Consider the following 55,232-nt stretch of genomic DNA (forward strand, 5'->3'; position numbering starts at 1 on the left):
TGAACAGCGTGACCTGAGAGGTGTCGCGGTCCACGAGGAGGTACAAGGGGATGCCTCCGCGGGCGTAGCAGCGACGCTTGGCCTCGCGATCGGCCCTGGGTTTGGAAGACGTGACCTCGACGACCATGGCAACGCCCTCGCAGGGCATCCAGGAGTCGGCGCCTCGGTAGAGCCGCAGTTCTCTGGGGGCGAACGTGCCGTCCGGGATCACGTGGTCCTTCGGGCAGCCACCCCCGCTCTGCAGCTTCAGCCCCTTGTTCCCAGAAAACTGCATGTCGGTCCGTGACCGTCTGATCACCTGGGTCACGATCAAGCTGATGCAGTCCTCGTGATCCCCGTCCGGCGGCGGTGTCACGACGATCTCCCCCTCGATCAGCTCCGCCCGGAAGCCCTCCGGGGTGTCCAGGGCGAGAAAGCCCTCCAGCAGGACCTCTTCCTGCGTGAGCGGCTCATGGGCCATGGCAGTCATGTCACGCCCCTCCTTCTGTCGCCCGTCAGACTGGGACATCGGAAGATCACCTGTCCGAGAGATCGGAAACCGTTCCTTCGATCGTGGCACACCAACAAAGCCGCCGTCAGGCGGCGAGCCGTTCGCTTGACCCTGCCGCGACGTCAACGTCTGTACTGATCCCATGCGGATCGGAGAACTCGCCGCCGCCGTCGGCGTCACCACGCGGACCGTGCGGCACTACCACCATCAGGGGCTGCTGCCCGAGCCCGAGCGGCGGCCGAACGGGTACCGGGAGTACACCCTGCGGCATGCCGTCATGCTGGCGCGGATCCGGCGGCTGACGGAGTTGGGGCTGGGGCTCGCGGAGGTGCGGGACGTGCTCGCCGAGGATGCCGGGAAGGATCTCGTCGAGGTGCTCACCGAGCTCGACGAGGATCTCGCCCGGCAGGAGGCGGCGATCGGGGAGCGGCGCGCGCGGCTGCGGGCGTTGCTGGAGACGGAGGGCGGGCTGCCGGACGAGGGGCCCGTGTCGCCGCGGCTGGCCGCCCTGTTCCGGGACATGGCGCAGCTCTCCGACTCCCCCATGGCCGCCAAGGACCGCGAGATGCTCGCGTTGATCGAGACCACGGCGGATCCCGAGGGACGGGAACGGCTGATGGGTGCGCTGGGGAGTGCGCTCACCCGGCCGGGCGGCAAGGAGCGGGCCCTGGCCGCCTATGCCCTGCTCGACCAGCTCGCGGACGCCGGCTCCGACGATCCGCGCGTGGACGAGGCGGCCCGCGCCCTCGCCGACTGCCTGCCCCGCGACCTGTTCCCTGAGCCGCTGGACATCGACCCCGGCGACAGCTTCCTGCGCGCCTTCTTCGCCGACTTCGCCCCGGCGCAGGCGGAGGCCATCCGCCGTACGCTGCGGATCCTCGCGGAGGAGCAGGAATGAGCGCTCTCCTCGTCCTCGTCCGGCACGAGCTGCGGCTGCTCGCCGGCCTCGGGCTGTGGGTGACCCGGCGCCGGCACGGGATCGGCGACGGGTCCGCCTTCGGGTACGCGCGCGGGCAGGGGCCGGTGATGTTCGGGTTCGCCTTCGTGTGCGTGATCGAGTCGATCACCATGTCCGTGCTGCTGCGGGACCACCCGGCCGTGCACCGGGTGGTGTTGGTGCTGGACGTGTACACCGTCGTGCTCGTCGTCGCGATGCACGCCGCCTCCGTCGTACGCCCGCATGTGCTGGACGGCGGCTCGCTGCGCGTCCGGCGTGCCGCGCACGTCGATCTGCGCATACCGCTGGAGAGGATCGCCCGCGTACGCCGGGAGCCGCGCACCATCCATCGGCGGGCCGAGGGCGAGCTCGATGTCGTCATCGGCGCGCAGACCTCCGTGACGCTCGAACTCACCGAGCCGGTCGCCCACGTCACCTTCCTCGGCCGTCGGCGGGAGGTCCGCCTCGTGCGTCTCCACGCCGACGACGCCGACGGGCTCGTCAGGGCGGTCCAGGCCCTCAGGCAGGCTCGAACCGCACCTTCCGCACCCGCGGATCCGCCTGGGTGAGACGGACCCGGAGCCGTTCCCCGAGGGGCAGGCCGTCCGTTCCCTCGATCCGGCCGGTGACCGCCGGTGTCTCCAACTGCACAGTGCCGGAGGTCGATTGACGTTCCGTCACGTCCACGACCCAGCTGTCGAACACCTCCCCCACCCGGTCCTTCAGCAGCGCCGCCTCCACGATGTCCACGCACTCCCGCTCGACCGTGCCCGCGCGCCGCGTGCCCTCGGCCATCCGGGCGGGCAGTGTGTCGAGGGCGGCGCGGACCCAGTCGGGCACCGGCCGACCGGCGACGGCGGCCAGGCAGATCTCCGAGGCGTAGCGGTCGGCGAGGCGGCGCAGCGGGGCGGTGCAGTGGGTGTAGGGGGCGGCCACCGCGGAGTGGGTGGTGAGGGCGGGGAGGTCGCCGTCCCGGAAGACCGTGTAGCCGGCGCCGCGCAGCAGGGTCGTGCATTCCAGCAGGAAGGCGGCGTGGTGCGGGCGGTGCGGGTCGAGGGAGCGGACGACTTCGGCGTACGAGACGTGGTGCGGCCAGTCGATGTGCAGGGCGTGTGCGGTACGGCGCAGGCGGCCGACGGCGCCGTCGGGGGCGGCGGGGAGGGTGCGCAGGATGCCGGTGCCGTGCGCCAGCATCAGGTCGGCGGCGGCCATTCCGGTCAGCAGGGAGATCTGGGCGTTCCAGCGGTCGACGGGGTGCGGCGCGCGGTAGGCGAGTTCGTAGGTGAGCTCGTAGCCGTGATCGCGCTCGACGATCTCCTGCTCGGGGACGCCGAGCGAGATCCCGCCCCGCTCCTCCTCCAGCCGCTCCCGCAGCTCCGCGACCTCCTTCAGCAGCGCCAGCGGCTCCTCGGCCCTCCCCTGGTCGATCTCCCGCTGCGCGCCCGCGTAGTCGAGCTTGGCCCGGCTGCGCACCAGGGCACGGCGCACGTCGACGGCGAGCGTACGGCCCTCCGCGTCGAGGTCGACGCTCCACAGGACGGCGGGCCTGTCCTGCCCCGGGAGCAGACTCGCCGCACGCTCGCTCAGCGGCTCGGGGTGCAGCGGGATCCGCTCGTCGGGGAAGTACAGGGTCGTCACCCGCCGGTGGGCCTCCTCGTCCAGCGCGCCCGACGGTACGACGAAGGCGGCGACGTCCGCGATGGCGTACCGGACGCGGTAGCCGGTGCCCTGCCGGGACAGGTGCAGCGCCTGGTCGAGGTCGGTGGAGTCAAGAGGCGGTCGCGAAGCGACTCCTTGGAAGGGTGGTGGCGGGCGACGGGTGGGCGGGTCGAGGGTGAAGAAGGGGATGCCGGTGGCGTCGTGGGAGGGGAGGACGGGAGCCTTCGCGGTCCGCTCGGCCTCCGCCAGCACCTCGGGCGGGAAGCTCGCGGGGACGCCGAGTTCGGTACGCAGCGCGGTGAGGGCGGCCCGGAGGGGGCCCTCGGGGGCGCCGGTCACGCGGATGTGGCGGCGGGGCATGTGTCGAGCGTAGGGCGAGGGTCGCGCAGGGGCACGCCGTACGCTGGGGCGGAGTTCGACTGAAGGAGTACGTGTGCTTGTCCTGCTGCCGCCGTCCGAAGGCAAGGCCTCGTCCGGTCGGGGCGCCCCGCTGAAGCCGGAGTCGCTGTCGCTGCCCGGGCTGGGCGAGGCCCGTGCGGCCGTCCTCGACGAGCTCGTCGAGCTGTGCGCGGCCGACGAGGACAAGGCACGGGAGGTACTCGGGCTGAGCGAGGGGCTGCGCGGCGAGGTCGCCAAGAACGCCGGGCTGCGGACGGCCGGGGCGCGACCGGCCGGGGAGATCTACACCGGGGTGCTGTACGACGCCCTCGACCTGGCGTCGTTGGACGCGGCGGCGAAGAAGCGCGCGGCACGCGCCCTGCTGGTGTTCTCGGGTCTGTGGGGTGCCGTCCGGGTCACCGACAAGATCCCCTCCTACCGCTGCTCGATGGGCGTGAAGCTCCCCGGCCTCGGGGCGCTCGGCGCGCACTGGCGGGCGCCGATGGCGGACGTGCTGCCCGAGGCGGCGGGGGACGGGCTGGTGCTGGACCTGCGGTCGTCGGCGTACGCGGCGGCGTGGAAGCCGAAGGGCGAGGTGGCCGGGCGGACGGCGACGGTACGGGTGCTGCACGCGCCGACCCGCAAGGTCGTCAGCCACTTCAACAAGGCGACGAAGGGGCGGATCGTACGGAGCCTGCTGACGGCGGGGGCCGCTCCCGAGGGACCGGCCGAGCTGGTGGTGGCGCTGCGGGACCTCGGGTACGAGGTGGAGGTGGCGGCGCCCGCGAAGGCCGGGAAGGCGTGGACGCTGGATGTGCTGGTGACGGAGATCCACTGACGACCCGAGCCGTTGCACTGCTTGCAACGGCCTTTGCACAGGATGCTCACCGTCGGCAGGATGAGGCCATGGCCTCCGTCCTGGATCTCGCGCCTGTCGTCCCCGTCGTGGTGATCGACTCCCCTTCCACCGCCGTACCGCTGGCCCGGGCGCTGGTCGCGGGCGGGCTGCCCGCGATCGAGGTCACGCTGCGGACGCCGGCCGCGCTGGAGGCGATCCGGGCCATCGCGGACACGGTGCCGGACGCGGTGGTCGAGGCCGGCACGGTGATCACGCCGGAGCAGGTGGCGGACGCGGTCGCGGCGGGGGCGCGCTTCCTGGTCAGCCCCGGCTGGACGGACGTACTGCTGGACGCCATGCGGGGATCGGGAGTGCCGTGTCTGCCGGGGGTGTCGACCACGTCCGAGGTGGTGGCGCTGCTGGAGCGCGGGGTGCGGGAGATGAAGTTCTTCCCGGCCGAGGCGGCGGGCGGTACGGCGTACCTGAGGTCGTTGTACGGCCCCCTTCCGCAGGCCCGGTTCTGTCCGACCGGCGGGATCGGGCCCGCGACGGCTCCCGGCTATCTCGCCCTGCCCAACGTCGGCTGTGTGGGCGGGAGTTGGATGCTCCCGGCGGACGCGGTGACGGCGCGGGACTGGGACCGGGTGGAGGCGCTGGCGCGGGAGGCGGCCCGACTCGAAGGCTCAGGCGCGCAGGTGTGACGTGTCGTTGAGGAGCCGTACGCTCGCGTTGCCGTCCGCGTAGTACGCCACCGCCGACAGGGAGGCGGCCGAGAGTTCCATGCGGAACAGGGACTCGGGCGGGGCGCCCAGGGCGAGGCGTACGAACGTCTTGATCGGGGTGACGTGCGTGACGAGGAGGACCGTGCGGCCGGTGTACGCGGCGATCAGCTTGTCGCGGGTGGCGGCGATGCGGGTGGCGGTCGCGGCGAAGCTCTCGCCGCCGCCGGTGGGGCGGGCCTCGGGGTCGGCGAGCCAGGCGGTCAGGTCGTCCGGGTAGCGCTCGCGGACCTCGCCGAAGGTGAGTCCCTCCCAGGCGCCGAAGTCGGTCTCGCGCAGACCGTCGTCGACGGTCACCTCCAGGCCGAGGCGGGCGGCGACGATGCCGGCGGTCTCCCGGGTACGGGCGAGCGGCGACGACACGATGGCCTGGACGGTGCCACGCCGGGCCAGGGCGGCACCGACCTTCTCGGCCTGTTCCCGCCCGATGCCGGAGAGGGAGGGATCGGTACCGCCGCTGCCGGAGAAGCGCTTCTGGGGGGTGAGGGGCGTCTCGCCGTGCCGCAGCAGCACGAAGGTGGCCGGCGCCCCCATGTCGGCGGGCGCCCAGCCGGCCGAGGGCGTGGCGACGGTGCGCGCGGCCCTGACATCGGCCTCGGCCGCAGCCTCGGCGGGCGCGTCGGCCGCGGCCCTCGCGGCCCTCGCGTCAGCCGCGTCCAACTCCGCCGTGGAAGCCGCCGCGGACCACCGCTCCCCCCGCTTCCCGGCGTCCATCGCCTCGTTGGCCAGCCGGTCCGCGTGCTTGTTCTGCTCCCTCGGGATCCACTCGTACGTCACCTGCGGGGCCGGGAAGACCCGCGCCGCCTCGGACGCCAGCGGCTTCATGTCGGGGTGCTTGATCTTCCAGCGGCCCGACATCTGCTCGATGACCAGCTTGGAGTCCATGCGGACGTGGATCGTGGCCGTGGGGTCCAGCGCGTGCGCGGCGCGCAGGCCCGCGAGCAGGCCCCGGTACTCGGCCACGTTGTTCGTGGCGACGCCGATGTACTCGGCCGTCTCGGCCAGCGTCTGACCGGTCGCCGCGTCGATCACCACGGCGCCGTAGCCCGCGGGCCCCGGGTTGCCCCGTGACCCGCCGTCGGCCTCGACGATGAACTCCCGCACGACCCAAGCCCCTTGTTTACCGATGTACCGAGTCCTACAGACCCGACTCAGCCGTACGCACCAGGATCCGGCGGCAGTTCTCGCACCGCACCACCGTGTCCGGCGCCGCCGCACGGATCTCGTTCAGCTCGGTGATGGCGAGCTCCTGGCGGCAGCCCTGGCAGGTGCGCTGGTACAGCCTGGCCGCGCCGACGCCGCCCTGCTGCGCGCGCAGCTTGTCGTAGAGCTTCAGCAGATCGGCCGGAATGGCGCCCGCGATGACCTCGCGCTCCTTGGTCACGGTCGCCACCTCGCCGTCGATCTCCTCGAACGCGGCGTCCCGGCGGGCGGTCGCGTCGTCGACCTTCCCCTGCACGGCACCGACCCGCTCGGTCAGCTCGGCGACCCGCTCCTGCGCGGACTCGCGGCGCTCCATGACCTCCAGGACGATGTCCTCCAGGTCGCTCTGCCGCTTGGCGAGGGAGACGATCTCGTGCTGGAGGTTCTCCAGGTCCTTCGGGGAGGTGACGGCGCCGGAGTCCAGGCGCTGCTGGTCGCGGGCGGCGCGCTGACGCACCTGGTCCACGTCCTGCTCGGCCTTGGTCTGCTCGCGGGCGCAGTCGCTCTCCTCGGTCTGCGCGGCCACGAGCAGGTCCCGCAGCTGCGTGTGGTCCTTGGTCAGCGCCTCGATCTCGGCGTGCTCGGGCAGCGACGTCCGTCGGTGCGCGAGCTGCTGGAGGCGGACGTCGAGGGCCTGGAGGTCGAGGAGTCGGATCTGGTCGGCGGGCGCGGCGTTCAGTTGGGGGCTCCCATGGTTCGAGTGGGCGGGTTGGACGCCGCGTGGGCGGTCCAGGGGTCGGTGACCGTCTTGGAGACGTGGACGCGCAGGTCCCATCCGTGCCGGTCGGAGATCTCGTCGAGCTGGGCGGCGGCCAGCTCGCACCAGGGCCATTCGGTGGCCCAGTGCGCCGCGTCGAGCAGCGCGAGAGGAGTGTGGGCCACGGCCTCGGAGGCGGGGTGGTGACGCAGGTCCGCGGTGAGGAAGGCGTCGACGCCGGCCGCCCGTACCTGGTCGAAGAGGCTGTCGCCGGAGCCGCCGCTCACGGCGATCGTGCGGACCGTCGCCTCCGGGTCGCCGGCGACGCGGATGCCCTGCGCGGTGGCGGGCAGGCGCTCGGCGGCGCGGGCGGCGAGTTCGCGGACGGTCAGGGGGTGGTCGAGCTCGCAGACGCGGCCCAGCCCCCTGCGGCCCTCCGGGTCGCTCGCGTCGGGCACCAGCGGTCGTACGACCCGCAGGTCCAGCGCGCCGGCCAACGCGTCGCTGACGCCGGGGTCGGCGGTGTCCGCGTTGGTGTGGGCCACGTGCAGGGCGATGTCGTTCTTGATCAGCGTGTGGACGACCCGGCCCTTGAAGGTGGAGGCCGCGACCGTCGTCGTACCGCGCAGGTAGAGCGGGTGGTGGGTGATCAGCAGGTCGGCGCCCAGCTTCACCGCCTCGTCCACGATCTCCTGGACCGGGTCGACGGCGAACAGGACCCGGGAGACCTCCTGGTCGGGGTCGCCCACGACGGTGCCGACCGCGTCCCAGGACTCGGCCCGCTCGGCGGGCCACAGGTTCTCCAGCGCGGCGATGACTTCTGACAGACGGGGCACGAGGGAAAGGCTACCTGGCCGTTCCGTACGGCTGTACCGGCGCCGGAGCCGCCGGATCGCGCCCTGGGCCCTCCTCCGGCGACCGCTGGTTCCGCCCAGCACATCCGCCCCCGTTTCCTCAGGCGAATCGTTCCTCGGCCACCCCTTTGTGTGAAGGGGTGGCCTGGCGATCCCACGCCTGTGCGTGCGAAAACTAGCTTCGTCACTGGAGGTGACCGGACCATGACGGCCTGTGCTGTCGAGCCCGCGGCGGGGCATGAGGACGACGACCCGCCTCGGGCAGGATGCACGATCACTGCGGACGGCTCCTACGCCGCCCGCCTCGCGCTGAACGGCGACTGCTGGTTCCCGGAGCGCTGGACCCTGGACGGCCCCGAGCCCTACGCCGTGCCCCTGCCGGCCAACCAGCCCGAGGAGCCCGGCACCGAGGTGCAGCCCATGGGCGACGGCCGGGTCCTGATCCGCCGCCGCACCGACGGACGGCACGTCTTCTCGCTGCTCTACCCGACCGGGCCCGGCACCGGTGAGCTGCCGCTGGGCGCGGTCCAGTGCCAGGACGAGGAGACCCGGCTGCGGATGCTGCCCCCGGCGCCGGGCGGCGACAAGGCGTACGCGCTCGCGGCGGGCCGGCGCTCCAGCACGGTGTGGCTGGTGGCGGGGGGCGCCTTCGGGCCGGAGCACGTCGCGGAGATCCCGGGGCGCTGCTCGGGCGGGGTGTGGCTGGACCGGGGCGGGCGGATGCTGGCCCTCGACCGGGAGACGGAGGGCCGCACGAAGGCCGTCGTGGTCGATCTGGAGCGGGGCGGCGCGGTGTCGCCGCTGCTGCAGATCGCGGCCGACAGCGACGACCGGCTGCTGCTCGCCGACCCGGACAGCGGGCTGCTGCTGATCGGGTCGGACGCGCCCTCGCCGGGGCGGGCGCGGCTGGGCTGGGGGGTGCTGGGCAGCACGCTGCCGGTGCGCTTCCCGGAGTGCCTGCGGATGCCCGAGTGCGCGGTGACGCCGTTCGCGATCCAGCCGGGGCAGGCTCTGGTGCCGGAGAACTGCGGGGTGGCGCTGCGCATCGACGGGCCGGTCGGCAGTTGGGTGGGGGTGTGGCGGCCGGCCGAGCGGCGGGTACGTCATCTCGCCGCGCCGGAAGGATGGTTGACGGGCGCCGGGTTGTGGACGCCGGACGGGGTGCTCCAACTGCCGTACGCCACGGCGGAGGTGCGGTGCGGGGTGGCCCGGGTCGGGGAGCCGGTGGGCGAGGCGAGCGGGGAGACGAGGGAGGCGGCGGAGGCGCCTGGACCGGCATGGACGCGAGCGAGACCGGAGCGGCGACCGGAACCGGAACCGGTTCAGGATCCGGATCCTGAACCGGAATCCGAATCCAACCCGGCTTCGAACCCTGGGCCAGGATCGGGACCGAGAACGGGACCGAGAACGGGACCGAGTCCGGAGCCGATCCCGGATTCGGGATCGGATTCGGGATCGTCCAGGCCCTCGGGCACCGTCCCTCCGCGCGCTGTCGCGCCGCGTCCTGTGCCGTTGCAGCAAGCTCCCTTGGGTGGTCTTGTAACGAAGTAGTGGCGGTTGGTGTGGCCGTCTGGATTCGGCCCGTGGTGGGCCGGTTAAACTCGCCCGGCTGTTTGAAAGATCATGTTTTGACGGGGTGAGCTTTACCGATGAGCAACGCCAGCACGACCCAGCCGTCGCACGACGTCCAGGAGGCCGCCGGTCACGGCAGGCACCGGGGTCCGGTCTCGGCCCACGACAGCGAGACGGCCCCTCGCGGCCGTCACCGCAAGCCCGTCGAGGAGACCGAGAAGGCAGCCTGACGCCGCGCGCGCACAACGGCGAACGGCCCCGTCCCACGAGGGACGGGGCCGTTCCCGTCTTCTGCACCCGTCTTCTGCACCCGTCTCCTGCACCCGTTTTCTACTCCCGTTTCAACCCCAGCACCTCCGCCGCCCCGAACGTCTCCCCCTGCGGCCGCTGCGCGTAGTGCGCGGTGAGCAGGGCGTCGAGTTCGTCGTAGGTGAAGGTCTCCTGCTTGCTGTCGAACTTCGCCCGCACCCGCGGCCGTTCGACGATCGCCACCATGCCGCCGTGCACGACGAGCAACTGGCCGTTGATCCGGGCGGCGGCCGGTGCCGCCAAGTAGCCGACGAGCGGGGCGACATGCTCGGGGGCGAGCGGATCGAGGCCGTTGGCCGGTCGTTCGAGGCCCGCGAAGACGTCCTCGGTCATCCGGGTGCGGGCGCGCGGGCAGATGGCGTTCGCCGTCACGCCGTACTTGGCGAGCGCGAGGGCGGTGGAAGTGGTGAGCCCGACGATTGCGCCTTTCGCGGCGGCGTAGTTGGGCTGTCCGGCGGACCCGGCGAGGAACGCCTCGGACGAGGTGTTCACGATCCGCCCGTAGACCGGCCCTCCCGCCGCCTTGGACCGCTCGCGCCAGTGCGCGGCGGCGAAGCGCGTGGTGTTGAAGTGGCCCTTGAGTTGGACACGGATCACCGCGTCCCACTCCTCCTCCGACATGGAGAAGACCATGCGGTCGCGCAGGATGCCGGCGTTGTTGACCAGGATGTCCAGCTTGCCGAACTCGCTGATCGCCAACTCGACCAGCCGACCGGCCTGCTGGAAGTCGGCGACATCCCCGGTGTGGGCGAGTGCCTTGCCGCCCGCCTCCCGGATTTCGGCGGCGACCTCCTCGGCCGGCCCGGTGGACGCCTCGCCCGAGCCGTCCCGGCCCGGCTGCCCGTAGTCGTTGACGACGACGGCCGCGCCGAGCCGGGCGAGTTCGAGCGCCTCGGCCCGGCCCAGGCCGCGGCCGGCACCGGTGACGATGGCGGACAGTCCTTCGAGTGGCAGCGACACGGACACTCCCGTCAGATCTCGATGCACGTACGCAGCGACGTGCCCGTCCGCATCTGGTCCAGGGCCTCGTTGATGTCGGCGAGCGGCACACGGTGGGTGATCAGGCCCGCCAGGTCGATACGGCCGGCACGCCACAGGGCGATGGTCCGCTCGTAGGAGCGCAGGACGTCGCCGCCGCCGTACATGGACGGCAGGATCCGCTTCTCGTCGAAGAACAGCTCGAACATGCTGAGCTGGAGGAAGTCGTCCATGGCGCCCGCGCCGACGATCACGAGCGTGCCGCCGCGCCGCGTGTTCTCGTACGCCGTGCGGGCGGTGGCGGACCTGCCGACGACCTCGAAGACGTAGTCGAAGCCCTCGCCGGCGGTGACCTGTTGCTTGGCGTCGGGCAGTTCGTCCGGGGAGACCGCCCTGGTGGCCCCGAACTTCAGCGCCGACTCGCGGCGCGCGGCGACCGGGTCGACGGCGACGATCTCGGCGGCGCCCTTGAGCCGGGCGCCCTGGATCGCCGAGATGCCGACGCCGCCGCAGCCGATGACGGCGACGGACGAACCGGCCGCCACGTCGGCGGTGTTGAGCGCCGCGCCGAGCCCGGTGGTCACCCCGCAGCCGATGAGGGCCGCGATGTCGAAGGGGACGTCGTCGGGGATCGGCACCGCGCAGCCGGCGTCGACCACGACCTCCTCGGCGAAGGTGCCGGTGCCGGCGAAGCCGAAGACGTCACCGGCGGGGCGCTTGAAGTTGGGGGTGCCGGCGTTCATGAAGCCGGCCAGGCACAGCTGGGTCTGGCCGCGCTTGCAGGCGGGGCAGGCGCCGCAGGCGGGGAGCCAGCAGACGACGACCCGGTCGCCGGGCTTCAGGTGCCGGACGCCCTCCCCCACCTCCAGGATCTCGCCCGCGCCCTCGTGGCCGGGTACGAAGGGCGCCGGCTGCGGCAGCACGCCCGCCATCGCGGACAGGTCCGAGTGGCACAGCCCGGTCGCCCGTACCCGGACCCGCACCCTGCCCGGCCCGAAGCCCACCGCCTCGACGCCGTCGAGGACGTCGAGCTTGTCCTGGCCGATCTCGTGCAGTACGGCTGCTCGCATGGTGCGGCTCCCCTCAGGAGTACGGACGTGACGGGCTCGGGAGTACGGACGTGACGGATCAGGAGTGTTCGACGATCGTGTCGGCGAGGACGGGCGCGTCGTCCCGCTCCACCGCGCTCACCGCCACCCGGACCCGGCCCTCCTGCCGCCACATGCGGATGCGCAGGGTCTCCCCCGGGAACACGACTCCGGCGAACCGGGTGGTGTACGACCGCACCCGGGTCACATCGCCGTCGAGCAGGGCGTCGACGACCGCCTTGAGCGTGATGCCGTAGGTGCACAGCCCGTGCAGGATGGGCCGCTCGAATCCGGCGATCTTGGCGAACTCCGGGTCGGCGTGCAGCGGGTTGAGGTCGCCGGAGAGGCGGTAGAGGAGGGCCTGGTCCTCGCGGACGGGCCGCTCGACGACCTTGTCCGGGTCGCCGGTGGGTGGTTCGAGGCGTGCGGAGGGGCCGCGGTCGCCGCCCCAGCCGCCTTCTCCGCGTACGTAGATCTGCGCGTCGTTGGTCCACAACGGGCCGTCCGCGTCGCTGACTTCGGTGCGCATGACGAGGACGGCCGCCTTGCCCTTGTCGTGGACGGCGGCGATCCGGCCGGTGGCGGTCGCGGTGCCCGCCACGGGTACCGGGCGGTGGACGGTGAGCGACTGCCCGCCGTGCAGGACGCGGGCGAGGTCGACGTCGACGCCGGGCATGGACAGGCTGCTGATCACGCCGGGCGAGCCGGCGCCGGCGACGGTGGCGAAGCTCGGCAGGACGTGCAGCCGGGACTCCAGGAGGTAGCGCAGCTCGTCGGGGTCGGTGGCGGGGCCGGGGATGTCCGGGCGGGCGCCCGCGCCGATGCCGAGGTGGTAGAGCTGCACGTCCTTCGGGGTCCAGGAGATCTCCCCGGTCCGGGGTTCGGCGGCTACGGCCTTGGCGGCGTCGATGGGCATGGGGCTCCTGAGGGTGACGGAGTAAAGACCTCGGTACGGCCGTCCGCACCGTCGGCCGCACCGAGGTCGTCACGGGCCGATCTAGAACGCGTTCCAGTCCGGCGCCCTTTGTATAGCCCAGCGCAGCGCACTTGTGAAGGCTTCTGACACTTCATCAGCCCAGGGTGGCGTGCGCGCTTCAGCGGCCCCGCCTCAGGTCGCCGGCGTTCTCCTCGGCAGCCACAGCAGCATCAGCACCGCCCCCGCCACGAGCACCACCGTCGACGTACGGAACACCAGCGCGTACCCCTCCGTCAGCGCCCGCGGCGACGTGCTCCCCGCCGAACGCGCCGCCGCGATCGTCGACATGACCGCCAGCCCCAGTGAACCTCCCATCGTGCGCGAGGTGTTGACCAGCCCCGAGACCAGGCCTGCCTCGCCCGCCCCCGCCCCGGAGGTGGCCAGGGCGGCGAGGGGGGTGGCCGCCAGGCCCGCGCCCAGCATCATCAGGACGCCCGGCACCATGATCGAGGTCAGGTACGCGCCCGTCACTCCCAGCGTGGACTGCCAGCCGAAGCCGACGGCCGCGACGACCGTGCCCAGCACCGCCACCTCGCGCACGCCCGCCGCCCGCATCAACCGGGGCGCGAGCTTGGAGCCGACGATCACGGCCAGGGAGCTGGGCACCAGGGCCAGGCCGGCCTCCAGCGGGGTGTAGCCGAGCACGTTCTGCGCGTACAGCGTCATGAAGAACCACATGCAGAACATCGCGGACCCGCACAGGAACATCGCCACGTTCGCCGACGCCACCGCCCGCTGCCGGAGCAGCCCGAGCGGCATCAGCGGAGCCGCCGTACGCGACTCCACGACGAGGAAGCCGCCGATCAGGGCGAGCCCGGCGAGCAGCGGTACGACGGTGGCCGTCGCCGTCCAGCCCTCGGCCTCCGTCTGCGAGATGCCGTACGCCAGGGTCGCCAGCCCGGCTGTCACCAGCACCGCGCCCGGCAGATCAAGCCGCCGCCCGTCCCCGACCCGGCTCTCCGCGAGCCACAGCAGGGAACCGGCCAGCACGACCGCGCCGACCGGCACGTTGATCAGCAGCACCCAGCGCCACGACAGCACCTCCACCAGCACCCCGCCGACGAGCCCGCCCGCCGCGCCGCCCCCGGCGCCGACGGCGGTCCACGTCGCGATGGCCCGCGCCCGCGCCGCCCCCTCCGGTACGGCGGCCGTCAGGATCGTCAGCGTCGAAGGCGCCAGCACCGCGGCTCCCAGCCCCTGCACAGCCCGGGCGACGAGCAGCTGCCACTCCTGCTGGGCCAGTCCACCGGCCAGCGAGGCCAGGGTGAACAGGGCGAGCCCGACGAGGAACATCCGCTTGCGGCCGTAGAGGTCTCCGGCCCGCCCGCCGAGCAGCATGAACCCCGCGAAGGCGATCGCGTACGCGTTCACCACCCACTGCAGGCCCGGCGCGCTCAGCCCGAGGTCGGCCCGCATCGACGGCAGCGCCACGTTCACGACGGACACGTCGAGCACGACCAGGAACTGCCCGGCGCACGCGAGCGCCACCACCAGCCAGGTGGGGGGCGCGGTACGGCGGGAGGTGCGAGTGGCGTCAGCGGCTCGGAGCATGCATGTCATGCTCTCAACCGCCGACGCTCCTGGCATCGGGATTTCGACCTAGGCCGGACCCCACCGACGAACCACGACGGCGGGACTACGACCCTTCCCCCTTCCCCTCCTCCCCTCCTTCCTTTCGCACCCCTCTTCCCCCCTCTTCCCCCCTTCATCAAGAAAAGGTCAAGAAATCGTTAGCCGGCCAAAGCATCGGAATAGTTGCCCAGGCACACCGGGTTGGTCGCCCACATGACACAAACGACGAACGACCAGCCCACCGGCAGAGCGACCTCGGGTGCCGTCGTCCCCGTTCTCGCCTTCGCGGGCATCGTTGTCGCGGTGATGCAGACCCTGCTCGTCCCGGTCATCAAGGACCTGCCGCAACTGCTGAACACGACGCCCAGCAACGCCACCTGGGTCCTGACCTCGACGCTGCTCTCCGGCGCCGTGGCCACGCCGATCATGGGCCGGCTGGGTGACCTGTACGGCAAGCGGCGCATGCTGATGGCCGGCCTGGCCGTGATGGTGCTCGGCGCGCTGGTCAGCGCCGTCACCAGCGACCTGCTCCCCATGATCGTCGGCCGGACCCTCCAGGGCTTCGCGATGGGCGCGATCCCGCTCGGCATCGGCCTCATGCGCGACATGCTGCCCCGCGAGAAGCTCGGCTCGGCGATGGCCCTGATGAGCTCCTCGATCGGCGTCGGCGGCGGACTCGCGCTACCCGCCGCCGCCCTCGTCGCCCAGCACACCGACTGGCACACCCTCTTCTACGGCGCCGCCGGCCTCGGCGTCCTCTCCATCGCCCTCACCCTGCTCGTCGTACCGGAGTCCGAGGTCCGCGCGGAAGGCTCCTTCGACCTGCTCGGCGCGCTCGGCCTCTCGACGGGCCTCGTCCTCTTCCTCCTCCCGATCACCAAGGGCGGCGACTGGGGCTGGACCTCCGGCACCACGCTCGGCCTGTTCGGCGCGTCGGCGGTCGTACTCCTCCTCTGGGGCGTACTCGAACTGCGCCTGAAAGCCCCCCTGGTGGACCTGCGCACCACGGCCCGCCCGGCCGTCCTGTTCACCAACCTCGCCTCGATCATGGTCGGCGTCAGCTTCTACGTCGTCTCCCTCGTCCTCCCCCAGTTGCTCCAGCTCCCGAAGTCCACCGGCTACGGCCTCGGCCAGTCGATGGTCGTCGCCGGCCTGCTCGTGGCCCCGCTGGGCCTGACGATGATGTTCACGGCGCCCGTCTACGCCCGCCTGTCCGCGAAGTACGGCCCGAAGACCACCCTGATCCTCGGCATGCTGATCATCGCGATCGGCTACGGGGCCGGCCTCGGCCTGATGAGCGCCCCCTGGCAGAGCCTCGTGATCTCGGTGGTTCTCGGCGCGGGCATCGGCCTCGCGTACTCCTCGCTCCCCGCCCTGATCGTCGGCGCGGTCCCGGCCTCGGAGACCGGCGCGGCGAACGGGCTGAACACGCTGATGCGTTCCATCGGTACGTCGGTCTCGAGCGCCGTCATCGGGATGGTGCTGGCCGACACCGCGCACACGGTCGGCGGCGTCGAGATCCCGACGCTGCACGGCTTCCGCGTCTCCTTCCTCATCGCCACGGGCGCGGTGACGATCGGCCTGCTGATGGCCCTGTGCCTGCCGAAGCACCGCCCGGCCGCCCATCCGCACCTGCGCGCCGGCAGCGAGGAGGATGCCGGCCTGGAGCGCGCCGACCGGGAGCCCTCCGAGCAGGCCCTGCGCGCCTTCCGCGGCCGCGTCCTCGACACCGACGGCACGCCGGTGGCCCGCGCCAAGGTGACTCTGATCGACCGCCGGGGCCGCCAGGCCGGCGCGACCCTCTCCGCGGCGGACGGCAGCTACGCCCTCGCCGTCCCCGCCCAGGGCGCGTACGTCCTGGCCGCCCGGGCCGACGGCCACGCCCCGCTCGCCTCGTCGGCGACCCACACGGGCGAGGAGGGCCCGGTCGACGTGGACCTGTCGCTGCCGGGGGAAACGGTCACCGCCTGAGCCCGGCTCCTGGCACGCACGCACCACGCCCCCCGTCACCCACAGGACGGGGGCCGTGGTGCACGATGGGCGCCCACACGCTCGTACGACCGAAAGGGACCCGCATGGCCCCGGCCCCCAACCCCGAGATCCTGGCCGCGTTCGAGGCGGCGAAGGGCTTCATGCCCACGGGTGAGGGCCTGGCCCTGTACGCGGCGGCCGTCGAGGCCGGGCGGCTCGGTCGTCCGCTCCTGGAGGTCGGCACCTACTGCGGCCGCTCCACGATCCTGCTCGCCGACGCCGCCCGCGAGGCCGGGGTGACGGCGCTCACGGTCGACCACCACCGCGGCAGCGAGGAGCAGCAGCCGGGCTGGGAGTACCACGACCCGCGGACCGTGGACCCCGAGATCGGCCTGATGGACACGCTGCCGACGTTCCGCCGCACGCTGCACAAGGCGGGCCTGGAGGAGCATGTGGTGGCCCTGGTGGGCCGTTCACCGCAGGTGGCGAAGATCTGGGGCACCCCCCTCGGGCTGGTCTTCATCGACGGCGGCCACACCGACGAGCACGCGAACGCCGACTACGAGGGCTGGGCCCCGCACATCGCCGAGGGCGGTCTGCTCATCATCCACGACGTGTTCCCGGACCCGAAGGACGAGTTCACCGGGCAGGCCCCGTACCGGGTGTACCTGCGGGCGCTGGAGTCCGGAGCGTTCACGGAGGTGTCGGCGACGGAGTCGCTGCGGGTGCTGAGGCGGACGGGGACGGGGTGCTGACCCACGGGAGGGCCCCGACCGGCGCCCTCGACCGTGGCTTACCGCGGGAGGCCGTGGTCGGCCCGTAAGGTGTCAGGCGTGTCGTACGTAGGTCCGGACTTCGATCCTCCCCAGCCCCGCCGCCGTCGCCGCCGCGCCCTCACCGTCGCGGCCGCCGCCCTCGTGCCGGGGGCCCTGCTCGGGTGGGTGATGTACGAGGCGGTGGGAGACCCCGGCGACGGAGGCGGCTCCGGCACCGCGGCCGTACGGTCGTCCGGGGCGTCGTCGAGCACCACGCCGACCGACTCCTCCACGACCGACGACAAGCCGCCGGGCCCCACCCCCACCCCCACCGCCGACTCGACGTCCGCGCCCGCCGCGTCCGGCCCCCTCAAGGGCAAGGTCGTCGTCATCGACCCGGGCCACAACCCCGACAACTTCCAGCACACGGCCGAAATCAACCAGAAGGTGAACATCGGCACGAACTGGAAGGAATGCGACACGACGGGGACGTCCACCAACGACGGGTACACGGAAGCCGAGTTCACCCTGGACGTCGCCCACCGGCTGCGCACACTGCTCCAGCGGCAGGGCGCCACGGTGAAGTTCACCCAGGACGGCGACCGTCCGTGGGGCCCCTGCGTGGACGAGCGGGCGCGGATCGGCAACGACGCGCACGCCGACGCCGTCGTCTCCATCCACGCGGACGGCGCGGGCGCCGGCCAACGGGGCTTCCACGTCATCCTCCCCGGCAAGGTGGACGAGGGCGCCGCACACACCGGCCCGATCGTCGCCCCCTCCCGCGACCTGGGCGAGCGCATCGCGGGCTCCTTCGTCCGCGTCACGGGCAGCGCCCCCTCCACCTACGTCGGCGACGGCACCGGCCTCGTCACGCGCAAGGATCTCGGCGGTCTCAATCTGTCAACGGTTCCCAAGGTGTTCATCGAGTGCGGCAACATGCGTGACAGCAAGGACGCGGCACAGCTCACCAGCGGCGCGTGGCGGCAGAAGGCGGCGCGGGGGATCTCTGAGGGAATCGTGAGTTTCCTGCACGGGTAGTGATCCGCGGGCTGATCCCGGCGGACACCCTCGTCGGTCGGACGATAAGGTCGTCCCTACGATGCGGGGCCACCCCTGCGCTTCACACCGGGGCCTGACGGCGACATGGTGACAGCGACGCCTCCAGCGATGCCGATGACGAGACGACTGACGAAGGACCTCCTGAAGTGAATATCCGCTCCCTCACTAGAGGCGACGGCGTGGTGATCGGAGCAGCGGTATTGCTGTTCATCGCGTCGTTCCTCGGCCTCTCCAGCTGCGACGCCTCGGGCAGCGTCTGCGATTCGATCGATATGCCGAACGCGTGGGACGTCATCGGACTCGGGCTCGGCGTGTACATGGGCGGTGTGATCGGTGGCGCGCTCATCGTGGTCGCTCGCCTGCTTCCCGCGGCTCGCAAGGTCGCGGGCCTGGAGCTCGGTCCGGCCGGCACCGTACTGGCCATCGCGACCGCCTGGATCATGCTCTGGAACCTGATCGACGCCGAAAGCGCCGGCGCCGGTCTCATCCTCGGCTTCATCGCCGCCCTGATCCTCGCCGCCGGCGCCATCGCCACCCCCCTCGTCCCCGCCCTCCAGGCCGCCCTCATCCCGGCCCCCCGCCCCGCAGCCCCGCAGCCCTACGGCGCCCAGTCGCCCGGTGGTTACGGCTACCCGGGTGCGCAGCAGCCGCAGCAGCCGTACGGTGGGCAGCCGCAGCCGGGGCAGCCCTTCGGTGGGCAGCAGCCGCAGGCGCCGCAGGCTCCGGCCGCGGACTTCTCGCCGTTCTGGTTCGCCGTGCCCGTGCCGCGTCCGCTGTTCCCGGAGGACGGCTCGCAGACGCCGATCGCCGAACTCGCGCCGGGCACCTGGTACCTGGCCGTCGAGCAGCGCGGCCCGGCTCTGGTCGCCCAGACGCAGGACGGCCGCCGTGGCGTGCTCCAGGACACCTCGGGTATCCAGCGCGGCTGAGATCCGCCACTCTCCTCAGCGGCCCCTCACCCTTCCCGGTGAGGGGCCGTTGTCGTACAGTCGCAAGCCTCACCCCTGATCTGACGCACCGTCAGGAGGCGGCATGCGGCTCGGGCTCGCACTCGGTTACTGGGGCCGCGGCCCCTGCGCGGACCACGTACCGCTCGCCCAGGAGGCCGAGCGGCTCGGCTACCACTCGGTGTGGACCGCGGAGTCCTGGGGGTCCGACGCCTTCACCCCGCTCACCTGGATCGCGGCGCGGACGTCGAGGATCAGGCTGGGCACGGCCGTCGCCCAGATGGCCGCCCGCTCCCCCACCACCACCGCGATGCACGCCCTCACCCTGGACCACCTCTCCGGCGGGCGCATGCTGCTCGGGCTCGGGCTGTCGGGGCCGCAGGTGGTGGAGGGGTGGTACGGGCGGCCGTTCCCCGCCTCGCCGCTGACCGCCACGCGCGAGTACGTCGACGTCGTACGGCAGGTGCTGCGGCGCGAGGCGCCGGTGGTGCTCGACGGGCGTTTCCACTCCCACCCCTACGACGGGCCGGACGGCACCGGGCTCGGCAAGGCCCTGAAGCCGATCACCCATCCGCTGCGGCCCGATCTGCCGGTCCTCCTCGGCGCCGAAGGACCGAAGAACGTCGCCCAGACAATCCGGATCGCCGACGGCTGGCTGCCGTTGTACTGGTCGCCGAGCAGACCGGACGCGTACGGAGACGCGGTGGCCGGACTGCCGGAGGGTTTCGTCGTCGCGCCCATGGCCCAGGTGCGGGTGTGCGACGACGTGTCCGAAGGGCTGGTGCCGGTCAAGGTCATGCTCGGCTTCTACATCGGCGGCATGGGCCACGCGGCCCGCAACTTCCACGCCGATCTCATGGCGCGCATGGGGTACGAGGACGAAGCCCGCCGGATCCAGCGGCTGTTCCTGGACGGCCGCCGGGAGGAGGCCGTCCGCGCCGTCCCGGACGCCTTCGCCGACGAGATCTCACTGGTCGGGCCGCGCGAACGGATCGCCGAGCGGCTGGAGTTGTGGCGGAAGGGACCGGTGACGGACCTGCTGGCCCTCGCGCCCGACCCGCACACCCTGCGGGTGCTCGCGGAGCTGAACGCGTAGTTGAACGCGTAGCCGGCGTCCGGGTTTCAGTCAGGGTTCGAGGGCTACCCGGAGGGCATGTCCCCTCGATATCGCAACGGTGCGAACCAGGCCGGCACGGTCATTGCGATCGTCGCCGACATCATGGCCCTCATCCTGGGCCTGTGGATCCTGATGTACCTGCTGGACGCCAACCGCGCGAACGACTTCGTGCAGTTCGTCCACGACGCGGCGCGCTGGCTGGCGGGTTGGTCCCACGACCTGTTCACGTTCGACGAGGCATGGGCGAGGGTCGTGGCCGGGTACGGGCTGGCCGCGGTGGTCTACCTGTTCGTGGGCCACGCGATCGCCAACCGTGTGCACCGGCACTGAGACCCGGACGACTCGGACTCAGTCGCAGCAGTCCGGGTCCAGTCCCCTCGGCAGGTGCTCGCCGCCGAACACCGCGCAGGTCGCGTCATGGCCGCCGAGCGCGGCGACCGCCAGCAGCAACGACCCCGCCGTCCACGTGGTCAGCTCACGCGGCCAGACGGCGTCGTCGTCGAAGACGTAGCCCGTCCAGTACAGGCCGCTCTCCGGGTCGCGCAGGTGCTGGATCGACTGCAGGATGTCCAGCGCCCGGTCGGACTCGCCCATCGCCCAGAGCGCGAGGGCGAGTTCGGCCGACTCCCCGCCCGTCACCCACGGGTTGGGGACGACGCAGCGCACGCCGAGGCCGGGGACGACGAAGCGGCCCCAGCCCTCCTCCATACGGGACTTGGCCTCCGCGTCCGTCAACGCGCCGCCCAGCACCGGGTAGTACCAGTCCATCGAGTAGCGGTCCTTGTCCAGGAACCGCTCCGGGTGGCGGCGGATCGCGTGCCGCAACGCCCCGGCCGCCAGCTCCCAGTCCGGCTGCGGCTCCTCACGCTGCTCGGCGATCGCCAGCGCGCAGCGCAGCGCGTGGTGGATGGAGGAGGACCCGGTCAGCAGCGCGTCCGCCGTCGCCGTGCCGTCCTCGTCGCGCCGCCAGCCGATCTGGCCGCCGGGCTGCTGGAGTTGGAGCACGAACTCGATCGCCGCCCGGACGGACGGCCACATGCGGTCCAGGAAGGTGTCGTCGCCGGTGGAGAGATAGTGGTGCCAGACGCCTACGGCCGTGTAGGCGACGAAGTTGGTCTCGCGGCCGGTGTCGGTGACGTCGTCGAAGGCGCCGTCATGGTAGGCGGCGTACCAGGAGCCGTCCTCGTTCTGGTGCGTCGCCAGCCAGGTGTACGCCCGCTCGGCGGCCGCGTGCTCACCGGCCGTGTCCAGCGCCATCGCCGCCTCGACGTGGTCCCACGGGTCGAGGTGGTGCCCGCGGAACCACGGGATCGCCCCGTCCTCCCGCTGTACGGCGAGGATCCCCGCGACGGTCGCGGCGGCCTGCTCGGCGGTGAGGACCCCGGGCAGGACGAGGTGTTCTGTCCGGGGGGTCGTCACTTGGCGTCCACCAGGGGGAGATGGGGCTTGGTCGCGTACGCCACGAAGCTCTTGCCGATCAGCGGGTTCAGCGCCTGTTCGGCGACCCGGGTGGCCAGCGGCTTCTTCATGATGTCCCAGACGAGCAGCTTGTGGTACGCGCGCACCGGCAGCGCCTTGTCGTTGTCGACACCGAACGCGCACTTCAGCCACCAGTACGGCGAGTGCAGGGCGTGGGCGTGGTGGGTGCCGTACGGCTTGAGGCCGGCCTCGCGGATCTTCGCCAGCAGTTCGTCCGCCTTGTAGATGCGGATGTGGCCGCCCTCGACCTCGTGGTACTCGTCGGACAGCGCCCAGCAGACCTTCTCGGGGCCGTAGCGCGGGACGGTGATGGCGATACGGCCGCCCGGCCTGAGCACCCGCACCATCTCGGCGAGGACGCCCTTGTCGTCGGGGATGTGCTCCATGACCTCGGAAATGATGACGACGTCGAAGGACTCGTCCGGGAAGGGCAGCGCGAGCGCGTCGCCCTCCATCGCCGTGGCGGTCGCGCCCTCGGGGGCCTCCCCTGCCTCCTTCATCGCGGCGAACCACCTCGCGACCTCGCGGATCTCCTCACCGTTCTGGTCCAGCGCCACGACCTGGGCGCCGCGCCGATAACACTCGAACGCGTGCCGGCCGGCACCGCAGCCGAGGTCCAGGACACGGTCGCCCGGGGCGAGCGGGAACCGGGAGAAGTCGACGGTCAGCACGTGGGCCTGCTTTCGCGGTCGGAGCGGGTGGAGCGGGTGAAGTGGTGCGAGGAGCCGGGGCGGTTGGCGGGGCAGCTGGAGCGGCCGGCGTCGACGGTCGTGGGTACGGCGGTCATTGAGCGACCTCGCCGACCTTCGCGGCCTCGGTCACCCGCGCCGGGCCGGCTTCCGGTGAGACCCCGGAACGACCGGGCGTCCGGAGCGCGGAGCCACCACTGTCCCCCACCTCGGAACGACCACCACCGGTCACCGCGGACCGCCCGGCATCCCCCACCGCCGAGCGCCCCGTGCCCGACGCCACAGCGACGTCAGCACCGGTCACCGCCGAGCGGTCGGCATCCGTCACCCCAGAGCGGTCAGCACGCGTCGCCACCGAACGACCGCCACCGGTCACCGCAGAGCGGTCGGCATCCGTCGCCACCGAACGACCGCCACCGGCCACCGCCGAGCGGTCGGCATCCGTCACCCCAGAGCGGCCGGTACCCCTCACCGCCGAACGACCCGTGCCCGAAGCCACCGAGGAGTCAGCACCGGCCACCGCCGAGCGACCCGCACCCGTCACCGTGGAACGGTCGGCGTCCCTCACCGCCCAGCGCCCGGATCCCCCACCCGACGCGTCGCCCATGGCCTCCCGGTACCGGGCCACCGTGCCCTCGGCGGCGCGTGCCCAGGTGAAGTGCTGGAGGACGCGCTCCCGTCCGGCCGTTCCCAGGCGAAGGCGCAGTTCCTCGTCGCCCAGCAGTCGGCTCAGTGCGGCGGCCAGCGCGCCGGGGTCGCCCGGGGGCACCGCCAGGCAGGTCTCCCCGTCCCGGCCGGCGACCTCCGGGATCGCCCCGCCGGTCGTGGCGACCAGCGGTGTCCCCGTGGCCATGGCCTCGGCGGCCGGCAGGGAGAAGCCCTCGTACAGCGAGGGCACGCACGCCACCTGCGCCGAGCGCACCAGGTCGACGAGTTCGGCGTCCGAGATGCCCTTGACGAAGTCGACGGCGCCTTCGAGGCCGTACCGCTCGATCGCCTGGGCGACCGGCCCTTCCTCGGGCCGTTTGCCGACGACGACGAGGTGGGCGTCGGGGTGCTCGGTGCGGGCCTTGGCGAGTGCCTCGACGAGGAAGACCAGGCCCTTGAGCGGGACGTCGGCGCTGGAGGTCGTGACGATCCGGCCGGGGATCTGCCGTACCGAGGGATTCGGCGAGAAGAGGTCGGTGTCCGCGCCGATGTGGACGACGTGGACGCGGTCCTGGCGTACGCCGAGATGGTCGACGATCTCCGCGCGGGACGTGCCCGACACGGTCAGTACCGACGGCAGGCGGCGTGCGACGCGCTTCTGCATGCGGGTGAAGGCGTACCACCGGCGTACGGACATCCGCCGCTGCCAGTTCGGCGCCGCGTCCAGCTCCAACTGGCGGTCGACGGTGATGGGGTGGTGGATGGTGGTGACGAGGGGTGCGCCCACGTCGCCCAGCAGGCCGTAGCCCAGCGTCTGGTTGTCGTGCACGACGTCGAACTCGCCGCGCCGGGCGCGCAGATGGCGGCGGGCGCGCAGCGAGAAGGTCAGCGGCTCGGGGAAACCGCCGGTCCACATGGTCGCCACTTCCAGCGCGTCGATCCAGTCGCGGTACTCGTCGCGCCCCGGGGTGCGGAAGGGGTCGGGCTGCCGGTAGAGGTCGAGGCTGGGGAGCTCGGTGAGGGTGAGGCGGCCGGCGTAGTCCTCGCCGTCGTCGAGGACGGGGTAGGGCTGGGAGCCGATGACCTCGACGCGGTGGCCGAGGCGGGCCAGCTCGCGGGAGAGGTGCCGGACATAGACGCCCTGGCCGCCGCAGAACGGGTTCCCTTTATAGGTGAGAAGCGCGATGTCGAGCGGTCGCTCGCCGTCGGCGGCAAGGTCCTTCGGGGACCCGGCCTCCCTGGCCTCAGCGGTCACTCCAGGCCCCCTTCTCCCTGCTCTGTCCCGCGAGACTACGCCGGGACGCTAATCTAGAACAAGTTTCAGACTTGATCGTTCAAGAGGCTCTGAATCTACCGGCAGGTAGCGCCGCTGTGAGCGATGGATCAGGTGATTCACGCCACGGCCGATGCCCTGGCATGCTCTGTCCGGTCACTCACCCTCACCGACTGTCACGGAACGGGATCCATGCCTGCGGAAGCCAGTAGCGCACTCCCCGCCTCACCGCCCCTCACCGAGCGGCAGGAGGCCCGCCGCCGGCGCATCCTGCACGCCAGCGCGCAGCTCGCGAGCCGGGGTGGTTTCGACGCCGTGCAGATGCGGGAGGTCGCGGAGTCCTCGCAGGTGGCGCTCGGCACGCTGTACCGCTACTTCCCGTCCAAGGTGCATCTGCTGGTCGCCACGATGCAGGACCAGTTGGAGCACATGCACGGCACGCTGCGCAAGAAGCCGCCCCAGGGGGAGACGGCGGCGCAGCGGGTGGCGGAGACGCTGATGCGTGCCTTTCGCGCGCTGCAGCGCGAGCCGCATCTGGCCGACGCGATGGTGCGGGCCCTGACCTTCGCCGACCGGAGTGTGTCCCCCGAGGTCGACCAGGTGTCCCGGCAGACGACGGTGATCATCCTGGACGCGATGGGCCTGGAGGACCCGACACCGGAGCAGCTCTCCGCGGTCCGTGTCATCGAGCACACCTGGCACTCGGCCCTGATCACCTGGCTCTCGGGCCGCGCCTCGATCGCCCAGGTGAAGATCGACATCGAGACGGTCTGCCGCCTGATCGACCTGACGGCTCCCGAGGGCTCCGCGGGCATGTGAATGACCTACGAGACGGGTTCCCTGCGCCGGTATTACCCGGATCAGGTACTGGGGGTCGCCTTCCGGTCTTCCGACCTCTCGGTCTTCCGACTTTCCGGCCTCTCAGCCCGGACCGTCGATGTCGGCCCCAGCGGAAGCTGTCCGCTTCCCGCCAGAGTCGGCTACTCCGGTTCGGGCTCCCTCACTCGTCCCGTAGGCCTACCTCCAGGATAAGACGTTCATCCGGGAATAGAACCCCCCGAAGGGACTTTTTTCGCCCGTTTTCGGGCGCGTGACGGCTGGTACTCCGGCCGGCCCTCCGCCGGCCCTCCGGCCAGTCCTCCGGCTAGTCCTCGGGCGGGAACACCGGTTCCCCGCTTCCCAGCATCGTGATCACGATCGCCTCCACCGGGCAGCTCTCCGCCGCGGCCAGGATCCCCTCGTTCGCGTCGGTCTCCGGGTCGGCCGGATGGGACTGGCGGCCGGTGTCGAGGCGGAAGCCGTCGGGGGCGTGGTGGACGCACTGGGCCGAGCCGATGCACACCGACCGGTCGACCTCGACGTGCCAGCGGTCGCCCATCCCCTACGCCTCCCAGTCCGCCGGGAGGTGGATCATCTTGTGCTCCAGGTATGCGCCGTACCCCTCGGGGCCGAATTCGCGTCCCAGCCCGGAGTTCTTGTAGCCGCCGAACGGGCCCAGCATGTCCAGGCTGAAGGTGTTCACCGAGTACGTGCCGGTGCGGACGCGGCGGGCGATGTCGATGCCGTGTGCGGTGTCGGCGGTCCAGACGCTGCCGCTCAGGCCGTAGTCGGAGTCGTTCGCGATCTTCACGGCCTCGGACTCGTCGCCGTAGGGCAGCAGGCAGATCACCGGGCCGAAGATCTCCTCGCGTGCGATCCGCATGGAGTTGTCGACGTCCCCGAAGAGGGTCGGCTCGACGTACCAGCCCTTGTCCAGACCCGGCGGACGCCCGCCGCCGGTGAGGATCTTCGCGCCCTCCTCCTGGCCGACGCGGATGTAGTCGAGGTTCCTGCGCTGCTGCCGCTCCGCCACCAGCGGGCCCACCTGGGTCGCCGGGTCGAGCGGGTCGCCGACCACCAGCGCGCCGGCCGCCGCCGCGAACGCCTCCGCGAACTCGTCGTAGCGGGAGCGCGGGAGCAGGATCCGCGTCTGGGCCACGCATGCCTGGCCGTTGTTCATCCAGGCCGCCGGGACGACGCCGGCGACCGTCGCCTCGACGTCCGCGTCCGGGAGGACCACGGCCGCCGACTTGCCGCCCAGTTCCAGGGTCACGCGGGTGAGGTTGCGGGCGGCGACCTCCATGACGCGCTTGCCGGCCGCCACCGAGCCGGTGAAGGAGACCTTGTCGATCCCGGGGTGCCCGACCAGGTACTCGCTCACCTCGCGCTCCGCGGGGAGGATGGACAGGACCCCGTCCGGCAGCCCGGCGTCCTTCGCGATCTCCGCCAGGAGATACGCGTCGAGCGGCGACTCCGGCGCCGGCTTGAGCACCACCGTGCAGCCGGTGAGCAGCGCGGGCGCGAGCTTCGCGGCGGCGATGAACTGCGGGACGTTCCAGGGCACTACGGCGGCCACGACTCCGACCGGCTCCCGCCGCACGAGGATCTTGCCCAGCACGCCGTCGCGCCGCTCCTCGTACGTGAAGTTCCGCGCGACCGTGATCGCCGCGTCCCAGACCATCATCGCGCCGAGCGCCTGGGCGAGCACGCTCCAGGAGTACGGGGAGCCGTTCTCGGAGGAGATCACGCGGGCGAGCTCCTCGTGCCGCAGCGCGATGCCGTCCTTGACACGGGTGACGACCTCGATCCGCTCGTCGAGGCTCATCCGCGGCCAGGGTCCCTCGTCGAACGCCTTCCGCGCCACCGCCACCGCCCGGTCGACGTCGGCCGGCGAGGCGTGCGGCACCCGCCCGATGACCTCCTGGGTGTGCGGGGAGATCACCTCGATGACGTCCTTGCCCAGGGGGTCGGTCAACTCCCCGCCGATGAAAAGCTGTCCGTGTTCCACGAGCTCGGTCATGGCCGACTGCCTCCCCGGAGCGTAATTCTGACGATCCATCAGATACTCGGATACACGGAACTGATACCAGTTCCACCCGGAGGAGTCCACGGGCCGCACACAGCTCGCCTCTACGCTGATCAAGTCGGGGAGAGGGCAAGGGGATGGCAGCGAGCAAGCGGCACTGGGCGGCGTTCGCCACGACCATGACGGTGGCCGCCTGCGGCGCCGCATGGCTGGCGTCGTCCTGGGACGACGTGAAGCGCGGCAACGGGGTGATCGTGCACCGGGAGACGAAGAGTCCGGAGGAGATCAGGAAGTACTGGACCCCCGAGCGCATCCGGCGGGCCGAGCCCGCCGAGATGCCGGTCTGGAACCCCTGCGAGCACTTCCCTTCGCTGCTCTCGCCGGACTGCTGGTAGATGACTCGGGCTCCCATCGCAACCTGTTCTAGTTATAGTGACCCGGTCGGCCGGAACGTGTCGCGGCGATTGGGGATCCCATGGCGCAGGTGCACGACCACGGCGGCGGCGTCCGGTCCATCGAGGTCCCCATCCCGGACAACCCACTCGGCCACACCCTGGTGTACGTCGTCGACACCGACCGCGGTCCGGTGCTCATCGACACCGGCTGGGACGACCCGGCCTCCTGGGAGACCCTCACCGAGGGGCTGACGGCGTGCGGGACCGCGCCCGGCGAGATCCACGGCGTCGTCATCACCCATCACCACCCCGACCACCACGGCCTGTCCGGCAGGGTTCGCGAGGCATCCGGCGCCTGGATCGCGATGCACGCGGCGGACGCGGCGATCGTCCGGCGCACCCGCGCGACCCGCCCCGAGCGCTGGTTCTCCTACATGGCGGACAAGCTCACCGCGGCCGGCGCCCCCGAGGCCCATGTGTCCCCGCTCCGCGCCGCCCGCCGCCCGGGCACCCTGCCCGGCTTCGCCCCCGCCCCGCCCGACCGCGACATCGTCCCCGGCGAGCTCCTCGACCTCCCCGGCCGCCGCCTGCGCGCGATCTGGACCCCGGGCCACACCCCCGGCCACGTCTGCCTCCACCTGGAAGAGACCCACCCGGCCCAACTCCCGGGCCACGGCCGCCTGTTCTCCGGCGACCACCTGCTTCCCGGGATCACCCCGCACATCGGCCTGTACGAGGACCCCGACGACACCACCGTCACCGACCCCCTCGGCGACTACCTCGACTCCCTCGAACGCGTCGGCCGCCTCGCCCCCGCCGAGGTCCTCCCGGCCCACCAGCACACCTTCACCGACGCGCCCGCCCGCGTACGGGAGTTACTGGCCCACCACGAGACCCGCCTCACCGGCCTCCTCACCCTCCTCGCCGAGCCCCTCACGCCCTGGCGGCTCGCCGAGCGCATGGAGTGGAACCGACCCTGGGACGACATCCCCTACGGCTCACGGAACATCGCGATCGCGGAGGCGGAGGCCCACCTGCGGCGGCTGGTGAAGCTGGGGAGGGCGGAGGCGGTGGCGGGGAGTGAGCCGGTGGCGTACGTGGCGGTGTGAAGGACCACCACGGCCTCCCTCGGCCGCTTCCCTACGGGCCGGTAGAGTGGCCGCGTCGTCATCACGCCCGTACGGGGGGAAGCCGGTGCAAATCCGGCGCTGACCCGCAACCGTGAACCGGTGGTCGAAAAGCCGGTGAGCCGGATCGCCCCGTACGGACTCGTGACCGGCTCACGTGCCCCGGCAGCCGGCCGGAGCACGGCACCGTCGAGGCATACGGAGCCGAGCCGCCCGGGGTCTCCCCTGTGCTGCCCGGCCCCTCAGGGAAGGGCATCCGCCGATCATGTACGTCCGCCGCAGCGCCGCGGTCCTGGCCGCCGTCACCGTGATCGGCACGGTCACGCCCGCCTTCGCCGCCGACCCGTCCCCGTCCGCGTCGCCGTCCGTGGCGCTCCCCGCCGGTCTGTACGGCACGACCGACCCGACGTACGACGGCGTGTGGCGCCAGTCCCTCGCGCTGCTCGCCCAGGACACGGTGGGCGTGAAGCCGGCGGCGAAGGCCGTGGACTGGCTCACCGGGCAGCAGTGCGTCGACGGGGCGTTCGCCCCGTTCCGCGCCGACGTCTCGAAGGGCTGCGGTCCGAAGACCCCGGTCGACACCAACAGCACGGCCGCCGCCGTCCAGGCCCTCGCCGCGCTCGGCGGCCACGGCGTCGCGACCGGCAAGGCCGTGGCCTGGCTGAAGTCCGTGCAGAACAAGGACGGTGGCTGGGGGTACCTGCCGGGAGGCGCGAGCGACACGAACTCGACCTCCGTCGTGGTCGGCGCGCTCGCGGCCGTCGGTGAGAAGCCGGGCGACGTGCGCAAGGGCGGCAACTCCCCGTACGACGCCTTGCTGAAGCTGTCCTTGCCGTGCGGCGACGAGGACGCCGGGGCGTTCGCGTTCCAGCCCGACAAGAAGGGCGCGCCGGCGGCCAACGCCGACGCGACCGCCGCGGGTGTGGTCGGTGTCCTCGGCAAGGGGCTCGTGGCGACGGCGGGCAAGGCGCCCGCGGACGCCCAGAAGTGCCTGGGCGGCAAGAACCCGACGCCCGCCGACGCGGCCCTCAACGGCGCCGTCCACCTCGGCCGCGCCCTGAGCGGGACCGGGTATCTGAAGTCCGCGATGCCCGGTGCCGAGGACCAGCCCGACTACGGCAACACCGCCGACGCGGTGGTGGCGCTGGCCGCCGCGGGCCTGACCGAGCGGGGCCGACAGGCCCTGCTCTGGCTGGAGGGCAACTACGCCGCCTGGGCCGAGCAGAGCGGCCCCGCCGCGTACGCCCAGCTCATCTTCGCCGCCCACGCGACCGGCACCGACCCGCGGGACTTCGGCGGCGCGGACCTCGTCAAGCGGCTCAACGCCACGGGTCCGGCACCGCAGTCGGCGGTGAACGGGTCGGTGACGGCGTCGGCGAAGGCCGCGGAGCGGGAGGACGACGACAACGGCGGCGTCAGCCTGTGGTGGATCATCGGCGTCGGCCTGGTCGCGGGCATCGGCGTCGGATTCCTGATCAGCGGCCGCAACAAGGGGCCTCGGCAGTGATCCGCCGCGCTCTCGTCACGCTCCTGGCCGCGCTGGCCGTCCTCACGGGACTGGCCCCGACCGCCCAGGCGGCCGGCTACCGCTACTGGTCCTTCTGGGACCGCGACGGCGACACCTGGACCTACGCCACCCAGGGCCCCTCCACCGCCCGCCCGTCCGACGGCGACGTCCAGGGCTTCCGGTTCTCGGTCAGCGAGGACTCGAAGGACGCGGCACGGCCGCGCGGCGCCGCCGTGTTCGAGGTGATCTGCGCGAGGACACCGGCGCGGGACGGCGAGAAGCGGGTCGCCCTGGTCATCGACTTCGGCACCCCGGCGGACGCCCCGTCGGCCGAGACACCGCCGGCCCGCCGCGCCGTCTGCGCGCGCGTCGCCCCGGACGCGACGACGGCTCAGGCCCTGGCCGCGGTGGCCAGGCCCCTGCGCTACGACACCAACGCCCTCCTGTGCGCGATCGCGGGCTACCCGCAGAAGGGGTGCGGGGAGCAGGTGTCCGGGACGGCGACCGACAAGACCGCGGCCGAGAAGAGGGACGCCTCGGACGGCGGCGGCCCGTCGCTGGGCCTGGTGGCGGGAATCGCCATGGTGGCCGTACTCGGCGCGGCAGCGATCTGGCAGGCGCGGCGGCGGCGAGCCTGATGGCCGGGGCACAGCTGCACCCCGGCGCCTGGTGGCTCTGGGCCCTCGCCCTCGGCACCGCCGCCACCCGCACCACCAACCCCCTCCTCCTCGCCCTCCTCATAGCGACGTCCGCCTACGTCGTGGCGACCTGCCGCCCCGACGCCCCCTGGGCCCGCTCCTACGCCGGCTTCCTCAAGCTCGCCCTCGCCGTACTCGTCATCCGTCTCTTCTTCGCCGTGGCCCTCGGCTCCCCCGTCCCCGGCACGCACGTGATCGTCACCCTCCCCGAACTCCCCCTGCCCGACTGGGCGCAGGGCATCCGGCTCGGCGGGAAGGTCACCGCCGAGACCCTCGTCCACGCCCTCTACAACGGCCTGCGGCTGGCCACGCTCCTGATCTGCGTGGGCGCGGCGAACGCGCTCGCCCACCCCACCCGTCTGCTGAAGTCCCTCCCCGGCGCCCTCTACGAGATGGGCGTCGCGGTGGTCGTCGCCCTCACCTACGCCCCGCACCTGATCGCCGACGTCCAGCGCCTGCGCGCCGCCCGCCGTCTGCGCGGCCGGCCCGACCGCGGCATCCGCGGCCTCCTGCACGTCGGACTCCCGGTCCTGGAGGGCGCGTTGGAGCGTTCGGTCGCCCTCGCCGCCGCGATGGACGCCCGCGGCTACGGCCGCGGCGCCGACGTCCCGCCTCGCGTCCGCCGTACGACCGGCGCGCTGACCCTCGGCGGCCTGCTGGGCGTCTGCGCGGGAACGTACGGGCTGCTGAGCGCCGAGGGCGCGACGTACGGGCTGCCGGTGCTGCTGGCCGGGCTCGCCGCCGCGCTGGCCGGGCTCCGCCTCGGCGGCCGCCGTGCCCTGCGCACCCGGTACCGTCCGGACCGCTGGGACGCCCGTGCCTGGCTGGTCAGCGGTTCCGGCGCGGCGGTCGCCGCCCTGCTGGTCCTCGCCGCCGGCCGCGACCCGGCCGCCCTGAACCCCGGCGTGGTCCCCCTCGTCGCACCCACCCTGCCCCTGTGGCCCGCGGCGGCCGTCCTCCTCGGCCTGCTCCCCGCCTTCGTGAGTCCCGCACCCCGCAGTCCCGCCCTCAAGGAGCCGTCGTGATCCGCTTCGAGAACGTCTCCGTGACGTACGACGGTGCCACCGAACCCACCGTCCAAGGCGTGGACTTCGAGGTTCCGGAAGGTGAACTGGTCCTCCTCGTCGGCCCGTCCGGGGTCGGCAAGTCCACCGTGCTCAACGCGGTGAGCGGGCTCGTGCCGCACTTCACCGGCGGCACCCTGCGCGGCCGGGTCACGGTGGCGGGCCGGGACACCCGCACCCACAAGCCGCGCGAACTCGCCGACGTGGTGGGCACCGTGGGCCAGGACCCGCTCTCCCACTTCGTGACCGACACCGTCGAGGACGAACTCGCCTACGGCATGGAGTCGCTGGGCCTCGCCCCGGACGTCATGCGCCGCCGCGTCGAGGAGACCCTCGACCTGCTGGGCCTGGCCGACCTGCGCGACCGCTCCATCGCCACACTCTCCGACGGCCAGCGGCAGCGCGTGGCGATCGGCTCGGTCCTCACCCCGCACCCCAGGGCGCTGGTTCTCGACGAGCCGACCTCGGCCCTGGACCCCGCCGCCGCGGAAGAGGTCCTCGCCGTCCTCCAGCGCCTCGTCCACGACCTCGGCACGACGGTCCTGATGGCCGAACACCGCCTGGAACGGGTCGTCCAGTACGCCGACCGGCTCGTCCTTTTGCCGTCCCCGGGCGCGGCCCCGGTCCTCGGTGCTCCGGCGGAGGTGATGGCCGTGTCCCCGGTGTATCCGCCGGTCGTCGACCTCGGCCGCCTCGCGGGCTGGTCCCCGCTGCCCCTGACGGTGCGGGACGCACGGCGTCGGGCGGCGGGCTTGCGGGAACAACTCAGGGGGCGGGACCGCATCGCCCTGAAGGGGCGCGGGGCTGCATCCGATGTGCGGCTACCGCCGCGTGGGCACGACCAACCACAGCAAACCCGCAGCCGCTGGTTCCGGCGCAGGCGCACCCCCACCACCCCGACAACCCCCCACACAGCCGAGGTGAAAGCCCTCACGGTCACCCGTGACCGCATCCAAGCCCTGAGCGACATCAACCTCACCGTCACCCCCGGCGACATCACCGCCGTCATGGGCCGCAACGGCGCGGGAAAGTCCACCCTCCTCAACACCCTGGTCGGCCTCATCGAACCCTCCGCCGGCTCGGTCACCGTCGCCGGAACCCCCGGCCTCGTCCCGCAGGAACCCCGCGACCTGCTGTACGCCGACACGGTCGCCGCCGAGTGCGCGGCCGCCGACGCCGACGTGGGCGCGGCGCCCGGCACCTGCCGCGCCCTCGTCTTTGAGCTCCTCCCGGGCATACCCGACGACACCCACCCCCGTGACCTCTCCGAGGGCCAGCGGCTGACCCTCGCCCTGGCCGTCGTCCTGACCGCCCGCCCTCCGCTCCTGCTCCTCGACGAACCGACCCGCGGACTCGACTACGCGGCGAAGGCACGCCTGGTCGCCCTGCTGCGCGACCTCGCCGCCCGAGGACACGCGATCGTCCTGGCCACCCATGACGTGGAGCTGGCCGCCGAGCTGGCCGACCGGGTCGTCCTGCTCGCCGAGGGCGAGGTGATCGCCGACGGCCCGACGGCCGAGGTCGTCGTCTCCTCCCCCTCCTTCGCCCCGCAGGTCACCAAGATCCTGGCCCCGCAGCAGTGGCTCACGGTCGCGCAGGTACGGCAGGCCCTGTCATGACCGGCGCTCAGCGGCAGGCCCGCCCCATCCGCCTCGGCCCCCGCTCCCTCGCCGCCCTCGCGCTGGTCAGCGCGGTCGGCGTCGCCGCGCTCGGCTGGCCCTTCCTCGCACCCCCCGCCTCCCAGGTCAGCGCGCACGCCAAGGACGCGCCCTGGTTGTTCACCGGACTGCTGGTCCTGCTGGTCGCCGTCGTCGCGGCGACGATCTCCGAGTCCGGGCTCGGCCCGAAGGCGGTGGCGATGCTGGGCGTGCTGGCGGCGACCGGCGCCGCCCTGCGCCCCCTCGGCGCGGGCACGGCCGGCATCGAGCCGATGTTCTTCCTGATGGTGCTCAGCGGCCGGGTGCTCGGCCCCGGCTTCGGCTTCGTCCTCGGCGCGCTGACGATGTTCGCGTCCGCGCTGCTCACGGGCGGGGTGGGGCCGTGGATGCCGTTCCAGATGCTGTCGATGGGCTGGTTCACGATGGGCGCCGGGCTGCTGCCGGGCCCGGACCGTCTGCGCGGCCGCGGTGAGCTGCTCCTGCTGGCCGGCTACGGCTTCCTCGCCGCCTTCGCCTACGGCACGGTGATGAACATGCAGGGCTGGCCCTACCTCCTCGCGGACGGCTCGACCATCGCCCCCGACCCGCAGGCCGGGCCCCTGGCCAACCTCGCCCGCTTCGTCGCGTACTGCCTGGCCACCTCGCTCGGCTGGGACCTGGGCAGGGCGATCGCCACCGTGGTCCTCACCCTCACCCTCGGCCCGGCGATCCTCAAGGCGCTGCGCCGGGCCACCCGCCGGGCGGCCTTCGAGAGCCCGGTCACATTCGACGCTCCCGCACGGTGAAAGCTCGCGCGCGGACCGTCACACCCACGGTGAAGCACCCCACATGACCCGGATCACCTACGAGCCTCTTTAGTGGTGCAAACCGGACGCCATGTACGCGGCAAAAGCGCCTCCGACCTGCACATTGAGAGCCGCATCACACAAGGTCCGCCCCTCGGACATACGGCCACAACTAGCAAAAGGGCTCATTGCGGACATCTTCCGGGCCTGCTTGTCTGGACGACGTCGCACGGCGCCGACGTGCCCTCAGGGCCGCGGCGCCGACGCATGCCCCCCGCCTCGCCTCGCGTGGTTCCGGCATGCCCGCGGCGCCCTGTCCCCGAAGAAAGGCTCCCCGTGTCCGTCGTTTCCACCTTCCGCCGCGTCTCCGCCCCGAAGAAGGCCATCGCCGGTGCCGCTCTGGCCGTCGCCACCGCCGGCACGCTGTTCGCCGCCGCGCCCGCGCAGGCCGCGACGACCGAGGCCGGCTCGGCGCAGAAGATCGCGAAGAAGATGATCTCGGACTCGGCCCAGTACCAGTGCTTCGCGAAGATCGTCGACCACGAGAGCGACTGGAACGTCGACGCCACCAACTCCTCCTCCGGCGCCTACGGCCTCGTCCAGGCCCTGCCGGGCAACAAGATGGCCTCCGCCGGTTCCGACTGGAAGACCAACCCGGCCACCCAGATCGAGTGGGGCCTGGACTACATGAAGGACCGTTACGGCAGCCCGTGCGGCGCCTGGAACTTCTGGCAGTCGAACGGCTGGTACTGAGCCGACCGACCCTGCCGGCAGAGCTGAAGGCGGCGGCCCCTCGATCCCCGGGGCCGCCGCCTTCGCCCTCGGGACACGTCAGCCGGTGCTGACCCGGAGTTCCTTCACGCCGTTGATCCACGCGGAGCGCAGTCGGCGGGGGTCGCCGGCGAGTTTCAGGTCCGGCATCGCGTCGGCGACCGCGTTGAAGATCAGGTCGATCTCCAGCACCGCGAGGGACTTGCCGAGGCAGTAGTGGGGACCGCCTCCGCCGAAGCCCAGGTGGGGGTTGGGATCGCGGGTGATGTCGAAGGCGTCCGGGTTCTCGAAGACCTCGGGGTCGTGGTTGGCCGAGGCGTAGAAGATGCCTACCCGGTCGCCCTTCTTCAGTTGCTTGCCGCCCAGTTCCGTGTCCTGGGTCGCCGTACGCTGGAAGGAGACCACCGGGGTCGCCCAGCGGACGATCTCCTCCGCCGCCGTGGCGGGCCGCTCCCTCTTGTACAGCTCCCACTGGTCGCGGTGGGTGAGGAAGGCGTGCATGCCGTGGGTGATGGCGTTGCGGGTGGTCTCGTTGCCCGCCACGGCCAGCATCAGCACGAAGAACCCGAACTCGTCCGAGCGCAGATTCCCTTCGTCCTCGGCCGCCACGAGCGTCGTGACGATGTCCTTCGCGGGGCACTCCTTGCGGTCGGCGGCCATGGTCATCGCGTAGGAGATGAGCTCGGTGGCCGACTCCTTCCCGACCTCCTCGGTGATGGCGTACTCGGGATCGTCGTACGCGATCATCTTGTTGGACCAGTCGAAGATCTTGGTCCGGTCGTCCTGCGGGATGCCGATGAGCTCGGCGATGGCCTGCAGGGGCAGTTCGCAGGCGACCTCGGTGACGAAGTCGAAGGGGCCGGAGTGCTTCCGGGCGTTCGCGGCGATCGCCAGCGCCCGCGTCCGCAGGCGCTCCTCCAGCGCGCGGATGGCACGCGGGGTGAAGACGCGCTGGACGATCTGGCGGACCCGGGTGTGCTCGGGCGGGTCCATGTTCAGCAGGATCAGCCGCTGGGCGTCGATGGCATCGCGCTCGATGTGCTCGTTGAAGCGGATGATCGCGGTGTTGAGGGTGGACGAGAACAACTCCGGGTGCGTCGAGACGTACCTGACGTCCGCGTGCCGGGTCACGGCCCAGTAGCCCCCGTCCTGGAATCCGGCCACATTGCCCGACTGCGGGATCCAGCGGACCGGTTCGGCGCGGCGCAGCTCGGCGAACTCCGGGAGGGGCACGCGGTGGTGCAGCACATCGGGGTCGGTGAAGTCGAACCCGTCGGGAAGCGCTGGACAGGGCATGGACAGCTCCTGACGGTCCATCAGCAAAGAGGGTCGTCGTGACGGTAGTAACGGGTTCTACAACTGGCAATAGCCATGAGCGCCCCAATTGCCCGCACACCCCTTGCCGTCACTGAACCTCCGTCAGCACACTGCAACACAGAACTAGAACGCGTACTAGTTCCGCAGAGCCTCGGAGAGGACCCGCACCCATGGCTGCCGAACCCGTGATCGTCGAAGCCGTACGCACCCCGATCGGCAAGCGCGGCGGCGCGCTCGCCAACCTCCACCCCGCCTATCTCCTGGGCGAGACCTACCGCGAACTCCTGGGCCGCACGGGCATCCCCGCCGACTGCGTCGAGCAGATCGTCGGCGGCACGGTGACCCACGCCGGCGAGCAGTCCATGAACCCCGCGCGCACGGCCTGGCTGACCATGGGCCTGCCGTACGAGACGGCGGCGACGACGGTCGACTGCCAGTGCGGGTCCTCACAGCAGGCGTCCCACATGACGGCCAACATGATCGCGGCGGGCGTCATCGACGTGGGGATCAGCTGCGGCGTCGAGGCGATGTCACGGGTGCCGCTGGGCTCGGGCTCCAAGCACGGGCCGGGCAAGCCGTTCCCCGACGAGTGGAACGTCGACCTGCCCAATCAGTTCGAGGCGGCGGAGCGCATCGCCCGGCACCGGGGGCTGACGAGGGAGAACGTCGACTCACTGGGGCTGGTCTCGCAGGAGCGGGCGGCGACCGCCTGGGCGGAGGAGCGGTTCAAGAGGGAGACCTTCGCGGTCCAGGTCCCGACGACCGAGGACGAGCAGCGCGCCGGGCAGGGCATGTGGCGGCTCGTCGACAAGGACGAGGGCCTGCGCGACACCTCCGCGGAGGCCCTGGCCGGGCTGAAGCCGATCATGCCGACGGCCGTCCATACGGCGGGCAACTCGTCGCAGATCAGCGACGGGGCGGCGGCGATCATGTGGGCGTCGAAGCGGATGGCTCGCGCCCTGAAGCTGCGGCCCCGGGCCCGGATCGTGGCCCAGGCGCTGGTGGGCGCCGACCCGCACTTCCACCTCGACGGGCCGATCGACGCGACCAAGGCCGTGCTGGGCAAGGCGGGGATGTCGTTGAAGGACATCGACCTCGTCGAGATCAACGAGGCGTTCGCGTCCGTGGTGTTGAGCTGGGCCCAGGTCTTCGAGCAGGACCTGGAGAAGGTGAACGTGAACGGCGGCGCGATCGCGCTGGGGCACCCGGTGGGGGCCACCGGGGCCCGGCTGATCACGACCGCGCTGCATGAACTGGAGCGGGCGGACAAGGAGTTCGCGCTGGTGACGATGTGTGCGGGGGGTGGACTCGCCACCGGGACGATCATCCAGCGGCTGTAGCCTCAGGGCATGAGGACGCGCACTCTGAGGTTCGGTCTGTACGCGGACGAGCAAGGGCTCGCATGGGTCAGGGGACTGGTGGACGAGGCTGTGGGCGCACGCGAGGCCCGGATCGTCGGCGAGACGGTCGCCCACGACTATCCCGAGCGGGGCGACGACCGCTGAGGTGTACGACCATCGGAAGACGGTGATCAGGTCGTTGTGCCCGGAAGGGACCGCGCCTCACGTCTGCCGGGTTCCGTGGGCCGCGCTCTAGTTGTCCGCCGTCCAGTTGACGAAGGTCGTGAACGCGGCGGGGCCGAGGGTGACGATCGGCCCCGCCGGGTTCTTGGAGTCGCGGATGGCGATGGTGGTGTGGGGGGTTTCGGCGACCTCGACGCACTGGCCGTTCTGGTCGCCGCTGTGCGTCGACTTGGTCCAGGTCAGGGAGCCAGTGGTTGCGCACTCGATGCACTCGCCGCCCTGATCCCCGCTGTAGCTGGACTTACGCCACTGGATCCCCGTCAGAATCTCGGTGCTCTCCATAACGCTCCTCCATTACGCGCCGGATCAACTCCGCCGAGTCCTTGAGGGAGAGTGCGGCGGCTTGCAGATGATCGTAACGGAGCGAGCAGTCCTTGACCGTCTCTGGGTTGGCGGTGGGATGCCCGCTGCTGTACCCCTCGGTGTAGACGATGGTCGGATCGCTCGGGAAACGGAAGACGGTGAATGAGCCCTGTGATCCCGCGTGCGCGCCGGCCGAAAATGGCAGCACCTGCACGTTGACCCTCGGATTGTGCTCGAAGGACAACAGGCGTTCCAGTTGGCCGCGCATGGTCTCCCGACCGCCGATTTGCTGGTGCAGCGCCGCCTCGCTCAGGATCATCCAGAAGACCGGGGGCTCGCTCTTGTCGAAGATGCGCTGACGGGCCAGCCGTACCTCGGTGCGGTCGTCGAGGTCGGTATCGTCCAGCACACCGAGCACAGCGCGGGCGTATTCCTTGGTCTGCAGGAGCCCATGCACCATGTGCGTCTGGAAGGTGCCGATCTCGACCGCCCGCGCCTCCAACTCCGCCACCTGCTGAAACCAGGCCGGAAGTTGACTACGCATCACCAGCTCATGCAACCGGGAGAGCGCGCCACCCGTCCCCAGCGCGATATCGACGCGCTCACTGAAGGGCAGCGTCGGCAGCTTCCTGGCCGTCTCGATCTGGCCGACCAGTGAACCGGTGCAGTAGACGATGTCCCCGAGCTGCTTCTGCGTCAGGCCCGCGGCCTCGCGGTAGCGCCGCAGCTCGAAGCCGTAGTAGTCGAGGGGCGAGGCGCCCGGATCGAGGGTGTTGATGTGGGTCACGCAGAACCCCTCTCACGCAACTCGGCCCACTTCGGGACCTGTTGTATCCGTTCCGTAGCCGAGCGTAGTCGCGCGAGGTCACCCTCGTACCGTGAACCGATACTTTCCCCCCACCTACCTGGCCCCGTTCCGCGCCCAGTACCGGCTGCGCCTCACCGTCGGCGAGCACTCCGCGCGGCACATCCGCGCCATCGCGCGCTCGCTGCTCGACGAGTGGGAGATGCGGGAGCTGACCGACGCCGTGGAGCTGGGCGTGACCGAGCTGGTCGCCAATGTCGTACGGCATGTGCCGGACCGGCGGTGTGAGGTGCTGATCCTGCGGCGGACGGGCGGGGTGCGGGTCGAGGTGACGGACGGGTGCGCCCGACTGCCCGCGTCCCGCGTGGAGTCGACGCCGGACGACGAGGGCGGTCGGGGGCTCGTACTGCTGGACGCGGTGTCCGACAAATGGGGAGTGGACTCCGTGACCGGGGGCGGCAAGGCGGTGTGGTTCGAGTGCTGGTGCGGAAGTACCTGAGGGTGTCGATGCTGAGAGATGACCCCTTCGAAGAAGTGCTCCGGGCCGTGCTCGAAGACCCTGAGGTCCGCGACAGCGGCGTGCCCGAGGGCGTACTGGAGGATGCCGCGCAGGCGCGGCGTGGCGACATTCTCGGGGAGACCCAGGACGCGCGGAGCAGGTATCAGCAGGCTGTCTCCCGGGCCGAGCTGGAGGCGCGGCTCCGCGCGCTGCTGGTGGGGATCGGCGCGTTGCTGTCCGTGGCGCTGCTCATCTCGGCGACCGCGTACGGCTGGAGCGACACGCTCAGGGACACTCTGCCGCAGAGCCGTTCCGTCTCGATCACGTCCGTCGCGGGCAAGGCCCTTGGATTCCTGCTGGTCGTCGCCTTGATCACCTGCGGCACGGCCTTCGTGTCCTGGTTCGTGCACTACCTTCTGTCGCGCGACGCGCGGGCGGGCGTACCAGCGGCCAAGGGGCGTCAACTGCTCGTCAGCGGGGGCTTCGCGTACTGCCCGTTGGTGGTGGCGTGCTCGCTCGGTGTGGGGTCGGGCCCCTCGGAGGTGGCCTGGCAGCTCCGGCACAACCGGCCGCTGGCGGAGGTGGGGGGATACGACTGGGGGTTCGGCGTCACGACGGCCGCCTTCACGGTCTTCGTGCTCCTGCCCCTGGCGCTTCGCTCCCTCGCGTCGGCCGCGGCCAAGCAGTCGCTCTCCCTCTCCTACTTGATCGCCGTACTCGACACGCGGGAGCGGTACCGGGCGGCGCGGCAGGCCGAGACCGAGTGGCGGGAGGCCCTGGAGCAGGCCGTGTTGAGCTTCATGCGGGCACGCATCAGCGAACGCACCGAGCGCGACTTCTCCACGGAACTCACCATCGTCTCCGCCCCGGGCCTGCGCCGGCTCCGCGCCGGCCACGAGCACGTGCCGACGCGGGCCGACCGTCAACTGGCCGTGATCAGCGCGGGGATGGAGGGCGGAAGCATCGCTCTGGCGGGCCCCCGCGGGGTCGGCAAGAGTCAGCTGCTGCAGAACTTCTGCAAGGCCGAGGAGAAGGACCGCCCGACCCGGCTGAGCCTCGTCGAGCCGGTGCCGGTCGTCTTCGACCGGCGGGAGTTCATGCTGCACCTCTTCTACAAGCTGTGCGACCTCGTGATCGACGAGGGTCTCGGCACGGCGCGGGAGGCGGAGCGGCACAAGCGCTCGATCCGCTACCTCCAGACCCAGGCGGACGAGGCGGCCGTCAGCGCCGGATGGCGGAGCTGGAACCTGTCGGCGAAGAGGGCGACATCGCTCGCCGAGCAGCCACAGACGTATCCCGAGATCGTGGACGCCCTGAAGAGGTTCCTCGGCCGGACCGCGCTGGAGTTGGACGAGGCGAGGCGGCGGCTGGTGATCGGTATCGACGAACTCGACCGGATCGAGCCGGCCGCCACCGCGCGTACCTTCCTGAACGAGCTCAAGGCCATCTTCGACGTGCCGAACTGCCTGTTCGTGCTGTCGGTCTCCGACGAGGCACTGCGGGAGGCGGACCTGGCGCCGGTCGGCCGACGGGACGCCTTCGACAGTGCGATAGACGAGGTCGTCCGGGTCGAACCGCTCGACCTCGCGACGGCCGAACGACTGCTGGGACGTCGGGTGGTGGGGCTGCCGGTCCCTTTCACCGCCCTGTTCTACTGCCTGTCCGGCGGCATGCCGCGTGACCTGCTGAGGACGGCGCGCGCGGGCATCTCGTACGCGTCACCGGAACCGCTGCGCTCGCTCGCCAACCTGGCCGACTGGCTGGTGAGGCGCGAGGTCGACCGCATCGCCAACACCGCGGGCGGCTCCGAGGAGCACTCCGAACTCGCGCAGTTCTTCCGCCGGGACGTACTCGACGACCACGAGGGACTCGACGAACTGGGACACCTGATCCACCAGCAGGCCGGGGCGACCGGGGACCGCGCGCGGCTGGGAGCGACGCTGGCCAACCGCGCCTACCAGCTGGACACGGTGAAGAGGATCTTCACGCAGACCCTCACCCGGGAGCAGATCACCGCTGCCTCCGATCACCGCTCCGCCGGCTCCTTCGCCGCGCTCGCCCGCACCCACCGCGAGATCGGCACCGCCGACACCCTGGCCCGGTCCACGCTCCAACGCGTCAGGACCGCCTGGTCGTTGCCGGCCCTGCCGCCCATGCCCCCGGGCTGAATCGGAGGGGACTTTCGCACTTCGTCCGCCGCTGAACGCCGCTCTGTGATTCCGCGTCTTCGATCACGTGGCCGCAGCCGAACTCGCCGACACCCGCACGCGCACACGCACCGACGCCCCGCAGTCGGTGCCGCCTGACCGATGGCGGCTCCCGCGCAGGGTGTGGGCCCGCCACCGGGTGCCGCTGCTGGCCACCCTCCCGGCCCTCCCCCTCTACGCGATCTGGGCTCTGTTCCTGGCCACCGGCGGCGGTGACCTGGCCGCCCAGGAGGCGTGGGCGGGGTTCGCGGAGCGGCACGGCGGATCGGCGTACAACCTCTTCTGGTACGGCGGCATGCACACCGCCAACTACAGCCTGATATCCCCGTACTTGATGGCCGGCCTCGGCGTCCGCACGGTCACCGTCGTCTCGGGTGTGGCCGCCACCTGGCTCGCGGCCGTCCTCATCACCCGCGTCGAGGGGCTGCGCAGACCTCTCGGCCCGGCCCTCCTCGCGTCCTTCGCCCTGTGGTGCAACGTGGCCTCCGGGCGCACCACCTTCGCCCTCGGTGTCGCGTTCGGGCTCGCCGCCTGCCTCCTGCTCACCCGTCGGCGCAGGATCGTCCTCGCCGCCGCCTGCGCCGCCCTCGCGACCATGGCGAGCCCGGTGGCGGGGCTGTTCGTGGTGGTCGTGGGCGCCGCCTTCCTCGTCACCCGCGATCACGCCCGCGCCCTCGCGCTGCTCGTCCCGCCCGCGGTCACCGTCGGCGCGACCACGCTCCTCTTCCCTTTCAAGGGCGAGCAGTTGATGTTCGCGGACCGCATCTGGCCGCCCTTCTTCCTCGGCCTGGTCGTCACCGCGCTGGCCCCCCGGAGCTGGGGCGTCGCCCGCTGGAGCGGCGTCGTGTACGCGGTCGGGACCGTCCTGACGTATCTCATCCCCTCCCCCATCGGCACGAACGTCGAGCGCTTCGCCGAGCTGTTCGCGCCCGCCGCCCTGCTGGCCGTGCTGCTGGCCCGGCCCCGTCTCACCGGGTTCCGCCGGAAGCTGCTCGTCGTCGCGCTCGTGTTCTCCGTCGGCTGGGTCGGCAAGAAGACCGGCGACGACCTGTACGTCTCCACCGTGGTGCCCGGCTGGGCCGCCGAGACCCAGGGAGTGGTCCGCGCCCTCGACCGGCTCGGCGCCGACCGCACCCGCGTGGAGGTCGTCCCGGCCCGCAACCACCGCGAGGCCAGCGGGCTCGCGCCGCACGTCAACATGGCCCGCGGCTGGAACCGCCAGCTCGACATGGAGCGCGCCCGGCTGTTCTACGACGGGTCGTTCTCGCCCGCCACCTACCGGGCGTGGCTGGACCGTTGGGCCGTCGGCCTCGTCGTGCTGCCGCTGGGCAAGCCCGACGGGTACGCGAAGATCGAGGCACGGCTCATCCGTGACCACCGGCCCGAGTGGCTGCAGCCCGTGTGGCAGGACGCGCACTGGCGGGTGTACCGCGTGCGCGACGCCGTACCGCTGGTGTCCGAGCCCGCGAGCGTGGTGTCGACGTCCAGCGCCGACATCGTCATACACATGCCACAGCCCGGCACCGCGACCGTACGCGTGGCCTACTCCCCCTGGCTGCACGCGGACGCCGGTGGCTGCCTCGCCCAGCGGGGCGAGTTCACCCAGCTCACCGTGACCGCCCCCGGCGCATACCGGATCAGCTCGGAATACCGTCCCTCACCAGCACGGCCGGGCAGCCACTGCTGACCCAGGCCGCGCGGCCGCCTCAGCGGCCGCCCTCACGCCCAGCGGGCGCACCGCGCATGCCCGACGCCGCACCCCTCGCGCCCCCAGACAACACACCGACAACCGCAGCTTGCCTCGCCCCCCAGGGCAAGTTCACCCAACTCACCGTGACCGCCCCGGCGAACACCGGATCAGCTCGGAGTACCGTCCCTCACCAGCGCGGCCGGGGAGTCGCTGCTGATCCGCTCGGCGCGTGCCGTCTCCGTTCTGGCGCGTGGGCCCTGGAACAGGTACGTGACGCCGAAGCCGGCGCCGACGACCAGGGCGCCTCCGACCGCGTCCAGCACCCAGTGGTTGCCGGTGACGACGATGGCGGTGACCGTGAAGAGGGGGTGCAGCAGGCCCAGGGCCTTCATCCACCATCTGGGGGCGAGGACGAGGATCACCAGACCGCACCACAGGGACCAGCCGAAGTGCAGGGACGGCATCGCCGCGTACTGGTTGGTGAGCTCGGTGAGGGTGCCGTAGTCGGGCCTGGAGAAGTCCTGCGGGCCGTTGACCGTGTCGATGATGCCGAGGCCGGGCATCAGGCGGGGCGGGGCGAGGGGGTAGAGCCAGAAGCCGATCAGGGCGAAGACGGTGGCGAAGCCGATCGCGGTGCGGGCCCAGCGGTAGTCGACGGGGCGGCGCCAGTAGAGGACGGCGAGTACGGCGAACGGGACGCCGAAGTGGAACGACTCGTAGTAGAAGTCGAAGAAGCCCCGCAGCCAGTCGACCTTCACGACGGCGTGGTTGGCCCAGTACTCGATGTCCAGGCGCAGGACGCGTTCGAGGGAGTGGATCTCCTCGCCGTGCTCCTCGGCGGTGACCCGGCCGGCCGAGTGGGAGCCGCCGGCCGCGGCGAGGCGGATCTGGGCGTAGGCGTAGTACGTGACCCGGATCAGCAGGAGCTCGAAGAACAGGTTCGGGCGGCTGATCACCCGGCGCAGGAAGGGGACCAGCGGGATGTGCCGGAAGCGGGCCGGGACCGGGTCGGCGTACCGGGTGGGGATCGGCGTCTGCCAGTACGGGGAGGTGCGCGACAGGAACGGGACGACGGCGGCCGTGGCGAGCGCGGCCAGGAGGACGAGGTCGGCGCGCAGGGGGTGCAGGAACACCTTGTCCGGCACCATCGTCTTCGCGGGCAGGGTCATCACCAGGATGACGGCGACCGGCCACACGTACCGGTCGGAGGCCCGCTTGCCGACCTGTCCGACGACCGCGAGCAGCACCCACAGCAACTGGTGCTGCCAGGCGGTCGGGGAGACGACGGTGGCGGCGCAGCCGGTGATCGCGACGGCGAGGAGGAGCTGTCCGTCGTGGGCGTAGCGCACGGCCCGGCGCAGCGCGAGGACGGCGACGGCGGCGCCGAGGGCGAGGAAGAGGGTGATCTCCAGGGGTCCGGTGAGCCCCAGCCGGAGCAGGGCGCCGTGCAGGGACTGGTTGCCGAGGTCGTCGGCGCGTCCGCCGAGGCCGACGCCGGCCATGTGGTGGACCCAGTAGGTGTACGAGTCGTGCGGCATCGCCGCCGCCGCGAGCGCCGTGCCGGCGGCGAACGTGGCCCCCGTGGACAGCGCGGCCCGGCGGCGGCCGGTGAACCACAGCAGCGGGATGAACAGCAGCAGGGTCGGCTGGAGCGCGGCCGCGAGACCGATGAGCACGCCGCTGGCGCGTTCGCCGCGGACGGCGAAGCAGCCGAGTAGGACGAGCAGGACCGGGATGATGCTGGTCTGGCCGAGGTAGAGGGTGTTGCGCACCGGCAGCGACAGCATGAGCAGGCTGATCGCGACGGGCGCGGCGAGCAGGGAGGTCCTGCGGCTCACCGGCTGGGGCAGGGCGCGGGCGGCGACCAGGCCGAGGGCGACGACGAGCAGGAGGGTGCCGAAGGTCCAGCCCCAGCCGAGGGCCTGCTCGGCGGCGCGGGTCAGCGGTTTGAGGACCAGCCCGCCGAACGGCGTACCGGTGAACTGCGTGGAGTCGTACAGCGAACCGTTCACATGCAGGACGCCGTTCGGGCCGACCCAGGTCTCCAGGTCCGTCAGCCGCTCCCCGCGCGGTGTGCCGACGACGACGGCCACCTGCCGTACGGCGAGTATCGCGACGACCAGCCACAGACCGAGCCGCGTCACGCGCAGGCGTGCCCGGACCGTGCCGACGGCCGTGGCTCCGAGTGCCTGCGCCGGTCGCCCACCGTGATCCGCGTTCGCCACGCCTCGTCGGCCTCCCGCCTCGTTCGTCCCAATCCCACGAGTAAGGAATCTTCACGAAGCCTATGCGGCTCGCACCGCCCCCGGGAGAGACGCACGCGACCCCCGCTTCACCTGACGTCCGCTCTCCTTTCGTCCGGTGACATGATCGGCGGCCCGCACCTCGCGCCGTCGCCTGCGCCGATCGGCTGAATCGACCATCCTGGAAGCCCCGGCGGGGAACCGGAGTTCCCTCACGGGGAACGGAGCGCGCGACTATATTCGTTAGCACATCTAGTTAGCGCTTCTAACTAGTAACGGCCATACGAAAGGCAAGGCGATGAGCGAGTCGCAGCTCTGGGACGACGTCGACGAGTACTTCTCCGCCCACCTCTCACCCGACGACGACGCCCTCCAGGCGACCTTGCGGGACAGCGAGGCGGCCGGGCTGCCGTCGATCGCCGTCAGCCGGCCCCTGGGCAAGCTCCTGCAACTCCTCGCCGAGATCCAGGGCGCCCGCACCATCCTGGAGATCGGCACCCTCGGCGGCTACAGCACCATCTGGCTGGCCCGCGCGCTGCCCGCCGACGGCCGGCTGATCTCGCTGGAGTACAGCGCGAAGCACGCCGAGGTCGCCACCCGCAACATCGCCCGCGCGGGCCTGGACAAGATCGTCGAGGTGCGGGTCGGCGCGGCCCTGGACTCGCTGCCCAAGCTGGCCGACGAGAACCCGGCCCCCTTCGACCTGGTCTTCATCGACGCCGACAAGGCCAACAACCCGAACTACGTCGACTGGGCCCTGAGGCTCACGAGCACGGGCAGCCTGATCGTCGTCGACAACGTCGTGCGCGGCGGCCGGGTCATCGACGCCGGCAGCACCGAGCCGGACATCCGGGGCACCCGTGCCGCCATCGAACTGATCGGCAGCCACCCGAGGTTGAGCGGCACGGCCGTCCAGACGGTGGGCAGCAAGGGCTACGACGGCTTCGCGCTGGCCCGCGTGCTGTGAAGCGGCGTGCGGATCAAGCCTCGTGATAGAAGCCGACGTTGACGCTGCGGGGCTCGGTGCGGTCCTGGACGATGATCTCGCCGCTGCCGCCCCTCGGCAGCGGCACCGTCCCGCCGTACGCGATCGGCTGGGCGTACTCCCCCACCGTCAGCCGCACCTCGGAGGACGGGTCGGACTGCGAGCCGCGCAGCCAGGTCACCTGCCAGCCGCCGTCCGGGCCGCACACGAACTCCAGGTGGACCCGCGAGACGAACAGCCAGTCGTCCGGCGTCGCGAGCCGGCACACCGACTTGTCGCGGCCCACCCGCAGCAGGGCACCCGGCTCGCTGGGCGCGTCGGCCATGAGCATGCCGGCCGTGGCACCCTCGTCCGCCGCGGACACGGCGGCCATGGTGAGTTCGAGCACGTGCGCTCCTCCTGAAACGTCCTTGTACGGCGGCCGTTGTGGCCACCGAGGCCGCATACTAAATCGCCCGGCACCACCGCGTCCGGCACAATGAAGTCATGACCGAGCGAAAGCCCCCCGGTGTTCCGTTCGAGTCCTGGGTCGACAAGCAGATCCACGACGCGCAGGAGCACGGCGACTTCGACCGGCTGCCCGGCGCGGGACAACCGCTGCCGCCCGATCTGGAGTCCCCGTACGACGAACTGTGGTGGGTCAAGCGCAAGATGGCCCGCGAGGGCCTGGCGGTCCTGCCTCCCGCCCTGGCCCTGCGCAAGGAGGCGGAGGACGCGCTGACGGCGGCCTACGCGGCGCCGTCGGAGCGGATCGTCCGGAAGATCATCACGGACGTCAACGCCAAGATCCGCGACATGCTGCTGAAGCCGCCGCCCGGCCCTCCCCTGGGCCGCAGGCCGTACGACGTGGAAGAGGTCGTACGCCAGTGGCGGGAGCGCCGGGCGGCGGCGAACGGTCCGCGGGCGGACGGCTCAGACGTGTAGCAGCCGTTCCGCCAGCTCGCGGTAGTCGCGCAGGGCGACGCGGAGCTGCTCGGTGTCGGTGGACGACTCGGGCCCGCCCTCGGCCCGGTCCGTGGACTCCCAGGCGCCGCGCAGGGTACGGCGGCGCTGTGTCATCGCCTCGTTGAAGCGGGTGGTCAGCTCCTCCAGGACGTGGTCGGCCTCCTCGACGGCGGCCCGGGGGCCGTCGACGAATCCGGAGACGGCGTGCTGGAGCTTGAGCTCGAACTTGTCGGACTCGTCGTGCGGGAACAGCGGGGTGGCCTCGTGCCCGGCCTCCGTGCTGATACCGCCCGGCGTCGTGGTGCGCGACTGCGCGCCGTGCTGTTCCGTACCGCCGGTGGGCGCGACCGTGGGGCCGCTCCTCGCCGGGTCGGGGTCCATTCCCCTGCCGGCACCCATGCCGGTCCTCGCGTCCGTCATGTCAGTCGACTTCCCTTCGCGTGACGTCCGGTGAACGCCCACGGCAGATGGCGGCGGTGGCCGTCGCTGCGGGCGGGCGTCCGCTCGCCGGCGTCCCTGCGGGACTCGGGGGCCCCGCGGTGACGGTCGACCGGGGCCGTCAGGTCCTCGAACAGGGCCCGGGCCTCGATCATGGCCTCGCGCATCTCCTCCGTTCCCGAGCCTCCGCCGTCCCGTCCGTCGCCGACGCGCGCGTGGGCGACGCGGTGCACGCGCCGGTAGCCCTGCACATGGTCCGCGTGGTGCACGGACAGGGCGGCGAGCTGCTCCTCGTACTGCGCGCCGTCCGGGAAGCCCCGGGCCCGCGCCAGGTCCGCGAGCAGCCGGTCCGCCTCGGCGACGGCCTCCCTCGGCGAGTCGACGAAGTGCTCCTGGGCCGCCGTCCAGCGGGCCTCGAACCGCTCCAGCTCGGTCGGCTCCAGCGAGCGCTCACGCAGCGCGCCGTGCCGTTCCACGAGCCGGCCGAGTTCCCGTTCGGCGGCCTTGGTGTCCCCGTCGTGCCGGGCCACGGCCCGCTCGTACTCGGGCCCGAAGCGCCGCTTCAGACCTCCGCTTCCCCGCGCACCGCGAGCGCGCAGAGCCAGGACGGCCACGCCGAGCACGACGGCGACCGCCGCTATCACGATCAAAATGATCACACCTGTGGACATATGGGCCGGGTTGCCCCCAGGACGCCTCTCAAACAGCCCCTCCTCCCACCGCACCGGGCGTGTCGACTCACCGGCGCCCCGATCGACGTGAAGGTGAGGACAGCGATTTCGAGCCATACGGAGGAGAGAGTCATGGGCGAGGTCATCGCACAACTGTCGATGTCGCTGGACGGCTACGTCACGGGCCCGGACCCGGGCCGCGAGCACCCCTTGGGCATCGGCGGCGAACGCCTGCACCAGTGGGTGTACGGCCTGCGCAGCTGGCGCCGGGAGCAGGGCATCGAGGGCGGGGCGAGCGGCCCCGAGGACGACCTGCTCGCGGAGTGGATCAAGCGCCCCGGCGCCGTCGTCATGGGCCACGGCATGTACATCGCAGGCGAAGCTCCCTGGGGCGAGGCCCCACCCTTCCACATGCCGGTGTACGTCGTGACCCACCATCCCCGCGAGCCCCTGGTCAAGGCGGGCGGCACGGTCTTCCACTTCGTCACCGAAGGCCCCGAACACGCCCTCGCCCTGGCCCGCGAGACGGCGGGCGCCAAGGACGTGTCCCTGGCGGGCGGGGCGGATCTGGTGCAGCAGTTCATCCGGGCCGGTCGGCTGGACGAACTCCTGCTCCACGTCGTACCCGTCCTGACCGGCGGGGGCGGACGACGCCTGTTCGACAACGTCGGCGACACCCCCATCGAATGGCGCAGGACACAGGTACTGGACGCCCCCGAAGCCACGCATATTCGCTTGCGGGCAAGCTGGTCCCCCCTCCGAGAATGTCGGCCATGACCTGGACCGTCACCCCGGAACCCCCTGACTCCCCCACCGCCACCGCACTCTGGCGGGCGTACTACACGGAGGTCAGCGACCGCTACTACCTCCTGCACGAGGGTCGCCGCACCGACCCGGCCGAACTGGACCGCGAGATCACCGCCCACTCGTGGGACGAACTGCGCCCGCCGAAGGGCCGGTTGCTGGTGGCCCGCTACGCGGGCGAGCCGGCCGGCACAGCCGGCGTACACCTGCTGGACGCGCAAACCGCCGAACTCAAGCGGGTGTTCATTCACGAGACGATGCGCGGCAAGGGCGGCGGACCGACCCTGGTACGGGCCGCCGAGAACACGGCCCGCGCGCTCGGCGCCACCCGGATGATCCTGGACACCCGCCACGACCTGGTGGAGGCACGCGCCCTCTACACCCGACTCGGCTACGAGGAGACAGCCCCGCACAACGACGACACCTACGCCGACCACTGGTTCAGCAAGAACCTGCACTGACACACGGGTCACCGGCAGGAACGGGCATCCGCCCGCACCGGCGGGCGTCAAGGAACAGCCCCGCCTGGCCCACCCCGCGCCCCCGCCGACCCGTTGTGCGGCTGCTCCCTGTCCGAGCCGCACAGCTCGTGGTTCAGCTCCTTCACCAGCTGGATGAGATCGGTCGGCCGGTCCGGCCCCCACCAGTCCCCCAGCAACTCGGCCAGCGACTCCTCACGTACCAGGGCCAACCGCTCGGCGACCTCCCGTCCCCTGTCGGTCAGCACAAGATCGAGCCCCTCACGGACGGCCAGCCGCCGCTCCTCCACCTGTCGCGCCGCCTCCAGAACGACCGGCAACGGCACCGCGCTGCGCTCGGCGAGCACCGCCGGCTCCACCCAGCCGTACTTCTTGATCCGCAGCAACAGCCACCCCGCCGCGGGCAGCAGGTCGTACCCGGCCCGCTCGGTGATCTTCCGGTAGACCTCCCGCCGCCCCTCCCGCGTACCGAGCACCGACAGCGCCCGGCACACCTCGTCGTACGACGACCGCTCGACCGGATTACTGGCGAGCGTCTCGGAGAGGTCGGGCGCCCGCACGGACCCCCGCAGCTTGTCCTCGCGCAGGAACCAGGCCAGCACGAACCCGAGCAGAGCGACCGGAGCGGCGTACAGGAACACGTCGGTGATGGCGGACGCGTACGCCTGCAGCGCCCCCGGCCGCAGGGCGGCCGGCAGTTCCGCGATGCCCCGCGGATCGGCCTCCAGCCCGTCCAGGGAGACACCGGGCGGAAGCCGGACCCCCCGGAACGCCTCCACGAGCTTGTCGTCGAGCCGGCCCGCGAAGATCGTGCCGAAGACGGCGACGCCGAAGGACGCCCCGATGGACCGGAAGAAGGTCGCACCGGAGGTCGCCACGCCGAGGTCCTCGTACGAGACGGCGTTCTGCACGATCAGCACGAGGACCTGCATGACCAGCCCGAGCCCCAGCCCGAAGACGAAGAAGAACACGCTCATCTCGGCGGTGGAGCTGGCCATGTCGAGCTGGTGGAGCAGCAGCAGCCCGAGCGTGGTGACCGCGGTCCCGGCGACCGGGAACACCTTCCAGCGCCCGGTGCGGCTGACGATCTGCCCGGATCCGGTGGACGACAGCAGCATGCCGACGACCATCGGCAGCATGTGCACGCCGGACATGGTCGGGCTGACGCCCTGCACGACCTGGAGGAACGTCGGCAGATAGGTCATCGCGCCGAACATCGCGAACCCGACGATGAAGCTGATCACGGCGGACAGCGTGAAGGTCCGCACCCGGAACAGCTTGAGCGGCAGCACCGGTTCGGCGGCCCGCCGCTCCACGGCGACGAACGCGACGGCGAGCACGACCCCGAGGACGGCGAGCCCGACGATCTGCGGCGACCCCCAGTCCCAGGTCGTCCCGCCGAGGGACGCCACCAGCACCAGGCACGTGGCGACGGAGGCGATGAGGAACGTGCCGAGGTAGTCGATGACATGCCGCGTCGCCTTGCGCGGAATGTGCAGCACGGCGGCGATGACGGCGAGGGCGACGACCCCGACGGGAAGGTTGACGTAGAACACCCACCGCCAGCTCAGATGCTCCGTGAACACCCCGCCGAGCAGCGGCCCGAGCACACTGCTCGCCCCGAACACGGCACCGAACAGCCCCTGGTAGCGCCCGCGTTCCCGCGGCGGGACGATGTCGCCGACGATCGCCATGGACAGCACCATGAGCCCGCCGCCGCCGAGCCCTTGGACGGCCCGGAAGGCGATGAGCTGAGCCATGTCCTGGGCCATGCCGCACAGCGCGGAGCCGACGAGGAAGATCACGATCGCGATCTGGAAGAGCCGCTTGCGGCCGTACTGGTCACCGAGCTTGCCCCACAGCGGGGTGGCGGCGGTGGACGCCAGCAGATACGCGGTCACGACCCACGACAGATGCTCCAGCCCGCCGAGGTCGCTGACGATGGTCGGCAGCGCGGTCGACACGATGGTCTGGTCGAGGGCGGCGAGCAGCATGCCGAGAAGCAGCGCGCCGATGGAGACGAGGACGTCGCCGGGCACGTTCTCGTGCGGCTCGACTCCCCGTCGCGGGGGCTGCGCGTCACGCACATTTCCCGTCATACCGTGCGCATCCCCGCCCATGAAGACCTCCCACGGCTGTCGTTACACCTCCCACACACCCCCATCGTGATCGCTTTGGACGGTTATGGCCTGTCGAGTCCCTTTGGAATCACTTGTTCCGGGGGCTTCGGGAGACGACGTGAGGGACGTCTGCATAATCTGGGGAGTTCGCGAGGGGAGGCACGAACACGTGAGCGAGCCGAGGGGAACAGTGGGAGCCGAGGGTCCGGACGACCCGGGGAGCCCGGACGGCCGTCTGTGCCCGGAGTGCGGGGCGCCGAGAGCGGCCGACAACACCCCGTCGTGCGGCTGCGGCCGGCGTGTGTCCGAGGCCCTGCGAGACGCCCGTACGGCGGAGGCGGCCGCGGCGGAGGACTTCGATCCGCTGCGGATACGCCCATACGTGGAACTGGAGGGCGGAGCCGAGCCGGCGGACGGCGCCGGAGAAACGATGCCCCTGCGGGCGGTACCGCCGACCGACCCGGCACCCGCACCGGCTCCCACCGAACCGAGCTCGACGCTCCCGGCCCCCCTGCCACCGCCGACACCGACGCCGACACCGACACCGACACCGAGCGAGCGGGACGGGGCCGGCCGACGCCGCCGTACGGTCCTGCTCGGGGTCGGCGGAGGGCTCGTGGCCGTACTGGCGGCGGCGGGGCTGGCCAGCGGCCTGCTCGCGTACGAGACGCCGTCGCGGGACAGGGCGCTGCCGGAGGACGTACGGGTGAGCGTGCCGGATCCGCCGAGCAGCGAGGCGGCCCGGACTCCGTCGCCGACCGGGACGTCACCGCGGCCGGCACCGCCGCCGGTGCCCCCGTCCCCCACCCGGAGCGCGTCCCTCTCGCCGTCACCGTCGAGGTCGAGCGCGTCCCCCACCCCGCCGCCCTCGACGGAACCGGCGAACACCCCCTCGGGCACCGGCGCCGCCGACGCGCAGGAGGAGTCCTCCGCCGCCCGAGAGACGGCACCCCCGACCCTCCGCCGCGGCGACCGCGGCCCCGAGGTCACGGAACTCGAACTCCGCCTGACCCAACTCGGCCTCTACACGAGGGAGGCCGCGGGGACGTACAACGAGGGCGTCGAGGACGCGGTGACGCGGTATCAGCGGGCCCGGGGGATCCAGCCGGAGGAGTACGGCGTCTACGACCTGGCGACGCGGGAGCGGCTGGAGTCGGAGACGCGGGAGCCTTGACGGGGGTTCGCCCAGGGACCCGGGACTTCGGGTCGACGGCGGCTGCGGTTTGTCCCGTGACTGGTCGCGCGGTTCCCCGGCGCCCCTCGGGTCGACCGCGGCATCCGTCGGCCGGCCCGTCACCCGCCCTACAACCGAATCCACATCACCCGAATCACCCGACGTACAACCGAATCCACCCACCCCCGGCGTCCTCCACCCGCACCTGCCGAAGATCCCGCACCAGCACGTCCGGCCCGTGCGCCCCGGCCCGCTCCCCGACCCCCACGACCCGCATCCCGGCCGACCGCCCGGCCTGGATCCCCGCCGCGGAGTCCTCGAACACCACGCAGTCCGCCGGCGCGACCCCCAGCTCGGCGGCCCCCTTCAAGAACCCCTCCGGATCAGGCTTGCTGGCGCCCACCGACTCCGCGGTCACCCGCGCATCCGGCAGCTCCAGCCCGGCCGCGGCCATCCGCGCCGTGGACAGCGCGACATCCGCCGAGGTCACCAGCGCGTGCGGCAACCCCCGCAGCGAAGCCAGAAACTCCCGCGCCCCCGGTATCGCCACCACGCCGTCCACGTCGGCCGTCTCCTCGGCGAGCATGCGCGCGTTGTCCGCGAGGTTCTGCTCCATCGGACGGTCGGGCAGCAGCAGCGCCATCGAGGCGTGCCCCTGCCGTCCGTGCGCGACCTTCATCACCTCGTCCCCGTCCAGCCCGTGCCGCTCGGCCCAGCGACGCCAGATCCGTTCGACGACGGCGTCCGAGTTGACGAGGGTGCCGTCCATGTCGAGCAGGAGGGCACGGGCGGTGAGCACAGGGGGCACGGGCACGGCGGGCACAGGGGTGGCCGGCATCGGCAGCTCCAAGGCGAGGGGCACGGGGGTACAGGGTGGCCCCCGAGAGAAACAAGGTGGTCCCGCCCGCCGGTCAGGGAAAACGGGCGGGAGCCACTTTGTTCCTCCACGGTACAAAACCGAGCGGCATATCGCCACCACCCGCGCCGACCGTTCACCGACCGTTCAGCTCAGCCGGTCACGGCCTCCCACAGGCTCCACACCCCCAGAGCGAGCATCACCAGCGCCGCCACCCTGGTGATCAGCCGCAGCGGCACCCTCCGCATCAGCGCCTTCCCGCCGACGATTCCGAGCCCCGCCACGGCCCACAGCGCCAGCACCGCACCGAGGCCGACCGACAGCGGATCGTCGTAACGCGCCGCGAGGTTCGCCGTCATGATCTGCGTCAGATCCCCGAACTCGGCGACGAGGATGAGCATGAACCCGGCCCCGGACACCTTCCAGAAGGACTGGTTCTCCGGCTTGCGGATCTCCTCCTCGTCCTCGCCCTTCCGCATGAGCAGCACGGCCGCGCCACCCAGGAACAGCACACCCGTCAGCGCGTGCACGATCTGCTGGGGCAACAGCGTCAGCACGCTGCCGGCCGCCACGGCCAGCGCGACATGCACCGCGAACGCGGCGGCGACACCGGCGAAGACGTAGGAGGCGCGATAGCGCGTACCGAGGACGAGCCCGGCCAGCGCCGTCTTGTCGGGCAGTTCGGCAAGGAAGACGACGCCGAAGACGACCGCCGTCACGGTGAAGCTGATCAAAATTCCTCAATCGGTCGGGGCTGCCCCACCGAGAGCATTGTCACTGCGCTACGACACCTCGGCACGGCAGCACACTGGGCGCCCGTGCCGTACGGCACGGGCGTGCACTGCTTGCCGAAGGTCTCGCTGGCCGACCCCTTCGACGAGGTCCGCCTCCGGGCGCCGGCTCAGGCGAGCTGAGCAGTATGTCGACGGTCCGGCGAAGAGCTACTCCCCTTCTGCGCCCACCATCATACGAGATCGTTTCGCCGTAAACCTTGT

56 protein-coding genes and 2 riboswitches (1 of these 58 cut by a window edge) are annotated in these 55,232 nt (G+C 71.9%); of the genes, 31 read left to right on the forward strand and 25 right to left on the reverse strand.

Going from position 1 to position 55,232, the window contains the following annotated elements:
- Positions 1-469, reverse strand: the 5' portion of a protein-coding gene (locus ABZ078_RS05750; RefSeq protein ID WP_356571974.1) for a Uma2 family endonuclease. It extends 110 nt beyond the left edge of the window; only the first 469 of its 579 coding nucleotides appear in the window; its start codon is at positions 467-469; its stop codon lies beyond the left edge, outside the window.
- Between the two features lie 163 nt (positions 470-632).
- On the opposite strand from ABZ078_RS05750, the gene ABZ078_RS05755 reads away from it, so the two are divergent.
- Positions 633-1,388 carry a MerR family transcriptional regulator gene (locus tag ABZ078_RS05755; protein ID WP_356571976.1) on the forward strand — a complete coding sequence of 252 codons (756 nt, stop codon included), beginning with the start codon at positions 633-635 and terminating at the stop codon, positions 1,386-1,388.
- Entirely contained in the window at positions 1,385-1,996 is a 612-nt protein-coding gene (locus ABZ078_RS05760; protein WP_356571978.1) for a hypothetical protein, read from the forward strand. The genes ABZ078_RS05755 and ABZ078_RS05760 overlap by 4 nt, the downstream gene beginning before the upstream one ends.
- Here the strand turns inward: ABZ078_RS05760 and ABZ078_RS05765 are convergent.
- Complete coding sequence (locus tag ABZ078_RS05765) at positions 1,947-3,446, reverse strand: RNB domain-containing ribonuclease (RefSeq protein ID WP_356571980.1); 1,500 nt, start codon at positions 3,444-3,446, stop codon at positions 1,947-1,949. The genes ABZ078_RS05760 and ABZ078_RS05765 overlap by 50 nt on opposite strands.
- 73 nt (positions 3,447-3,519) lie before the next feature.
- On the opposite strand from ABZ078_RS05765, the gene yaaA reads away from it, so the two are divergent.
- Together yaaA and ABZ078_RS05775 are read left to right on the forward strand one after the other, a co-directional pair.
- Positions 3,520-4,302, forward strand: a complete 783-nt coding sequence (gene yaaA, locus ABZ078_RS05770; protein WP_356571982.1) for a peroxide stress protein YaaA — start codon at positions 3,520-3,522, stop codon at positions 4,300-4,302.
- A 68-nt stretch (positions 4,303-4,370) separates the two neighbouring features.
- Positions 4,371-5,003 carry a bifunctional 4-hydroxy-2-oxoglutarate aldolase/2-dehydro-3-deoxy-phosphogluconate aldolase gene (locus ABZ078_RS05775; protein WP_356571984.1) on the forward strand — a complete coding sequence of 211 codons (633 nt, stop codon included), beginning with the start codon at positions 4,371-4,373 and terminating at the stop codon, positions 5,001-5,003.
- Here the strand turns inward: ABZ078_RS05775 and ABZ078_RS05780 are convergent.
- The 3 genes from ABZ078_RS05780 to ABZ078_RS05790 are packed head-to-tail and all read right to left on the reverse strand — an operon-like array spanning position 4,986 to position 7,817.
- Positions 4,986-6,185, reverse strand: coding sequence for a bifunctional RNase H/acid phosphatase (locus tag ABZ078_RS05780; RefSeq protein WP_356571986.1), 1,200 nt, complete (start codon positions 6,183-6,185; stop codon positions 4,986-4,988). The two genes, ABZ078_RS05775 and ABZ078_RS05780, sit on opposite strands and share 18 nt — an antisense overlap.
- Before the next feature lie 34 nt (positions 6,186-6,219).
- Positions 6,220-6,963: a C4-type zinc ribbon domain-containing protein gene (locus ABZ078_RS05785; protein WP_356572100.1), complete on the reverse strand. Its 744-nt coding sequence runs from the start codon at positions 6,961-6,963 to the stop codon at positions 6,220-6,222.
- Complete coding sequence (locus ABZ078_RS05790; protein WP_356571988.1) at positions 6,960-7,817, reverse strand: Nif3-like dinuclear metal center hexameric protein; 858 nt, start codon at positions 7,815-7,817, stop codon at positions 6,960-6,962. Before ABZ078_RS05790 ends, ABZ078_RS05785 begins: the two co-directional genes overlap by 4 nt.
- A gap of 222 nt (positions 7,818-8,039) precedes the next feature.
- Here ABZ078_RS05790 and ABZ078_RS05795 point away from each other — a divergent pair, with 222 nt between their 5' ends.
- Positions 8,040-9,386 carry a hypothetical protein gene (locus ABZ078_RS05795; RefSeq protein ID WP_356571989.1) on the forward strand — a complete coding sequence of 449 codons (1,347 nt, stop codon included), beginning with the start codon at positions 8,040-8,042 and terminating at the stop codon, positions 9,384-9,386.
- A 98-nt stretch (positions 9,387-9,484) separates the two neighbouring features.
- The gene (locus tag ABZ078_RS05800) at positions 9,485-9,637 is read left to right on the forward strand and encodes a hypothetical protein (RefSeq protein WP_356571991.1); all 153 of its coding nucleotides are present in this window, start codon (positions 9,485-9,487) and stop codon (positions 9,635-9,637) included.
- Between the two features lie 100 nt (positions 9,638-9,737).
- Here ABZ078_RS05800 and ABZ078_RS05805 read toward each other — a convergent pair whose 3' ends face one another.
- From ABZ078_RS05805 to ABZ078_RS05820, 4 genes are all read right to left on the reverse strand, one after another.
- Positions 9,738-10,676 (reverse strand): 3-oxoacyl-ACP reductase, encoded by a 939-nt coding sequence (locus ABZ078_RS05805; RefSeq protein WP_356571993.1) that lies wholly within the window; start codon positions 10,674-10,676, stop codon positions 9,738-9,740.
- Between the two features lie 11 nt (positions 10,677-10,687).
- Positions 10,688-11,764 carry a Zn-dependent alcohol dehydrogenase gene (locus ABZ078_RS05810; protein ID WP_356571995.1) on the reverse strand — a complete coding sequence of 359 codons (1,077 nt, stop codon included), beginning with the start codon at positions 11,762-11,764 and terminating at the stop codon, positions 10,688-10,690.
- A 58-nt stretch (positions 11,765-11,822) separates the two neighbouring features.
- Positions 11,823-12,698 (reverse strand): MaoC/PaaZ C-terminal domain-containing protein, encoded by an 876-nt coding sequence (locus ABZ078_RS05815; RefSeq protein ID WP_356571997.1) that lies wholly within the window; start codon positions 12,696-12,698, stop codon positions 11,823-11,825.
- A gap of 192 nt (positions 12,699-12,890) precedes the next feature.
- Complete coding sequence (locus tag ABZ078_RS05820) at positions 12,891-14,309, reverse strand: MFS transporter (RefSeq protein WP_356571999.1); 1,419 nt, start codon at positions 14,307-14,309, stop codon at positions 12,891-12,893.
- Positions 14,310-14,543: 234 nt separating this feature from the next.
- Between ABZ078_RS05820 and ABZ078_RS05825 the strand changes: the two genes are divergently transcribed.
- The 6 genes from ABZ078_RS05825 to ABZ078_RS05850 all read left to right on the forward strand — a co-directional run bounded on the left by ABZ078_RS05825 (position 14,544) and on the right by ABZ078_RS05850 (position 20,509).
- Positions 14,544-16,301: an MFS transporter gene (locus ABZ078_RS05825; RefSeq protein WP_356572001.1), complete on the forward strand. Its 1,758-nt coding sequence runs from the start codon at positions 14,544-14,546 to the stop codon at positions 16,299-16,301.
- Between the two features lie 104 nt (positions 16,302-16,405).
- Positions 16,406-17,056, forward strand: a complete 651-nt coding sequence (locus tag ABZ078_RS05830; protein ID WP_356572003.1) for a class I SAM-dependent methyltransferase — start codon at positions 16,406-16,408, stop codon at positions 17,054-17,056.
- Between the two features lie 78 nt (positions 17,057-17,134).
- The gene (locus ABZ078_RS05835; protein WP_356572005.1) at positions 17,135-18,094 is read left to right on the forward strand and encodes an N-acetylmuramoyl-L-alanine amidase; all 960 of its coding nucleotides are present in this window, start codon (positions 17,135-17,137) and stop codon (positions 18,092-18,094) included.
- Positions 18,095-18,261: 167 nt separating this feature from the next.
- Positions 18,262-19,044, forward strand: a complete 783-nt coding sequence (locus tag ABZ078_RS05840) for a hypothetical protein (RefSeq protein ID WP_356572007.1) — start codon at positions 18,262-18,264, stop codon at positions 19,042-19,044.
- 103 nt (positions 19,045-19,147) lie between these two features.
- A complete protein-coding gene (locus ABZ078_RS05845; RefSeq protein WP_356572009.1) occupies positions 19,148-20,158 on the forward strand; it encodes an LLM class F420-dependent oxidoreductase in 1,011 nt (336 codons plus the stop codon).
- A 57-nt stretch (positions 20,159-20,215) separates the two neighbouring features.
- Positions 20,216-20,509, forward strand: a complete 294-nt coding sequence (locus ABZ078_RS05850) for a hypothetical protein (RefSeq protein WP_004001644.1) — start codon at positions 20,216-20,218, stop codon at positions 20,507-20,509.
- 18 nt (positions 20,510-20,527) lie between these two features.
- On the opposite strand, the gene ABZ078_RS05855 is transcribed toward ABZ078_RS05850, so the two are convergent.
- Genes ABZ078_RS05855 through ABZ078_RS05870 form a run of 4 tightly spaced genes read right to left on the reverse strand, consistent with a single transcriptional unit; the run spans position 20,528 to position 24,250 of the window.
- Entirely contained in the window at positions 20,528-21,598 is a 1,071-nt protein-coding gene (locus tag ABZ078_RS05855; protein WP_356572011.1) for a prenyltransferase, read from the reverse strand.
- Positions 21,595-22,329 (reverse strand): class I SAM-dependent methyltransferase, encoded by a 735-nt coding sequence (locus tag ABZ078_RS05860; RefSeq protein ID WP_356572013.1) that lies wholly within the window; start codon positions 22,327-22,329, stop codon positions 21,595-21,597. The genes ABZ078_RS05855 and ABZ078_RS05860 overlap by 4 nt, the downstream gene beginning before the upstream one ends.
- On the reverse strand, positions 22,323-22,445 hold the full coding sequence (locus ABZ078_RS05865) for a hypothetical protein (protein ID WP_356572015.1): 123 nt from the start codon (positions 22,443-22,445) through the stop codon (positions 22,323-22,325). Before ABZ078_RS05865 ends, ABZ078_RS05860 begins: the two co-directional genes overlap by 7 nt.
- A complete protein-coding gene (locus ABZ078_RS05870) occupies positions 22,442-24,250 on the reverse strand; it encodes a glycosyltransferase (RefSeq protein ID WP_356572017.1) in 1,809 nt (602 codons plus the stop codon). The genes ABZ078_RS05865 and ABZ078_RS05870 overlap by 4 nt, the downstream gene beginning before the upstream one ends.
- Positions 24,251-24,460: 210 nt before the next feature.
- Here ABZ078_RS05870 and ABZ078_RS05875 point away from each other — a divergent pair, with 210 nt between their 5' ends.
- Positions 24,461-25,087 (forward strand): TetR family transcriptional regulator, encoded by a 627-nt coding sequence (locus ABZ078_RS05875; RefSeq protein ID WP_356572019.1) that lies wholly within the window; start codon positions 24,461-24,463, stop codon positions 25,085-25,087.
- Position 25,088: 1 nt separating this feature from the next.
- Positions 25,089-25,280: riboswitch (TPP riboswitch) on the reverse strand.
- Between the two features lie 132 nt (positions 25,281-25,412).
- Here ABZ078_RS05875 and ABZ078_RS05880 read toward each other — a convergent pair.
- Positions 25,413-25,646: a ferredoxin gene (locus ABZ078_RS05880; protein ID WP_356572021.1), complete on the reverse strand. Its 234-nt coding sequence runs from the start codon at positions 25,644-25,646 to the stop codon at positions 25,413-25,415.
- 3 nt (positions 25,647-25,649) lie between these two features.
- Complete coding sequence (locus ABZ078_RS05885) at positions 25,650-27,107, reverse strand: aldehyde dehydrogenase (RefSeq protein WP_356572023.1); 1,458 nt, start codon at positions 27,105-27,107, stop codon at positions 25,650-25,652.
- 143 nt (positions 27,108-27,250) lie between these two features.
- Here ABZ078_RS05885 and ABZ078_RS05890 point away from each other — a divergent pair, with 143 nt between their 5' ends.
- From ABZ078_RS05890 to ABZ078_RS05925, 8 genes are all read left to right on the forward strand, one after another.
- On the forward strand, positions 27,251-27,508 hold the full coding sequence (locus tag ABZ078_RS05890; protein WP_356572025.1) for a hypothetical protein: 258 nt from the start codon (positions 27,251-27,253) through the stop codon (positions 27,506-27,508).
- Positions 27,509-27,588: 80 nt separating this feature from the next.
- On the forward strand, positions 27,589-28,617 hold the full coding sequence (locus ABZ078_RS05895) for an MBL fold metallo-hydrolase (RefSeq protein ID WP_356572026.1): 1,029 nt from the start codon (positions 27,589-27,591) through the stop codon (positions 28,615-28,617).
- A gap of 75 nt (positions 28,618-28,692) precedes the next feature.
- Positions 28,693-28,768, forward strand: a riboswitch (cobalamin riboswitch).
- Between the two features lie 132 nt (positions 28,769-28,900).
- Positions 28,901-30,142 (forward strand): prenyltransferase/squalene oxidase repeat-containing protein, encoded by a 1,242-nt coding sequence (locus ABZ078_RS05900; RefSeq protein WP_356572028.1) that lies wholly within the window; start codon positions 28,901-28,903, stop codon positions 30,140-30,142.
- The gene (locus tag ABZ078_RS05905) at positions 30,139-30,780 is read left to right on the forward strand and encodes an SCO2322 family protein (RefSeq protein WP_356572030.1); all 642 of its coding nucleotides are present in this window, start codon (positions 30,139-30,141) and stop codon (positions 30,778-30,780) included. The genes ABZ078_RS05900 and ABZ078_RS05905 overlap by 4 nt, the downstream gene beginning before the upstream one ends.
- A complete protein-coding gene (locus tag ABZ078_RS05910; RefSeq protein WP_356572032.1) occupies positions 30,780-31,865 on the forward strand; it encodes an energy-coupling factor transporter transmembrane component T in 1,086 nt (361 codons plus the stop codon). The genes ABZ078_RS05905 and ABZ078_RS05910 overlap by 1 nt, the downstream gene beginning before the upstream one ends.
- Positions 31,862-33,523 carry an ATP-binding cassette domain-containing protein gene (locus ABZ078_RS05915; RefSeq protein WP_356572034.1) on the forward strand — a complete coding sequence of 554 codons (1,662 nt, stop codon included), beginning with the start codon at positions 31,862-31,864 and terminating at the stop codon, positions 33,521-33,523. The genes ABZ078_RS05910 and ABZ078_RS05915 overlap by 4 nt, the downstream gene beginning before the upstream one ends.
- On the forward strand, positions 33,520-34,347 hold the full coding sequence (locus ABZ078_RS05920; protein WP_356572036.1) for an ECF transporter S component: 828 nt from the start codon (positions 33,520-33,522) through the stop codon (positions 34,345-34,347). The genes ABZ078_RS05915 and ABZ078_RS05920 overlap by 4 nt, the downstream gene beginning before the upstream one ends.
- A 336-nt stretch (positions 34,348-34,683) precedes the next feature.
- Positions 34,684-35,100: a transglycosylase SLT domain-containing protein gene (locus tag ABZ078_RS05925; protein WP_356572038.1), complete on the forward strand. Its 417-nt coding sequence runs from the start codon at positions 34,684-34,686 to the stop codon at positions 35,098-35,100.
- A gap of 78 nt (positions 35,101-35,178) precedes the next feature.
- Here the strand turns inward: ABZ078_RS05925 and ABZ078_RS05930 are convergent, their stop codons facing one another.
- The gene (locus ABZ078_RS05930; protein WP_356572039.1) at positions 35,179-36,414 is read right to left on the reverse strand and encodes a cytochrome P450; all 1,236 of its coding nucleotides are present in this window, start codon (positions 36,412-36,414) and stop codon (positions 35,179-35,181) included.
- Between the two features lie 191 nt (positions 36,415-36,605).
- Between ABZ078_RS05930 and ABZ078_RS05935 the strand changes: the two genes are divergently transcribed.
- Together ABZ078_RS05935 and ABZ078_RS05940 are read left to right on the forward strand one after the other, a co-directional pair.
- Positions 36,606-37,775: a steroid 3-ketoacyl-CoA thiolase gene (locus tag ABZ078_RS05935; RefSeq protein ID WP_356572041.1), complete on the forward strand. Its 1,170-nt coding sequence runs from the start codon at positions 36,606-36,608 to the stop codon at positions 37,773-37,775.
- Between the two features lie 9 nt (positions 37,776-37,784).
- Entirely contained in the window at positions 37,785-37,940 is a 156-nt protein-coding gene (locus tag ABZ078_RS05940) for a hypothetical protein (RefSeq protein WP_356572043.1), read from the forward strand.
- Between the two features lie 87 nt (positions 37,941-38,027).
- Here the strand turns inward: ABZ078_RS05940 and ABZ078_RS05945 are convergent, their stop codons facing one another.
- Both ABZ078_RS05945 and ABZ078_RS05950 read right to left on the reverse strand, forming a co-directional pair.
- A complete protein-coding gene (locus ABZ078_RS05945) occupies positions 38,028-38,300 on the reverse strand; it encodes a DUF397 domain-containing protein (protein WP_356572045.1) in 273 nt (90 codons plus the stop codon).
- Positions 38,260-39,108 (reverse strand): helix-turn-helix transcriptional regulator, encoded by an 849-nt coding sequence (locus ABZ078_RS05950; RefSeq protein WP_356572047.1) that lies wholly within the window; start codon positions 39,106-39,108, stop codon positions 38,260-38,262. Before ABZ078_RS05950 ends, ABZ078_RS05945 begins: the two co-directional genes overlap by 41 nt.
- Positions 39,109-39,199: 91 nt before the next feature.
- Between ABZ078_RS05950 and ABZ078_RS05955 the strand changes: the two genes are divergently transcribed.
- The 3 genes from ABZ078_RS05955 to ABZ078_RS05965 all read left to right on the forward strand — a co-directional run bounded on the left by ABZ078_RS05955 (position 39,200) and on the right by ABZ078_RS05965 (position 43,519).
- Positions 39,200-39,625, forward strand: a complete 426-nt coding sequence (locus tag ABZ078_RS05955; protein WP_356572048.1) for an ATP-binding protein — start codon at positions 39,200-39,202, stop codon at positions 39,623-39,625.
- Positions 39,626-39,672: 47 nt separating this feature from the next.
- Positions 39,673-41,793, forward strand: a complete 2,121-nt coding sequence (locus ABZ078_RS05960) for a P-loop NTPase fold protein (protein WP_356572050.1) — start codon at positions 39,673-39,675, stop codon at positions 41,791-41,793.
- A gap of 127 nt (positions 41,794-41,920) precedes the next feature.
- The gene (locus ABZ078_RS05965) at positions 41,921-43,519 is read left to right on the forward strand and encodes a hypothetical protein (protein WP_356572102.1); all 1,599 of its coding nucleotides are present in this window, start codon (positions 41,921-41,923) and stop codon (positions 43,517-43,519) included.
- Positions 43,520-43,689: 170 nt separating this feature from the next.
- On the opposite strand, the gene ABZ078_RS05970 is transcribed toward ABZ078_RS05965, so the two are convergent.
- Complete coding sequence (locus ABZ078_RS05970) at positions 43,690-45,747, reverse strand: bifunctional glycosyltransferase 87/phosphatase PAP2 family protein (protein WP_356572052.1); 2,058 nt, start codon at positions 45,745-45,747, stop codon at positions 43,690-43,692.
- A gap of 316 nt (positions 45,748-46,063) precedes the next feature.
- On the opposite strand from ABZ078_RS05970, the gene ABZ078_RS05975 reads away from it, so the two are divergent.
- On the forward strand, positions 46,064-46,732 hold the full coding sequence (locus ABZ078_RS05975) for an O-methyltransferase (RefSeq protein ID WP_356572054.1): 669 nt from the start codon (positions 46,064-46,066) through the stop codon (positions 46,730-46,732).
- Positions 46,733-46,745: 13 nt separating this feature from the next.
- On the opposite strand, the gene ABZ078_RS05980 is transcribed toward ABZ078_RS05975, so the two are convergent.
- Entirely contained in the window at positions 46,746-47,138 is a 393-nt protein-coding gene (locus ABZ078_RS05980) for a hypothetical protein (RefSeq protein ID WP_356572056.1), read from the reverse strand.
- A gap of 98 nt (positions 47,139-47,236) precedes the next feature.
- Here ABZ078_RS05980 and ABZ078_RS05985 point away from each other — a divergent pair, with 98 nt between their 5' ends.
- Entirely contained in the window at positions 47,237-47,674 is a 438-nt protein-coding gene (locus ABZ078_RS05985) for a DUF1992 domain-containing protein (RefSeq protein WP_356572058.1), read from the forward strand.
- Here the strand turns inward: ABZ078_RS05985 and ABZ078_RS05990 are convergent.
- On the reverse strand, positions 47,663-48,157 hold the full coding sequence (locus tag ABZ078_RS05990; RefSeq protein ID WP_356572060.1) for a hypothetical protein: 495 nt from the start codon (positions 48,155-48,157) through the stop codon (positions 47,663-47,665). The genes ABZ078_RS05985 and ABZ078_RS05990 overlap by 12 nt on opposite strands.
- Positions 48,112-48,804: a hypothetical protein gene (locus ABZ078_RS05995; RefSeq protein WP_356572062.1), complete on the reverse strand. Its 693-nt coding sequence runs from the start codon at positions 48,802-48,804 to the stop codon at positions 48,112-48,114. Before ABZ078_RS05995 ends, ABZ078_RS05990 begins: the two co-directional genes overlap by 46 nt.
- Positions 48,805-48,936: 132 nt before the next feature.
- On the opposite strand from ABZ078_RS05995, the gene ABZ078_RS06000 reads away from it, so the two are divergent.
- A complete protein-coding gene (locus ABZ078_RS06000; RefSeq protein ID WP_356572063.1) occupies positions 48,937-49,581 on the forward strand; it encodes a dihydrofolate reductase family protein in 645 nt (214 codons plus the stop codon).
- Complete coding sequence (locus ABZ078_RS06005; protein ID WP_356572065.1) at positions 49,578-50,069, forward strand: GNAT family N-acetyltransferase; 492 nt, start codon at positions 49,578-49,580, stop codon at positions 50,067-50,069. Before ABZ078_RS06000 ends, ABZ078_RS06005 begins: the two co-directional genes overlap by 4 nt.
- 47 nt (positions 50,070-50,116) lie before the next feature.
- Here the strand turns inward: ABZ078_RS06005 and ABZ078_RS06010 are convergent, their stop codons facing one another.
- Entirely contained in the window at positions 50,117-52,207 is a 2,091-nt protein-coding gene (locus ABZ078_RS06010; RefSeq protein ID WP_356572067.1) for an MFS transporter, read from the reverse strand.
- Positions 52,208-52,376: 169 nt separating this feature from the next.
- Between ABZ078_RS06010 and ABZ078_RS06015 the strand changes: the two genes are divergently transcribed.
- Positions 52,377-53,381, forward strand: coding sequence for a peptidoglycan-binding domain-containing protein (locus ABZ078_RS06015; protein WP_356572069.1), 1,005 nt, complete (start codon positions 52,377-52,379; stop codon positions 53,379-53,381).
- 154 nt (positions 53,382-53,535) lie between these two features.
- Here ABZ078_RS06015 and ABZ078_RS06020 read toward each other — a convergent pair whose 3' ends face one another.
- Positions 53,536-54,219 (reverse strand): HAD family hydrolase, encoded by a 684-nt coding sequence (locus tag ABZ078_RS06020; protein WP_356572104.1) that lies wholly within the window; start codon positions 54,217-54,219, stop codon positions 53,536-53,538.
- A gap of 170 nt (positions 54,220-54,389) precedes the next feature.
- A complete protein-coding gene (locus tag ABZ078_RS06025; protein WP_356572071.1) occupies positions 54,390-54,971 on the reverse strand; it encodes a TMEM165/GDT1 family protein in 582 nt (193 codons plus the stop codon).
- Positions 54,972-55,232 lie beyond the last annotated feature (261 nt).

Source organism: Streptomyces sp. NPDC006385 (assembly GCF_040612485.1).
Lineage (GTDB): Bacteria > Actinomycetota > Actinomycetes > Streptomycetales > Streptomycetaceae > Streptomyces.

Excerpts from the sequence above, each read along its gene's own strand:
- ABZ078_RS05755 (WP_356571976.1), top strand. The coding sequence starts at position 633 with ATGCGGATCGGAGAACTCGCCGCCGCCGTCGGCGTCACCACGCGGACC.
- ABZ078_RS05760 (WP_356571978.1), top strand. The coding sequence starts at position 1,385 with ATGAGCGCTCTCCTCGTCCTCGTCCGGCACGAGCTGCGGCTGCTCGCC.
- ABZ078_RS05765 (WP_356571980.1), bottom strand. The coding sequence starts at position 3,446 with ATGCCCCGCCGCCACATCCGCGTGACCGGCGCCCCCGAGGGCCCCCTC.
- ABZ078_RS05775 (WP_356571984.1), top strand. The coding sequence starts at position 4,371 with ATGGCCTCCGTCCTGGATCTCGCGCCTGTCGTCCCCGTCGTGGTGATC.
- ABZ078_RS05795 (WP_356571989.1), top strand. The coding sequence starts at position 8,040 with ATGACGGCCTGTGCTGTCGAGCCCGCGGCGGGGCATGAGGACGACGAC.
- ABZ078_RS05800 (WP_356571991.1), top strand. The coding sequence starts at position 9,485 with ATGAGCAACGCCAGCACGACCCAGCCGTCGCACGACGTCCAGGAGGCC.
- ABZ078_RS05810 (WP_356571995.1), bottom strand. The coding sequence starts at position 11,764 with ATGCGAGCAGCCGTACTGCACGAGATCGGCCAGGACAAGCTCGACGTC.
- ABZ078_RS05815 (WP_356571997.1), bottom strand. The coding sequence starts at position 12,698 with ATGCCCATCGACGCCGCCAAGGCCGTAGCCGCCGAACCCCGGACCGGG.
- ABZ078_RS05820 (WP_356571999.1), bottom strand. The coding sequence starts at position 14,309 with ATGCTCCGAGCCGCTGACGCCACTCGCACCTCCCGCCGTACCGCGCCC.
- ABZ078_RS05825 (WP_356572001.1), top strand. The coding sequence starts at position 14,544 with ATGACACAAACGACGAACGACCAGCCCACCGGCAGAGCGACCTCGGGT.
- ABZ078_RS05830 (WP_356572003.1), top strand. The coding sequence starts at position 16,406 with ATGGCCCCGGCCCCCAACCCCGAGATCCTGGCCGCGTTCGAGGCGGCG.
- ABZ078_RS05845 (WP_356572009.1), top strand. The coding sequence starts at position 19,148 with ATGCGGCTCGGGCTCGCACTCGGTTACTGGGGCCGCGGCCCCTGCGCG.
- ABZ078_RS05850 (WP_004001644.1), top strand. The coding sequence starts at position 20,216 with ATGTCCCCTCGATATCGCAACGGTGCGAACCAGGCCGGCACGGTCATT.
- ABZ078_RS05865 (WP_356572015.1), bottom strand. The coding sequence starts at position 22,445 with ATGACCGCCGTACCCACGACCGTCGACGCCGGCCGCTCCAGCTGCCCC.
- ABZ078_RS05875 (WP_356572019.1), top strand. The coding sequence starts at position 24,461 with ATGCCTGCGGAAGCCAGTAGCGCACTCCCCGCCTCACCGCCCCTCACC.
- ABZ078_RS05880 (WP_356572021.1), bottom strand. The coding sequence starts at position 25,646 with ATGGGCGACCGCTGGCACGTCGAGGTCGACCGGTCGGTGTGCATCGGC.
- ABZ078_RS05885 (WP_356572023.1), bottom strand. The coding sequence starts at position 27,107 with ATGACCGAGCTCGTGGAACACGGACAGCTTTTCATCGGCGGGGAGTTG.
- ABZ078_RS05890 (WP_356572025.1), top strand. The coding sequence starts at position 27,251 with ATGGCAGCGAGCAAGCGGCACTGGGCGGCGTTCGCCACGACCATGACG.
- ABZ078_RS05895 (WP_356572026.1), top strand. The coding sequence starts at position 27,589 with ATGGCGCAGGTGCACGACCACGGCGGCGGCGTCCGGTCCATCGAGGTC.
- ABZ078_RS05900 (WP_356572028.1), top strand. The coding sequence starts at position 28,901 with ATGTACGTCCGCCGCAGCGCCGCGGTCCTGGCCGCCGTCACCGTGATC.
- ABZ078_RS05910 (WP_356572032.1), top strand. The coding sequence starts at position 30,780 with ATGGCCGGGGCACAGCTGCACCCCGGCGCCTGGTGGCTCTGGGCCCTC.
- ABZ078_RS05920 (WP_356572036.1), top strand. The coding sequence starts at position 33,520 with ATGACCGGCGCTCAGCGGCAGGCCCGCCCCATCCGCCTCGGCCCCCGC.
- ABZ078_RS05930 (WP_356572039.1), bottom strand. The coding sequence starts at position 36,414 with ATGCCCTGTCCAGCGCTTCCCGACGGGTTCGACTTCACCGACCCCGAT.
- ABZ078_RS05935 (WP_356572041.1), top strand. The coding sequence starts at position 36,606 with ATGGCTGCCGAACCCGTGATCGTCGAAGCCGTACGCACCCCGATCGGC.
- ABZ078_RS05940 (WP_356572043.1), top strand. The coding sequence starts at position 37,785 with ATGAGGACGCGCACTCTGAGGTTCGGTCTGTACGCGGACGAGCAAGGG.
- ABZ078_RS05945 (WP_356572045.1), bottom strand. The coding sequence starts at position 38,300 with ATGGAGAGCACCGAGATTCTGACGGGGATCCAGTGGCGTAAGTCCAGC.
- ABZ078_RS05975 (WP_356572054.1), top strand. The coding sequence starts at position 46,064 with ATGAGCGAGTCGCAGCTCTGGGACGACGTCGACGAGTACTTCTCCGCC.
- ABZ078_RS05985 (WP_356572058.1), top strand. The coding sequence starts at position 47,237 with ATGACCGAGCGAAAGCCCCCCGGTGTTCCGTTCGAGTCCTGGGTCGAC.
- ABZ078_RS05995 (WP_356572062.1), bottom strand. The coding sequence starts at position 48,804 with ATGTCCACAGGTGTGATCATTTTGATCGTGATAGCGGCGGTCGCCGTC.
- ABZ078_RS06000 (WP_356572063.1), top strand. The coding sequence starts at position 48,937 with ATGGGCGAGGTCATCGCACAACTGTCGATGTCGCTGGACGGCTACGTC.
- ABZ078_RS06005 (WP_356572065.1), top strand. The coding sequence starts at position 49,578 with ATGACCTGGACCGTCACCCCGGAACCCCCTGACTCCCCCACCGCCACC.
- ABZ078_RS06010 (WP_356572067.1), bottom strand. The coding sequence starts at position 52,207 with ATGGGCGGGGATGCGCACGGTATGACGGGAAATGTGCGTGACGCGCAG.
- ABZ078_RS06020 (WP_356572104.1), bottom strand. The coding sequence starts at position 54,219 with ATGCCGGCCACCCCTGTGCCCGCCGTGCCCGTGCCCCCTGTGCTCACC.